Genomic DNA, 45,637 nt, shown 5'->3' with positions numbered 1-45,637 from the left:
GATGTTGGAACCAAAGGCAGGGACGTGCCCGGAACTTTAGCATTTGCGGCCAGGGCGCACGTTTCCTGGTGTGTCCGGGTTGCCGGAACGGTTTGGGGAGGCCGTGATGTGCCGGGCTGCGCCGCAGGGGCGCATCAGGTATTTGGCTTGCTCATGGATGGACTCCTCAAGTTTGAAGTGTCAGAGGTTCGTTTACAGACTTTCATCACGACGCTGAAAAATGCGTGCGTGTGCGGTTGGCAAAAGCCACCAGGGACAGCATCACCGGCACTTCGACCAACACGCCGACCACAGTCGCCAGTGCCGCGCCCGAGTTCAGGCCGAACAGGCCAATCGCCACAGCCACCGCCAGCTCGAAGAAATTGGAGGTGCCTATCATGGCGCAGGGGGCGGCAATCGGGTGCGGCAAACGCCAGGCCCAGGCCCAGGCATAACCCAGGGCGAAGATGGCATAGGACTGAATAAGGATAGGCAAGGCAATCAGCACAATCAGCGTGGGTTGGGCCAGAATCACCGGCCCCTGGAAGCCGAACAGCAGCACCACGGTGAGCAGCAGGCCGAGCATGGAGGCTGGCTTGGTGCGGGCGATGAAGTCCGCAACGGCCGCCTCGCCGCGCCGAGCGATCAGGCGCTTGCGTGTCCACCAGCCGGCGATCAGCGGCAGCACGATATAAAGCGCCACCGACAGCACCAGAGTCTCCCAGGGGATGGCGATTTCGGTCACGCCCAGCAGCAAGGCGACGATGGGGGCGAATGCCACCACCATCACCAAGTCATTCACCGAGACCTGTACCAGCGTGTAATTCGGATCGCCCCGGGTCATTTGGGACCACACGAACACCATGGCCGTGCAAGGCGCGGCGCCCAGCAGAATCAGGCCGGCGATGTATTGCTGCGCATCCAGGGCCGGGATCAGGCCGGCAAACAGGTGCTCAAAGAACAGCACCGCCAGCGCCGCCATGGTGAAGGGCTTGATCAGCCAGTTGATCGTCAGCGTGATGATCAGCCCCTTGGGCCGCCTGCCAACGGCCTTAAGAGAGCCCAAATCGATGGCAATCATCATCGGGTACACCATGGCCCAGATCAGCACCGCGACGATAAGGTTGACCGAGGCATATTCGATGGTCGCCAGGGTGCTGAACAACTGCGGCATCAGATTGCCCAGAGTCAGCCCGGCCAGGATGCACAACGCAACCCAAAGCGTCAGGTAGCGCTCGAAAATGCCCATGGGCGAGGCAGCAGCGCGGCTCATGACATCCTCCATTTAGCCAAGGCAAGCAGGCGATGGAGGTCTTGCCGACGCCTCCCTGCAGTGCAGAAAAGGAAACGCGGCGCTTGAGTCAGAAAATGCATGAGTCGTCCTTCCTACTGCTGACCGATGGTGCGCAGTTCGCGCTGTAGTGACATGGCATCCAGCCGTTGCAGTGGCAGCGACAGAAAGAGCTCGATGCGCCGGCGCAAGGCCAGCGCAGCATCCTGGAATGCGTTGAGTCGTTCTTCTTCGCTGCCTTCTGCCGCCGCCGGATCGGGCACGCCCCAGTGTGCCGAGACTGGCTTCCCTGGCCAGAACGGGCAGCTCTCGCCGGCGGCGTTATCGCAGACCGTAAAAATAAAGTCGAACACCGGCGCTCCAGGCGCCACGAATTCATCCCAACTCTTGCTGCGATAACCGGTCGTCTTCATGTGCAGCCGGCCCAAGGTGGCGAGTGCGAGCGGATGTACCTCGCCTTTGGGTTGGCTGCCCGCAGAATATGCGTGGAAGCGGCCTTCACCCAATTCGTTCAGGATGCCCTCAGCCAAGATGGATCGGGCGGAATTACCCGTGCAGATGAACAACACGTTGTACGTGGCGTCTGTAGCCATGGAGTGCCTTCTCAATTGCAGCAGGAACGGGAGCTTGGAGCGCAGCAAACCGGAGTGTCCGCCGGTGTGGCGGCTGGGGCTGCTTCGTGGAACACCGGGATGTTGCCCAGCGTGTGGAAGTGTTCCCAGGCAATCCCTTGCGGATCGGTGACCCAGTGTTTCTCACTACGCGCGTAGCAACAGGTTGTGGTGCCTTCATCGAGCAATGCCATGTCAGCCGCTTGCGCGCGGGCTTTCAGGGTGGCTAGTTCTTCAGCATCGTCGGTCTGGAATCCCAGGTGGTCGACGCCCGGCTGGTTTCCGCGCGTGGAAATAGCGAAGTTCACCGGAGGGTCTTCAAGCATCCATTTCGCGTAGTCGCCCTCGACGCGCGCGGGTTGCGCGGCAAAAAGCCGGGAGTAAAAGTGGATGTTGCGCGTCAAGTCATCAACGTGCAGGTGGACGTGAAAGCGCTTCATGGCAGGCTCCTTTCAGCAGGATGTACGACAGGGGGAGAAGATTCGGTGACTTCGCATGTGCCGCCTTGGCAGCAGTGCTCCGTCATGTAGCCCAGCAGGCCGTTCATCTGGGCAAAGTCGGCGCGATAGATCAGGTTGCGGCCCTGTTGCTCGGTGGTGACCAGGCCCGCATGGGCCAGTTCCTTCAAGTGGAAGGACAGCGTGTTGCGGGCCACATCAAGCTGTTCGGCCAGGACACTGGGGGTCAAGCCTTCGGGGCCTGCGACGACCAGAGCGCGGTACGTGCGCAGGCGCTGAGTGTGGGCCAGCGCGCTGAGGGCAGAGATGATTTGAGCTTCGTTCATTATTCAATAATACAACGATCATTGAATCAATGTAAATACCGATCTGACAAACCTGCTACCTGATCGGCAGAGAACAACCGGTGCGCCGGTGCCTTGCCTGGATTTGCGCTATCACTTGCGCTATCAATGGGCCATCAAGGCCTGTGTTTGTGGTGATGAAAAGTGCACAAAAAATAAAACCTGTGTATTTTCAATCACTTGAAACGCTGATTTTTGGCCCGCCCTACTGGATTCGAACCAGTGACCTACGGCTTAGAAGGCCGTTGCTCTATCCAACTGAGCTAAGGGCGGCTGGGTGGCGCGTCCGCGAAACCTGGATTCTAACGTGCATTCCGGGTGTCGGTGTTTTCCCTGATCTTGCAATAGATCGGGCCGCCTGTAAGGCCCTCGTCAGGTCGGGTTTTTATCTTGCACTGCATCATACAAACCATCCCACGAGGAGACCGACATGGGAGACAAACAGACACAGGCCATCGTGTCGAATCCGAAGTACCAGCATCTGCGGCGGACACGGCTGCGCTACGGCTGGACGCTGGCCGTGATCATGCTGGTGGTGTACTACAGCTTCATCGGCGTAATCGCATTCGACAAGGAACTGTTTGCGTTGAGGCTGGGCGAAGGCGTCATGACCTGGGGCATCCCGGTCGGCTTCGGCGTCATCGTGTTCAGCGTGCTCATCACCGGCCTGTATGTGCGCCGCGCCAACAATGAATACGACCGCCTGACCCGCGAAATCGTTCAGGAGGCCGGGCAATGAACCGTACGACGATGACGACGCGCGCACTGGGCGCGCTGGCCCTGGCGACCCTGGCGACGACTGCGCAGGCCGCAGGCGGTGATCTGGGCGAATTGCAACAGCAGGCGACCAACTGGACCGCCATCACGATGTTTGGCCTGTTCGTGCTGCTGACGCTGTGGATCACGAAATGGGCGGCGGGCCGGACCCGCTCGGCCGCCGACTTCTACACTGCCGGCGGGGGCATCACCGGCTTTCAGAATGGTCTGGCGATCGCCGGGGACTACATGTCCGCCGCTTCGTTTCTGGGCATTTCCGCCGCCGTGATGATCAACGGCTACGATGGCCTGATCTATTCCATCGGCTTTCTGGTGGGCTGGCCCATCCTGACCTTCCTGATGGCCGAGCGGCTGCGCAATCTGGGCAAGTTCACCTTCGCCGACGTGGCGGCCTATCGCTTCAAGCAGGGGCCGATCCGCGCCTTCGCGGCATCGGGCACCCTGGTGGTGGTGGCGTTCTACCTGATCGCCCAGATGGTCGGCGCCGGTCAGCTCATCAAGCTGCTGTTCGGCCTGGAATACTGGATCGCCGTGGTCGTGGTCGGCGTGCTGATGATGGTCTACGTGCTGTTCGGCGGCATGACGGCCACCACCTGGGTGCAGATCATCAAGGCGGCGCTGCTGCTGGGCGGCGCGACCTTCATGGCGCTGATGGTGCTGGCGCATTACGGCTTCTCGCCCGAGCGCCTGTTCGCTGCTGCGGTCGAGGTCAAGACCCTGGCCGCGATGGATGCCGGCAAGGACGCCGCCCAGGCCGGTTCGCTGGGACAGTCGATCATGGGGCCGGGCAACTTCATCAAGGACCCGATCAGCGCGATTTCCTTCGGCATGGCGCTGATGTTCGGCACCGCCGGCCTGCCGCACATCCTGATGCGCTTCTTCACCGTGCCCGATGCGCGCGAGGCTCGCAAGTCCGTGTTCTGGGCCACGTCCTGGATCGGTTATTTCTACATCCTGACCTTCATCATCGGCTTTGGCGCCATCGTGCTGGTGTCCACCAATCCGCAGTTCCTGGACGCGGCCGGCGGCCTGATCGGCGGCGGCAACATGGCGGCGGTGCACCTGGCCGACGCCGTGGGCGGCAATGTGTTCCTGGGTTTCATGTCGGCCGTGGCCTTCGCCACGATTCTGGCGGTGGTGGCCGGGCTGACCCTGTCGGGGACGTCCGCCGTGTCGCACGACATTTATGCGACCCTGGTCAAGAATGGCAACGCCACCCGCGAACAGGAAATGAAGGTCGCCAAGATCACCACGGTGATCCTCGGAATCGTTGCCGTGGCGCTGGGCATCGCCTTTGAAAAGCAGAACATCGCCTTCATGGTGTCGCTGGCTTTTGCGGTGGCGGCCTCGGCGAACTTCCCGGTGCTGTTCATGTCCGTGCTGTGGAAAGGCTGCACCACGCGCGGCGCGATGATCGGCGGCTTTGCCGGCCTGATCAGCGCCGTGGGCCTGACGGTGGTGTCGCCCTCCGTCTGGGAAGCCACGCTGGGCAATCCGGCGGGCTCTGCCTGGTTCCCCTACGCGTCTCCGGCGCTGTTCTCCATGACGATCGGTTTCGTATCGATCTGGCTGTTCTCGGTCACGGACCGCAGCGACCGCGCCCGCATCGACCGGGCCGGCTTCGAGGCCCAGACCGTGCGCAGCGAAACCGGGATCGGCGCGGCCGCCGCCAGCGCGCACTGAGTTGTTGCAGGGACGGCGGCCTGACCGGCCGCCGCCCACGCTCTTACCCTGGGCAGAAGCACCTGCCGCAGTCCGGGGGCTCTCGCACCCCGACGACCGTGATCCGGCCGCCGGGGTGTTTCTTTGTGTCAAGCGGATGTGGGGCTTATGGTCAATCAGGACCGAATCGGTGCACAATGGGTTTTGCCGCCGGGCCGCCCCAAGGCTAAACGCCCCCCTTTTTGGGGGCAGCCAGCAGCCTCGGGCTGCGCAGCGTGGGGGCGCTACTACACCTCTTTCTGGAACTGATCGACCATGACCCAACGCCTGAACTATTTCCAGGCTTCCCCCGAAGCCGCCCGCAAATACAGCGAGTTCAGCCAGCTGCTGCACGCCAACCCCTTTCTGGCCGAAATCGGCCACCTGGTCACCCTGCGGGCCTCGCAGATCAACGGCTGCGCCTTCTGCGTGGACATGCACGTCAAGGAAGCCAAGATCGCCGGCGAGCGCGAACTGCGCCTGCATCATGTGGCGGTGTGGCGCGAATCGCCCTTGTTCACGGACAAGGAAAAAGCCATCCTGGAATGGACGGAAGCCCTGACGCGGCTGTCGTCCGGGGACGTATCTGACGAACTGTTCCAGCGCGTGCGTGAACAGTTGTCCGAAAAGGAACTGGCCGACCTGAGCTTCCTGGTGGTGGGCATCAATGGCTGGAACCGCCTGGGGGTGGCTTTCCGCTCGGTGCCGGGCTCTGCGGACGCTGCCTACGGACTGGACAAGGCCGGGCTGAGCTGATCCGGACCGATCGCGCCGGGCCCCGCATGTGCGCGGGGCCCGGTATCGGGGTGCTTACCCTCGCATCGCCTGTTCGAGCGCCTGGGCCAGGTCGGCCTTCAGGTCGTCGACGTGCTCCACGCCCACCGACATGCGCACGAAGTTGGGTTCGATGCCCGCAGCCTTCATGTCGTCCTCGGTCATGGCGCTGGCCCACATGGACGCGGTGTGCACCGCCAGGGTTTCGACACCGCCCAGGCTGACCGCCTGAGTCGCCAGTTTCAGTCCGCAGACGAAGCGCTGGGTGGCGGCATAGCCGCCCTTGATCGAATAGGCCACCACGGCGCCGAAGCCGCGCATCTGGCGCGCCGCCAGGACGTGCTGCGGATGGCTTTCCAGGCCGGGATAGAAGACCTGTTCGACTTCGGGGCGGGTTTCCAGCCATTGCGCCAGCGCCAGGGCGTTGGCGTTGATGCGTTCCATGCGCAGCGACAGCGTGCGCAGGCCGCGCAGCAGCAGCCAGGCATCCATGGGCGACAGGACGGCGCCCAGGGTGACGTGCATCTTCCAGATGGTCTCGGCGAGTGCGTTGCTGCAGCAGATGGCGCCTGCCATCAGGTCGTGGTGGCCGCCCAGGTACTTGGTGGCGCTGTGCACCACGATGTCGATGCCCAGGTCGTGCGGACGCTGGTTCAGCGGCGAAGCGAACGTGTTGTCGGCCACGGTCAGGATGCCGCGCGCCCGGGCGATCCCGGCCACCGCCGCCAGGTCCGTGATGGACAGGCTGGGGTTGGCCGGCGTTTCCACCATGATCAGCTTCGTGTTCGGGCGCAGCGCGGCGCGCAGGCTGTCCAGATCCGTCTGGTCAAAGGTGCTGACCTGCACGCCGTAGCCGGCGAGCACCTCGCAGAACAGCTTGGTGGTGCTGACGTAGTGGCGTTCCTGGATGACGGCGTGGTCGCCCGCCTTGAGCAGCGCCAGAATGGTGGTGCTGATGGCGCCCATGCCCGAACCCGTCAGCAGCGCGCTTTCGGTGCCTTCCAGGCCGGCCAGAATGGCTTCGACGCGCTTGTTCGTCGGGTTGCCGTGGCGCGTGTAGAAGGTCGCCGGCCGCACGGTCGTGGCCATGTCCGAGAATTCCTCGGCGGTTTCGGCACGAAAGGTGGCACTGTAATGGATCGGCGAAACCACGTCGGCCCCGAGGCCGCAGACGGCATCGCCGTGCAGCACCTGGGTCTGTTCATGCCAAGGCGCGTCGGGGGAAGCGGGCCGGGACGGGTTCATGAGAATGGGCTCCTGCGCAAGAAGGGGGGACAGGCGCTCATCATACGCCCGCGTGGGCCGCCGGATCGTGGCGCCGGGGCAGTCTTTCAGCGTATCAGAGATACGGGCTGGCCAGCCAGATGACCCGGTTGCGCAGGCGCTTCAGGTAGGGTATGGCATTCAGGTCTTCCAGCGTCACGCGTTCGGATTGCGCGATATTCGCGTCGATGCGTCGTCCGATCTGTCCGGCCAGGGCGCGGTCGTAGATTTCCATGTCCAGTTCGAAATTCAGCCGCAGGCTGCGAGGGTCCAGGTTGGAGGAGCCCACGTAGGACCAGGCATCGTCGATGGTGAGCATCTTGGAGTGATCGAAATTCCCACGGTGGCGCCAGACGCGGCAGCCGCCTTCGATCACCTGGGCAAGCTGGGCGGTCATGGCGTAGTTCACCAGGCGCAGATTGTTGCGTCCCGGGATCACGATGTCCACCTGGATGCCGCGCCGCGCCGCCGTGTTCAGCGCGCCGATCAGGACCTGGTCGGGCAGGAAGTAGGGGGACTGGATGCGAACGTGTTTTTGCGCCACGGCCAGGGCGCCCAGCAGCACGCGGTGTGTGGCCGCCATGAAGCGGTCGGGGCTGGTGCGGATGCAGCGCGCCGGTATCCGGGGTGTGGGGGGCAGGGCAGAGATCCGGACCCAGTCTTCGATGCGCAGCCGCTCGCTGGTGGCGAATTCCCAGTCGTTGGCGAAGACGGCGAACAACTGAGTGGCCAGCGGGCCCTCGATGCGGAAATGCGTGTCGCGGTCCGTCCGCCGGCCCGTCAGAGACGTCATGAAGCTCTCGCGAATGTTCATGCCGCCCATGAAGCCCAGGCGGCCGTCGACGAACAGGATCTTGCGGTGACTGCGCAGATTGGCGTAGGCCGAGCGCAAGCCCAGCGGATTGGTCATGAAGCGGTCGGCACGGACACCGTTGCGCTGCAGCAGGCGCAGGATGGGCGGGCGGGAATAGCGCGCGCCGACGGCGTCGATCAGCACCCGGATCTCGACGCCGCGTGCCTGGGCGAGCCGCAGGGCCTCGGCAAAGCGCAAGCCGATCCGGTCGTGGTCGAAGATATAGCTTTGCAGCGCGATGCAGTGGTGGGCTTCGGCGATGGCCTGCAGCATGGCTGGATAGGCTTCGTCACCGCCATCCAGCAGGCTGACGTGGTTGCCGCCCTGCAGGGGAAACCGGCCGACCTGATCGCACAGGATGCGCAGCGAGGCGAACTGCGGGGCAGAGACCGGGCTGACGTCGCCAAAGGTCGGGTGTGCGCTGTTGACGTAGTCCTTGATCAGACGGCTGCGCTGGGTGGACATCTGGTCGTGGCGGATGCGGTTGATGCCCGCGACCAGATACAGGAAGGCACCCACGAACGGCGACATCAGGATGACGCCGACCCAGGCGATGGCCGCGCGCACGTCGTTCTTTTGCATGGCTGCCTGGGCCGCCACCACCAGACTGACGGCCAGCGACAGCAGGGCCGTCAGATGCGGCCAGTAGTCGTGCAGGAAGTCGCTCAGGACGCTCATGCCGGTGTGTCCGGGGACGGACGCGACGGCTGGCCGGGCGTTGGCGCGGCTTCGGGCCGGCGGCGCAGGGAATCGAACCAGTCCGGATTGGGCCGGCCGTCGGCGGCGTATTGTTGATTGCGGGAATTGGAGCGCCAGACACCACCGCCAATGCCGGGGATGGGTTCGGTCCGATACCAATACCAGCGCCCGTCGGCATCCTGCGCGGACCAGTTCCAGCCGTCAGGGGCAAGGGACCAGTCGGGGGCGTGGGGCGCCGGGGGCGTGTCGGGAGGGGCGTTCATGCTGCGTTCCGGGATGAGGCGGCCTGCGCGGTCAAGGAGCGCCCAGCCGTGCGCCGGGCCGTCAGTTCGCTGCGATCAGATTCTGCCGAATCTTGTCATACCCCAGGTTGAAAAGAAAGCCGTAGGGCAGGTAGAACAGCACGAAACCGATGTCCAGCAGCAGCGCGTTCCAGATCGAGATGTTCAGCCACCAGGCGACGAAGGGGATGGCGATGACGATCAGGCCGCCTTCGAAGCCAAAGGCGTGCGCCACCCGGATGCCGTAGGTGCGGTCGAAGCCGACGCGCGCCTGCAGGCGGTCGAACAGCCAGTTGTAGAGCATGTTCCAGGCCACTGCGATCGTGGCGATGACGGCGGTGAGGATGCCCATGTCGAACAGACCGTGCCCGGTGATCCAGGCGGCCAGGGGGGCGGAAATGCCGATGGCAAGGATTTCGAACGCCAGCGCGTGAAAGACGCGTTCTGACAAGGGGCGATCGTGGATGTGCATGGCGGGTGGTTCGCTGCAGCGGTGTCGTCACCGCGTGGATGCGATCGGACGGGGTCGTCCCCGTCGCCCGGGAATCCGGGGGATTGCAGCACAGAAGAATTCTTGGGGTGACCGATGGGGCTCGAACCCACGACAACCGGAATCACAATCCGGGACTCTACCAACTGAGCTACGGTCACCACTGCAAAGAACAGAAATTCTAGCATGTCTGAAATCCTTTTGCAGGCAACACTTCGATGCTTGATCGCCATCCCGTTTTAGGTCATGTTATTGGCTGCGGATTTGATTTCAGCGGTTCACCCGGGGCCTCCTGGGAATCGGCCCGGTGACGGGCGTGTTTCACGGTGGCCGGACCTTTCCCATAAGGAAGATTGCTCATGGCACAGATTTTCGTCGTCCATCCCGAAAACCCGCAATCCAGGCTGCTTCAGCAGGCCGGCGACCTGCTGGCCCAGGGGGGGCTGGTGGCTGTCCCCACGGACTCCAGCTATGCCGTCGTGGCGCGCCTGGATGACAAGGACGCCGCCGAGCGCCTGCGCCGGCTGCGCGGTCTGGATGAACGCCACCATCTGACGCTGTTGTGCCGCGATCTGGCGGAAATCAGCCACTTCGCCAAAGTCGACAACCCCCAGTACCGGCTGCTGAAGCTGGCCACGCCCGGCCCCTGGACCTTCATCCTCGAAGCCACCAAGGAGGTCCCGCGGCGCGTTTCGCACCCTTCGCGCAAGACCATCGGCATCCGTGTGCCCGAGCACCGGGTGGCGCTCGCCCTGATCGAGGCGGCCGGCTCACCGCTGCTCTCGACCACCCTGATCCCCCAGGACGAGGACCTGCCCCTGAACGACGCCCAGGACATCGTCGGTCGCTATCAGCACGATCTGGCCGCCATCGTGGACGGCGGTGCCTGCCCTTTCGAGCCCACCACGGTCATCGATCTGACGGCCGAAACGCCCCAGGTGATGCGGGTGGGCCGCGGCGACCCGGCGACGCTGGGCCTGTCCTGATCTCGGGGACCTCTCCGAGCCGCTTGCAAGCGGCTCGGATTCGTCAGGCATAGTACAGTCCTCAATGGACTGTACTATGTCCTGTCTCATTCTCATCTGCCCGAGTTTCTGTGGACAATCTGATCCAGACCATCGCGGTCTATGCCTTGCCGGTCCTGTTTGCCATTACCCTGCACGAGGCCGCGCACGGCTACGTGGCGCGCTATTTCGGCGATCCTACCGCTCAGCAGGCCGGCCGCATCAGCCTGAACCCGCTGCGCCATATCGACCTTATGGGCACCATCGTGGTGCCGCTGGTCTTGCTGTTCGCCACCAAGCTCATGGGCGGTGGACTGCTGTTCGGCTGGGCCAAGCCCGTGCCGGTCAACTGGAGCCGTCTGCGCCGGCCCAAGCGCGACATGCTGTGGGTCGCTCTGGCGGGGCCGGCCTCCAACCTGTTCATGGCCATCGGCTGGGTGCTGTTCCTGCGGGCCATGCTGTCCTTGGACCTGATCAGCGGACCGCAGGATTTCTGGCTGCTGATGGCCAACGCCGGCGTCCAGGTCAATCTGATCCTGATGGCGCTGAATCTGCTGCCGCTGCCGCCGCTGGACGGGGGCCGGATCGTCTTCAGCCTGCTGCCCCCGCGTCTGGCCTGGCGCTATGGCCGGATCGAACCTTATGGGCTGATGATCCTGATCGTGCTGATGATGCTCGGCTGGCTCTGGCCCCTGATGCTGCCGCTCCTGAAACTGGGGCAGTGGGTCGTCGGTGGATTTTTGTAGATCGGCGGTCCGAATCCGGTAAACTCAACCTTTTGTTTCGCTCGGGGACTTTCCCGGGCGTTTTGTGGAGACATTCCTCATCATGGCCGGCTCGGATTCATCGACCCCAGTCTTTCAGGGCAGCATGGTTGCCCTGGTCACGCCCATGCATCCCGACGGGCAGTTGGACCTGGAAGCCTTCCGAAAACTGATCGACTGGCACGTCGAACAGGGCACCGACGCGCTGGTGGTGGTCGGCACGTCCGGTGAATCTCCTACGGTCACCGTCCAGGAACAGGCCGAGCTGATCGAACTGGCCGTGCGCCATGCCAACGGGCGCATTCCCGTGATTGCGGGCACCGGCGGCAATTCCACGACCGAAGCCATCGAACTGCAGCGCCATGCCTACGCCGCCGGCGCGGCTGCCGGCCTGACGGTCGTGCCCTACTACAACAAGCCGACCCAGGAAGGTCTTTATCAGCACTTCCGTGCCATCGCCGAATCCGGCGACCTGCCCAGCATTCTGTACAACGTGCCGGGCCGCACGGTGGCGGACCTGTCCAACGAGACCATCCTGCGTCTGGCCCAGGTGCCGGGCATCATCGGTGTCAAGGACGCGACCGGCAACATCGCTCGGGGCGCCCAACTGATCGCAGCCGCACCGGAAGGCTTTCACGTCATCAGCGGTGACGATCCCACTGCTGCCGCGCTGATCCTGCTGGGTGGCCGGGGCAACATCTCCGTCACCGCCAACGTCGCGCCGCGCCTGATGCACGAACTGTGCGCCGCTGCGCTGCGGGGCGACGTGCTCGAAACCCGCCGCCTGAACAGTCAGTTGGCGACGTTGAACCAGGTGCTGTTCCTGGAAGCCAACCCCATCCCCGTCAAGTGGGCCGTGGCCGAAATGGGTCTGACCCAGTTGGGCTATCGCCTGCCGCTGACGCCTTTGTCCGATTCGTTCCGCACCGTTGTGCGCCAAGCCCTGATTGAGGCCGGTTCCCTGTGAAGATGAAACGCATGCCGCTCGCCCGGACCAGCCTGGTGCTGGCGGGTCTGCTGACCCTGTCCGCCTGCTCGGCTCTTAATGAAATGACCGGTCAGACTGACTCCGTCGAATACAAGAGCACCGTTGCGGGGGACCCCTTGTCGATCCCGCCTGATCTGACCCAGGCCAACAAGAACACGCACTACGTCGCCCCCGAAGGCGTCGCCCGTCTCAGCGACTACAAGGCCAGCCAGGGCGCGCAGAGCGCGAACCCGGCCGACCGGGTGCTGCCCAAGGCCTCCGGCATCGAGGTCATGCGCGATGGCACGCTGCGCTGGCTGGTGGTCAGCGAGGCGGCTGAAAACCTGTACCCGAAGATCATCGAATTCTGGGGCGAACAGGGCTTCACCATCCATTCCCAGAACGCGCAGGCCGGTCTGATCGAGACCGACTGGGCCGAAAATCGCGCCAAGATCCCCGAGGGCTGGCTGCGCAGCGCCCTGGGCAGCGTGCTGGATCAGGTCTTCGACAGTGGCGAGCGCGACCGCTTCACCACGCGACTGGAGCGCGTGAATGGCAAGACCGAGGTCTACATCAGCCATCAGCACATGGAAGAAACCCCCACGGGCGATGGCACGGCCTTCAAGTGGGTCTTCGGTAAAGAGGACCCGGGTCTGAACGCCGCCATGCTGGCCCGTCTGATGGTCTACCTGGGTACCGACCAGCAGCAGGCCGCCCGGCAGGTCAAGGCCGCCGAGGCCGGCGCGACTGAGACTTCGGTCGCCACACTTGCCCAGGACCAGACCTCTCTGACCGTGGCCGAACCCTTCGACCGGGCCTGGCGTCGCGTGGGCGTGGCCATCGACTCGGCCCGCTTCACGGTCGAGGACCGCAACCGCGCGCAGGGTGATTACTACATCCGCTACCTGGATACCGACTCGGGCGAAAAAATCGAACAGCAGACGGTGTTCGGCCGCATGTTCGGCACCCGTAACGCTGCTGAACCCCAGAAGCTGCGTATCCACCTGGCCCAGCAGGGCGGCGGCACGCAGGTCAGTGTGCTCAACGAGGCCGGTCAGCCCCTGACCGACGCCACGGCAAAGCGCATCCTGTCGGTCCTGTCGAAGAACCTGAAGGAAGCCCAGTAAGCCTGGTTCGCGCGGGGTCCTGATCCCGCTCGTGCTTGTGAACGGAAAGCCTCGCCGGCATGATCGGCGAGGCTTTTTGCTGTTGTTCCCTCTTGTTGTTACCTGTGCATCAAGCTAATATGTTAGTAAAATCACAGGAGACAACCATGAGCATGCGGATACGCTGGATGAGCGGGCGGGTGGCTCAGGACATCCAGAGCCTGGATCGGCAGGCGCTCGACATCACCATCAGCAACGCCAGCATGATGTCCTCGTTCACGAATGTGATCACTCTGTCGCGCGAGCAGACGGGTATCCTGGCCAGACTGAGGGGCAGCATGGACACCCTGGCGCACAGCGTCGAGACCGTGGTGCAATCGGCCGAGGTCACGCGCGATGGGGTCGACAATATGCACGCGTTGGCACATCGGGGGGACGAACTGCTGGACGAGACCACGGCCCGGCTTGGGGCGCTGGCCCGGTCGGCGGACAGTCTCAGCGACCGGTTCCGCGAGGTCGTGCGCCGGACCCAGGAGATCGAGGGCATCCTGGGCTTGATCCAGCACGTCGCCATGCAGACCAATCTGCTGTCGTTGAACGCGGCCGTCGAGGCAGCCCGGGCGGGTGAGCAGGGGCGCGGCTTTGGTGTCGTGGCCGAAGAAGTCCGCAAGCTCGCGGCCCGCACCGACGAGGCCACCGTGCAGATCCGCTCGATGATCTCGGCGATCTCGGCCAGTACGGCCGAAGCCGGCGGTTTTCTCGAAACCGTGCTGACCGATATCCAGGCCGGGGTCGAGCATGCCCGCGAGGCCGGACAGGCCCTGAACGACATCAGCCAGCATTCCAGCCGCACGCTGGAAGCCTCCGATCAGATGACTGAAGCGGCGCGCACGCAAAGCGGCCTGAGTCAGCAGATCGGTCAGGACATCGCATCCCTGTCCGCCTCGGCCCGGCAGTCCGTCGAATGGGTGGGCAAAAGCAACGTCGATCTGCGTCTGGTCCAGGGACAGATCGGCCTGCTCAAGCGCGGCACCGCGCAACTGCTGCCGGGGCGCCCGGAACTCGAGGTGCTGTCGACCTGTGCCGAGGAAATGCGGGCGTGCAACATCCTCATCAAGAACGCCGACGACTATGCTGAAATCCAGCCGGTGGTCGAACGGATCGGCGAGGTGGACCAGATCATGGACGAGACCTGGGCGCGCTACCAGCGCCGCGCGCGGAATCTGGCGGCCCAGGAACATTTTGTCGCCGCCGTGCAGGCCTACCGCGCGATCCGCAGCGACATCCTCGATCTGGCCCGACGTGGTCACTTCGATGCCGTGCGGGACAAGATCACGACGCAGGGGCGTCCCGCCTACGGCGCAATCAAGCAGGCTCTGACCGAACTTGAGGCCGGGGACGTCGCGAAGCGCTCAGGCCGCCGCTTGCTGTCGTCGCAGAGTGGCACCACCGGCTGATTCGTCGCTTGATTCGCCAGCCGTTGTCGTCCGCAGCGTTTCGCCGAACCACGCCAGATCCAGGCCCAGCGCGGCGACTGCGCCGACGATGATCAGGGCGGGGGAGCGGATGGCGTGGTGGCGCGCCTGTTCCACGACCGAACCCAGGGTGGCGTGCAGGGCGCGCTGTTCGGGCCGCGACCCGTTTTCCACCAGAGCGCAGGGCAGGTCGGCGGTGTGGCCTTCGGCCAGCAGCCGGTCGCGCAGCGCCGGCAGGCGTTCGACCCCCATGTAGTACACCCGGGTCTGGCCATCGCCATCGGCGGGATCATGCGGTTCGGCCGAGAGTGATGGTGGTGGCGACGGCGTGTTCACCGGCGCGCCTGCCTTCGGATGCGCAGTGGACAGGGTCAGGGACTGGGCGTGGTCCCGGTGTGTCAGCGGAATGCCGGCGTAGGCGCCGCAGGCCAGGGCGGCGGTGATGCCGGGCACGACTTCATAGGCGATGCCGTGCCGCTTCAGGTGCTGAAGCTCTTCGCCGCCGCGTCCGAAGACCATGGGATCGCCGCCTTTCAGGCGCACCACGCAGCGCCCTTGGCGGGCGTTCGACACCATCAGGGCGTGGATGCGGGACTGGGTGGATTCGTGCGGGCCGCCAGGGGCCTTGCCCACGTCGATCACCTGCGCATCGCGCCGCGCCAGCGCCAGGACGGCGGGGCTGACCAGACGGTCGGCCAGGATGACGTCGGCTTCGTTCAGGGCGCGCAGGCCGCGCAGGGTCAGCAGGCCCGGATCGCCAGGGCCTGCGCCGACCAGCAGCACCTTGCCTGCCGGGGGCGGGTTGGCGGTCGCCAGAGCCTTGTCCAGCAGGGTTTCGGCCTCGTCGGCGCGGCCACGCCGCAGCGCACCCAGGACGGGGCCGTTCAGCAGCCAGTCGTAGAAATCCCGGCGCGAGCGCAATTGGGGCCGTGCCTGGCGAATGTCGGGCCGCTTGCGCTGCGCCAGCGCGGCCAGGATGCCCAGGGCCGGGTCGAACAGCGATTCGATGCGCTCGCGCAGGCGTCGGGCGATCACGGGCGCGGCACCGCCCGAGGAAATGGCGATGGTCAGCGGTGCGCGGTCGACGATGGCCGGCACCTGGACGCTGGACAACGCCGGATCGTCCACGACGTTGCAGAACAGGCGGCGGGCCGTGGCGGCATCCGCGACCTGTTGGTTCTGCGCGCGGTCGCTGGTGGCTGCGACCGCCAGCCAGGCCTCGTCCAGCAGGGCGGGATCGAACTCTCCCAGGCGCAGCTCGATTTCGCCCGCCAGGGCACGTGCGAGCACCTGGGGATGGGCTGCGCGGGCGCTGACGATGACCCGGGCGCCGGCCGCACGCAGCAGCGCGATCTTGCGTTCGGCCACCAGGCCGGCCCCGACGACGACGGCGGTGCGGTCCTTCAGGTCGGCGAACAGCGGAAAGTGGTTCATGCCGCGCTCGCCTTGCGGCCAGGATCGGCGATGTGCGGGTCGCGTGCGTCGGCCTGGATCACGCCGGCGCGCACCAGGAAGTCCCCAAAGCCTTCGTCCGCGACGCGTTCACGGGCATATTGGCCGAACAAGGCGTCCAGGCTGGACAGGATGTCCGCTTCGGTGATGTTCTCGCGGTAGACGACGTTCAGGCGTTCGCCGATGCAGTCGGCGCCCAGGCGCAGGTCATAGCGCCCCAGGGCGCGGCCCACCAGGGCGATCTCGCCCAGGTAGGGGCGCGAGCAGCCGTTCGGGCAGCCTGACAGGCGCAGCAGGATAGGCGCGTCACGCAGGCCGTGCGTTTCCAGCAGAGCTTCCAGTTTGGGCAGCAGGACGGGGGCGTAGCGCTCGCTCTCGGCCATGGCCAGGCCGCAGGTGGGCAGCGCGACACAGGCGATGTGGTGGCGGCGGATGCCGCTCTGTTCCTTGTAGCCGTCCAGTCCGTATGCTTCGACCAGGGCGTCGATGGCGGTGCGGTCGGCCTCGTCCACGTTGGCGATCACCAGGTTCTGATTGCAGGTCAGGCGGAATTCGCCCTTCAGGATCCTGGCGATCTCGCGCATGCCGGTCTGCAGGCGCGGACCTTCCTGGTCCCACAGGCGGCCCGAGGCGATGTACAGCCCCAGGTGCCAGCGGCCGTCCTCGCCGCGCGACCAGCCGTAGCGGTCGCCGTTGTGCTCGAAGCGGTAGGGGCGCAGAGGCTCCAGCGGCGTGCCGCTGCGCAGGCCGACCTGTTCGCGGAACCAGTCCACGCCCAGGCGGTCGATCGTGTATTTCAGGCGGGCGTGCTGGCGTTCCTTGCGGTCGCCATGGTCGCGCTGCAGGGTGACCACGGCCTCGGCCACGGCGACCACGTGTTCCGGCCGGCTGAAGCCGATCAGCGTGCCCAGACGCGGGTAGGTGCTGGGGTCGCCCGCCGTGGCGCCCATGCCGCCGCCCACGGCCACGTTGAAGCCTTGCAGCACGCCATTCTCGATGATGGCGACCAGCCCCAGGTCGTTGGCGAAGACATCGCAGTCATTGGTTGGCGGCAGGGCGACGCCGATCTTGAACTTGCGCGGCAGGTAGGCCGAGTCGTTGCCGTAGATGGGTTCCTCGTCGACCGCCTCGCCGACCTGCTCGCCGCCCAGCCAGATTTCGGCGTAGGCGCTGGTGCGTGGCAGGAAGTGATCGGACAGGCGCTGCACCCACTGTTGCGTCAGCGCATGCTGGCTGGACAGGTGCGGATTGACTGAGCTGATCACCTGGCGGTTCACGTCGCCGCAGGCGGCGATCGTGGTGGCGCGGGCGTCGTGGATGCCCTGCATGAAGGCGCGCAGGTTGCGCTTCAGGATGCCGTGCCATTGGAAGGTCTGGCGCGTGGTGATGCGCAGGCCGCGCGTGGCGTATTTCTGCGCCAGTTCGTCCAGCGCCAGCCATTGGTCGGGGCTGATCACGCCGCCCGGCAGGCGCGCGCGCACCATGAAGGCGTAGGCCGGCTCCAGCTTCTGTTTGCGCCGCTCGTCGCGGATGTCGCGGTCGTCCTGCATGTAGCTGCCGTGGAATTTCAGCAGCTTGGTGTCGGCTTCGGGGATGGCGCCGGTCACCGGATTTTCCAGCTCTTTGGCGATGGTGCCGCGCAGGAACCGGCTTGCGGTCTTGATGTCTTCCAGGGGGGACAGGGGGGAAACGCTCATGTCGGGTATCGGAATGTGAAATTAGTAAACGTCGCGGGCGTAGCGGCCTTGTGCTGCCAGGTCGTCCAGCCATTGGCGGGCGCCTTCCTCGTTCAGGCCGCCGTGATCGCGGGCGATGTCCAGCAGGGCGGCCTGGACGTCGCGGGCCATGTGGTCGGCGTCACCGCAGACGTAGAGATGGGCGCCCGCCTGAATCCAGTCATAGACGTCCGCGCCCTGCGTCAGCAGCTTGTGCTGGACGTAGATCTTGTCCGCCTGATCGCGGGAGAACGCCAGGTCGATGCGGTCCAGGTGGCCGTCCTTCAGGGCCTGCTGCCATTCGGTCTGGTATAGAAAATCGCTGGTGAAATGCGGATTGCCGAAGAACAGCCAGTTGCGTCCCGGGGCGTTCGCGTCGGCGCGGGCCTGGACGAAGGCGCGAAACGGCGCCACCCCGGTGCCTGCGCCGATCATGATGATGTCGCGGGATGCGTCGGCGGGCAGGCGAAAGCGCGTGTTTTCCTCGATGAAGACCGGGACCGTTTCGCCTTCGGCGCGCTCGGACAGGAAGTGCGAGGCCACGCCCCAGCGGGGTTCGCCTTCCCGTTCAAAGGCGACATGTCCCAGCGTCAGGTGGACCTCGTCTTCAGCCACCGCCGCGCAGGAGGCGATGGAATACAGGCGTGGGGTCAGCGGGCGCAGGGCTGCCACCAGTTCCGGGCCGGTCCAGCGCACCGGCCACTGGCGCAGCGCATCGATCAGTTGATGCGTGCCCAGATAGGCGGCCAGTGGTTCGCGGGCGTCGGGTTTCAGCAGCGCCGTCAATTCGTCACTGCCAGCGCGTTCCGCCAGCGCTGCCAGGAAGGGGCGGGTCAGCACCGTCAGTTCGCGGTAGCGGCCCAGCCATTCGCCCAGGGGGCGTTGGGCGCCCTGGTGCTCGACCGGATCGGCGGCATTCAGGCCGCCGGCCTCCAGCACACGGGCGACCAGGGTGTCGTCCTGCACCGGCCAGACGCCCAGGGCGTCGCCGGGTACGTAGTGCAGTTTGCTGCCCGCCAGGGACAGTTCCAGATGGCGGATGTCCTTGTCGCTGTCGCGGCCCGTGATGGGCTGGTTCAGCAGCACTTCGGCCTGGAACGGGCGGTCGCGGGTGAATTTCTCGGTCTGGGGATGCAGCGGCGTCACGGTGGCCTGGGGGGCGGCGGGTGCGGTGGACTTCAGCGCGTCGCGTGCCTGTTCCAGTGCCCGGGCCTGCCAGGGGGCGGCGACCGTCTCGATGTCCAGATCGGCCGCACCGGCGTCCTGCAGACGCTGCGCGCCCAGCTCGGCCAGGCGGGCGTCGATCTTCTGCGAGATGCCGCAGAACGAGGGATAGCTGGAGTCCCCCAGACCCAGCACGGCGTATTGCAGCCGGGGCAGTTTCGGTGCGCGCTTGCCCAGCAGGAACTCGACCCAGGCGATGGAATCGTCCGGCGGATCACCGTCGCCCTGGGTGCTCATGACCACGTAGAGCAGTTGCTCGTCCTTCAATTCCTTGGTCTTGTACTGGTCGGCCCGCACCAGGCGCGCCTCCAGACCCAGGCCCTGCACCTGTTCGTGCAGCGCGGCGGCGATCCGCCTGGCGTTGCCTGTCTGGCTGCCGTAGACGATGGTCAGCCGCTGGGCGGCGTCGGCGGCCGGCGCGGCGGCGACCGCCAGCGGGGGAGCGACTTCCCGCACGGGTTGGCGTGCCTGGGCGACACCGGCGAAATAGCCCGAGAGCCAGTGCAGGCTGGGGGATTCCAGTGAACCCGCCAGTTCGGCGATCAGGGAATGATGGGCTTCGGGCAGGTAGTTCGGCGCGAGCATGGCACGGTCTTGTCAAAACGAAGGAAGCGTCCATTCTGGGACGCTTCCTTCATGCCGTGAACGAACCGATGCTTATGTTTTTATGCGGATATAAGCAAATTGCCTGACGTATGCGAAGCGCTTGCAAGCGGTGGGATGGGCGGGCTGGATTCAGGCTTCCCAGTGCAGCCAGCCTTCCTGCAGCCATTCGTCCAGCAAAGCCAGGGTTTCGGGGGACAGACGGCGGACGTCGTCGGCCTCCAGCGCACGCCGGTCGGCTAGCGTCTGCAGACCGGGTTCGGCCGCCAGGGGGGCGACTTCGCCGTTGATGAACACCTGCTGGTCGCAGTACATCAGCCGTGTGCAGCGGTCCAGCGTCAGGCGGCCCGACGCCGGGATTCCTGCGCGCAAGGTCGGGGGTTCGTCCGCCGGGTCGAACAGCGCGCTGTCGGGCAGAGACGTCAGCCACTGGCCCAGGAACCGTGCCGCCACGGTACGATCCAGGCGGATCTTGGACAGGGTCTCCAGCGTTGCCCCTACCAGCGCATCGGGCAGAGCGGCCGGGGTCCGGGTGGCGGGCGTGCCGGCGTCGGTGTACAGCGCGGCCAGGTCCGGGCCGGGAAGGCAGGGATGCCCGTACAGCCCCGGATCGTCCAGGTGCTGGGCCGAGACCTGGTCGGCCGCCGCTTCCAGCAGGCCCCGGGCCAGCGTGGCCTGGCTGGGGACGCGGAAACCGATGGACAGCGTCATGCAATCGTTGCCGATGGCGACGCCGTCGTGGCAGGCATGCGGGGGCAGGTACAGCATGTCGCCCGGTTCCAGAATGTCGTCTGCGTCCGGCTGGAAGTCGGCCAGGATTTTCAGCGGCAGCCCGGGCACCAGGCTGCGGTCCGCCTGCTGGCTGGTGCGCCAGCGGCGCCGGCCGTGGCCTTGCAGCAGAAACACGTCATAGCTGTCGAAGTGGGGGCCGACGCCGCCGCCGTCGGTGGCGACGCTGATCATCAGGTCGTCCAGCCGGGCGTCGGAAATGAAGCGGAACTGCCGCATCAGCGCGGCCGAGGCGTCGTCGTGCAGGTCCACGCTTTGTACCAGCAGCGTCCAGTTCGGCTGCGTGGCGGGCGGCAGTTTGCGAAACGGCCCGTGCTTCAGCGACCAGCCCTTGTCCCCGTGGGTGATCAGACGGGATTCGACCTCGTCGCGGCGGGCCAGCGTGTGCACGTCGCGGATCGTGACCGGCGGCTGAAAGCCAGGGATCGCCTGGCGCACCAGCAGCGGTTTTTTCTGCCAGTAATCGCGCATGAATTCCTGGGGCGTCAGACCGCCCAGCAGGGGGGTGGGCTGGTCGATGTCGGGGATGGCAGAGTGCATGGCTGGTGTCCTGTGATAGTGCAGGGCGGCGGGCCGGGGCGCCTGGGGCGAGGCAGTCCGGTGTTCACGCCGGGCCGTTGTGCGGTTCAGAGAAAATCGCGGCGCAGTTGGTAGATCAGTTCCAGCGCCTCGCGCGGGCTGAGGCTGTCCGGTTCCAGCGCCTGCAGGGCGGCGCGCAGCGGCGCGTCCTGATCGCCGCCCGATTCGTCTTCGGTCTGCTGCACGAACAGTCCCAACTGAGATTCCGCCCGGTTGCGGCTCTCCAGTTCGGCCAGTTCCTTGCGGGCATGGCGGATCACCACGGGCGGGATGCCGGCTCGCTGGGCCACGTGCAGACCGTAGCTCTGGCTGGCCGGGCCGGGACGGACCTCGTGCAGGAAGACCACGCCATCGGGCGTATCGGCCGCCGCCAGGTGGACGTTGACCACGCCGTGGGTTCTTTCCGGCAGGCGGGTCATCTCGAAATAGTGCGTGGCAAACAGCGCCATGGCGCGGTTGTGCGTCAGCAACCGGTGGGCGATGGCCCAGGCCAGCGCCAGGCCGTCATACGTGGACGTGCCGCGGCCGATCTCGTCCATCAGCACCAGGCTGCGCGGCGTGGCCGCCCCCAGGATCACGCCCGCCTCCATCATCTCCATCATGAAGGTCGAGCGCCCGCCCGCCAGGTCGTCGGCCGCGCCGATGCGCGTGAAGATGCGGTCCACCGGGCCGATTTTCGCCCGCGTGGCCGGCACGTAGCTGCCGGTGCGTGCCAGCAGCGCGATCAGCGCCACCTGGCGCATATAGGTGGATTTACCGCCCATGTTCGGCCCCGTGATCAGCAGCATGCGGCGTTCTTCGCTCATGCGGCAGTCGTTCGGGGTGAAGGATTCGATGCTGTGTTCCACCACCGGATGGCGGCCGTCCTCGATGTCCAGGCAGACGTCGTCGGACAGTTCCGGCGCCACCCAGCCGTGGGCGCGTGCGTGATGGGCCAGCCCGGCCAGTGCGTCGATCCGCGCCAGGGCGGCGGCGCTGCGCGCCAGAGCCGCCGCGTGTTCCGCCGCCTGCGTCAGGAGCTGTTCGTACAGCAGCTTCTCGCGCGCCAGGCTGCGGTCCCGGGCCGACAGGACCTTGTCCTCCCAGGCCTTCAGCTCGGGCGTGATGTAGCGTTCCACGTTTTTCAGCGTCTGGCGGCGGCGGTAATCGTCCGGCACCTTGTCCGCCTGGCCGCGCGAGACCTCGATGAAAAAGCCGTGGACGCGGTTGTATTCCACGCGCAGATTGGCAATGCCGGTGCGTTCCCGTTCGCGGGACTCGACCTCCAGCAGGAAGGCACCGTTGTCGCCCGCCAATTGGCGCAGTTCGTCCAGTTCCGTGTCGTAGCCCGGAGCGATCACCCCGCCGTCGCGCACCATCAGGGCCGGTTCGGCGGCGATGCCCCGGTCCAGCAAGGTGTGCAGCGCCGGGTCCACGGGCACGTTCCCCAGGCAGTCGGCCAGCAGCCCCCGGGCATCGAAGGCCGATGCGGTAGCCTGTGCCAGCGCGTCCAGCCCGCCCAGCGCGTCGCGCAGACTGGCCAGTTCGCGCGGCCGGATCGTGCCCAGCGCCAGGCGGGTTGCCATCCGCTCCAGATCGGGCAGTGGCCGCAGCGCGTCGCGCAGGGCGCGCAGTGCGCCGTCGGCGTCCGGCGCCTGCAGTAGTTGCGTGATCACGTCCTGGCGGTCGCGCGCCTGCGGGTTGTCGCGCAGCGGCGCCTGCAGCCAGCGGCGCAATTGGCGGCTGCCCATCGGCGTGCGGGCATGGTCCAGCGTACTGAACAAGGTCGGCCCATCGCCGCCGTTCAGTGTGTCCGTGATTTCCAGATTGCGCCGCGTGGCCGGGTCCAGCACCACGTAGTCGCCGCCTGCGTCCACCGCCAGGCTGTGCACGTGGCTGAGTGCCTGGGCCTGCGTCGTCCCGACATAGCGCAACAGCGCGCCCGCAGCCTGCATCGCCAATGGCAGGTGATCCAACCCGAAGGCACCGACGTCGTTCACGCCAAAATGACGCAGCAGTGTGTCGCGCGCGCCGTCGGCCTCGAAGTGCCAGTCCGGCACCCGGCTGATCGCCGCGTCCAGTTCGGAGGCATCCAGCGCCTGCATGTCCGCCTGTTCCGCGCAGACCAGTTCGGCGGGCGCGATGCGGCTCAGTTCCGCGTCCAGCAGTTCCTGCGTCGATTCGCAGGCTTTGAAGTCGCCGTTTGCCAGGTTCATCCAGGCCAGGCCCACGGTTTCGCGCCCGTGGCCGCGACCGCCGACCCAGGCTGCGATCCGGCGATCGTCGTTGGCCGGCAACAGCGCATCGTCGGTCAGTGTGCCGGGCGTCACCACGCGCACGATCTTGCGTTCCACCGGCCCCTTGCTGGCGGCCGGATCGCCGATCTGCTCGCAGATGGCGATGGATTCGCCCAGTGCCACCAGCCGCGCCAGGTAGCCTTCCATGGCGTGATGCGGCACCCCCGCCATCGGGATCGGCGCGCCGTTGGACGTGCCGCGCTTGGTCAACGTCAGGTTCAGCAGCCGCGCCCCGCGTTCGGCGTCGTCGTAGAACATCTCGTAGAAGTCGCCCATGCGGTAGAACAGCAGGTGCGACCCGGCTTGGGCTTTCAACTGGAGGTACTGCTGCATCATCGGGGTGTGGCCGGAGAGGTCGGGGGTGGGCATGGGCGAGGCGCTGATCGGGGGTGGAACGGGGAAACCGTATTATCGTTCAATGGGGAGGGAGGGTGTCGGTCTCGATGGTGACGGGTTCTGAAGACTGGTTTGGCCCTGGTTGGCGCGTCGGGAAAATCGAGGTTGCACCCGCAGACCCCGAGCAGGTCCGGGACCTTCTGGACCCTGGGAGAAGCGCATGAAATCGTATTTCTCTCAGTGCTGGGCAGCTCGGATCCGCGCCTGGATCCACTCGTTGAAGCTTCTACCAGGGTTCCCTGTATTGCGCTTCGGACGTGACTAGGTGTTAACCCTTTTTCTGCTTGGGGTTTTACCTAGGTTGCATAAAGGTGGGTGCTCCATGAACAATGTCCCCGATCTTGCTTGTTCAACCACGGGGGAAGTCCGTAATGAAATTCAAAAAACTGTTGATTGGCCTGGCCTGTGTGAGCTTCTCGGTATCCGCGTTCGCGGCCAAGAACTTCAAGGCGAACGTCCTGTACGACCAGAAGCACCCTTTTACGCACTATGGTTACCTGACCTGGGCTGATTACCTCAAGGATATTTCCGGTGGCGAGCTGAACCCCAAGGTCTACACCGGTACGGTCCTGCTCGCGGCCAACGCCAGCATGCAGGGGCTGCGTGACAACGTTGTCCAGGTGGCGCACCACCCGGCGATCTATACGCCGTCGGAGCTTCCCGTGGCCAACGCCATGCAGGAACTGGGTTTCAACTTCGATAACCAGATGGCGGTGATCGCGGCTGTGTCCGAGTTCAGCATGAACAATCCTGTTCAACTGGCCGAGTGGAAAAAGTCCGGCATGATCTATCTGGGTGCCTACGCCACCTCGCCCTACGTGCTGTTCTGCCGCCAGCCCATCAATTCTCTGGCCGACCTCAAGGGCAAGCGTATTCGTACGGCCGGGTCCACCATCGCTGACTGGGTGAAGCAGGTCGAGGGGATCGCCGTCAACATCTCGTCGGGCGAAATGTATTCCGGGCTGGATCGCGGCTCATTGGATTGCGCCAGCAATTCTCCGCTGGATCTTCAAGCCCGTTCGCTGTGGGAAGTCGCACCCTATACCGTGCTGGTTCCGACAGGCGTCTACTGGTCCGGCCCTGAATGGGGGTTCAGCAAGAAGTTCTGGACCGGCTTGACCGATCAGGAGAAGCAATGGTTCAAGGAAGCCTCCGCGTATTCCATGGCCAACATCGTGGTCAATTACAAAAAGGAAGACAAGGCAGCCATTGAGTTCGCCAAGGGGAAGGGCAATACGGTGTCTGAAGCACCCGCCGACATCCAGGCGTCCGTCGAGGAATTCCGCAAGAAATCGCTCAATGACGTCTATGACCTGGCCGCAAACAAGTACAAGATCCAGAATCCAAAAGAAACCCTGGATGACTTCATCGGCACTTACAACAAGTGGGTGGAACTCCTGAAGGACAAGAACACCGATAGCGTGGATGACATGAAGGCGCTGTTTATGGCCAACATCTTCGACAAGTTGCCGGCCAACTACGGTATGTAATTGATGCGAGTCTTGTTCACGACAAGCCGATATCTAGCAAAGGCGGGCTTTTACCTGGCCTGCCTTGCTCTGGTATTCATGGCCGGGCATATGTTCCTGGACGTCGTTTTGCGGCGTCTGGGGATCTACATCGAAGGGACGCTCGAGTTCACCTCGTTTTATTACATGATATTCGCGGTGTTCTCGGGACTTGCTTACACGCAATACAAAGACAAACATATATCAACCGATATATTGGTCAACCTTCTGCCCAAGAAAGTCTCCGCGCCGTTGTTCAAGTTCAATCTTGTCATCCAGTTGATCCTGTACGTGGTGCTCACCTACCAGACCACCATAGACGCTTTCAATTCGGCTTCCTTTCATGAGGAAGCGATGGCAAATTTCACCTTTTACATCTGGCCCGCCAAATTTGCGCTGCCGCTCGGGTTCTTCTCCCTGTGCCTGGTTGTTCTGTCGCAGCTTATTGCTTCAAAATCCGAGAGTGATGCATGGACGCTCAGTTAATCGTTGGTGTTTCTGGCGTCGCCGTCGCGCTGTTCCTGATTTTTTTGCGGGTGCCGATCGGGGTGAGTCTTGCCCTGATTTCGATCATCGGCATCGGCATCGTCGCGGACATGGACGTTGCCCTCAGCATCATTTCCTCCACCCCCTATAACTTCGTGGGTCAATGGGAACTGTCCGCCGCGCCGATGTTCCTGCTGATGGGGTACTTGTGCTCTGAGACCAATCTCACCAAGGGGATCTTTCGATTTCTGCAGATGCTCCTGCATCGGCTCCCCGGCGGTCTGGCGATCTCCAGTGTGACCGCGTGTGCGATTTTTTCGGCGGCTTCCGGTTCCAGCGTGGCGACGGCGGGTGCCATGTCCAAGATCGCGGTTCCGGAAATGCTCAACCGTGGTTACAGCCCGTCGCTGGCAACCAGCACGGTCGCCGCCGCCGGAACACTCGGGTCGCTGATCCCCCCCAGTGTGCTGCTGATTCTGTACGGTGTCTATGCGAATACATCCATCGGACAGCTTTTCATGGCGGGCGTGTTGCCGGGCCTGCTGACCGTCGTACTGTATTTCACCATGATCATCATCCGGTGCAAGTTGAATCCGGAACTCTATGGTCGAGGCGCGGGGACGTCCGAATCCTACTCGGGGCGGGAACTGTTCCAGGCATTCACCCAGGTATGGGCGCTGCCTACCTTGATCATTTTCGTGATGGTCGGCATTTTTTATGGCTGGTTTTCGCCGACGGAAGCGGGGGCCATCGGTTCCGTGACGGCGATCATCATCGCACTGTTCAAGGGCACGCTGACCCGGGTCGCCGTGAAAAACGCGGTGTTTGACGCGGCCTACAGCACGGCGAACATATTCCTGATCATGATCGGGTCTATTTTCTTCACGAAATTCCTGGCCTTGTCGGGCGTGCCGGACGCGTTCACGAGCTTTATCCTGTCGTTCAGCGAAGAGCGGTGGTGGATCGTGGTTTCGGTGATCATCATTTACCTGATCCTGGGGATGTTCATCGACTCGATCGGCATCCTGCTCTTGACCCTGCCCATCCTGCTGCCCCTGGTCGATGTCGCGCACATCGATCTCATCTGGTTCGGCATTCTGTTGACGAAAATGCTGGAAATCGGCCTTGTCACGCCACCTGTCGGCTTGAACGTTTATGTCATCAAGGCGACCGCCCCGCCCGGCATCAGTCTGGAAACGATTTTCAAGGGCGTCATCTGGTTCATTTTGTGCGATGTGGTGTTCCTGGCTCTGATTTATTACTTTCCGATCATCGTCACCTATCTTCCCAGCATCATGAGGTAATCGAAGAATGTACACAATTCTGAAAAATGCCAGCTATCTGGATGTCCGTTCCGGCATCTATCAGACCAATAAGTCGATCATCATCAAGGGAGACAAGGTCGAGAAAATTACCGATGCGGGTGGTGCCGACGGGCTGGGTGATGCCAAGGTCATCGATTGCTCCGGGCTGTATCTGCTGCCTGGTCTGATCGATGCCCACGTGCACACGACGGCGATCACGCCCGACTTTGCGGAACTCGAGGTCACCTCGCCCTTTTATATTGCGATCAAGTCCACCGAGATTCTCTCCGGCATGTTGCAGCGTGGTTTCACCACGGTGCGAGATGCGGGCGGCGCCGATTATGGTCTGGCGGCCACCACGCAGGAAGATCCGACCCTGGGCCCCGAAATCCTGTTTTGCGGCAAGGCCTTGTCACAGACAGGCGGCCACGGCGATGTCCGCACCAAGGGACGCAGGCAGTTCGAAGGCTGCTTCTGCTGTGCCGGACTCGGCATTGTCGTCGATGGCGTGTCCCAGGTTCGCCGCGCGGCGCGTGATGAAATCCGCAAGGGCGCCACGCAGATCAAAATCATGGCCTCCGGCGGGGTTTCGTCCCCCACGGATCGCATCGACAGCACGCAATTCTCGATCGAGGAAATCCGGGCCATTGTCGAAGAAGCCGATGCCGCCAATATCTATTGCATGGCGCATGCCTATACGGCCCGGGCCATCAAGCGCCTGCTGCGCAATGGCGTCAGGACGATCGAGCACGGCAATCTGCTCGATGAAGAATGCTGCGACCTCTTTGTCGAAACCGGCGCCTATCTGGTGCCGACCTTGGTGACCTATCAGGCCTTGGCCAACGAAGGGGTGGCCAGCGGCTTGCCGGCTTCGATGGAAGAAAAAATCTACACCGTTCTCGAAGCAGGTCATGTCGCCCTGAAGATGGCTTATGACAAGGGCGTCAAGATGCTGTACGGGTCCGATTTGCTGGGTGCCATGCAGCGGCATCAGTTGCAGGAATTCAGCATCCGCTCGAAAGTTGTCAGCAACATTGACCTGATCCGCCAGGCGACGGTCAATGCGGCGGAATGCTTCGGCAGGGTCGGGGATATCGGTGAAATCCTGGAAGGCGGATCGGCCAATATTCTTGCGTATCGGCAGGATCCCTTGCAGGATATCCAGACGCTTGTGAATCCGGAAGACGGGTTGCGCCTGATCATCAATCGAGGCGTGACGGTCAAGCATCTGGCCGCCTGATCGGGCATGGGGGCTGCCATGCCGTAGTGGGTTGCTTCGAATAGATACAATAAGCAGGTATCTATTTTCCTGCAAGGAACCGCCCCCATCATGCCCGCAGCCCACATGTCACTGAAGGAACTCACCCTGCGGGGCGTGGTTCTGGGTGCCTTGATCACCCTGGTGTTTACCGCGTCCAACGTCTACCTGGGCTTGAAGGTCGGTCTGACCTTCGCGTCCTCGATTCCGGCGGCAGTGATTTCCATGGCGGTCCTGCGGGCGTTCCGCGACTCCAATATGCTGGAGAACAACATCGTCCAGACGCAGGCGTCGGCGGCGGGCACCTTGTCCGCCGTCATTTTCGTGCTGCCGGCGCTGCTGATGATGGGATATTGGACAGGGTTTCCCTTGTTGCAGACCGCCATGATCTGCGCCTGTGGCGGGATTCTGGGTGTGGTGTTCACCGTGCCGCTGCGACGTGCGCTGGTCGTCAACAGCGATCTGCCGTATCCAGAAGGCGTGGCCGCAGCCGAGATCCTGAAGGTCGGGCAGAAGCAGGCAGATGATGCAGAGGGCGCAGAAACCCGGCAGGCCGGTGGACTGCGCGAGATCATGCTGGGTGGGGCGCTGGCGGGTGGTTTCAGCCTGCTGACGGGCGGCCTGCGTGTGGCCGGCGACAGCGTGAGTCATTGGTTCAGCATCGGACGCGCCGTATTCCAGTTGCCCCTGGGCCTGTCCTTTGCCCTGGTCGGGGCGGGCTATCTCGTCGGCATCGTCGGCGGCGTGGCGATGCTGCTGGGTGTGGTGTTGTCCTGGGGCGTGGCGGTGCCCTGGCTGACGGCGCTCACGCCCATGCCCGACGGTGCCAGCTTGTCGAGCTTTGCCACCGGTATCTGGGTGTCCAAAGTGCGGCTGATCGGCGCCGGCATGATCGCCGTGGCGGCCGTCTGGACCCTGCTGACGCTGATCCGGCCCATGATCGAGGGCATGCGGATTTCACTGTCGGTGCTGAAACGCGGGTCGGGCGAAGCGGGACAGGACCGCACCGACGCCGACCTGCCGCCCGGGCTGCTGCTGAAGCTGACGCTGCTCATGATTCTGCTGTTGGGCGCGACCTTTCATTCCTTCGTGGCGGACTCCGGTCTGCCGGTATTGGCTGCCTGGACTCTGATCGTCGCCGGCGTCGTGCTGGCCTTCGTTTTCGGCTTCCTGGTGGCGGCCGCGTGCGGCTACATGGCCGGCCTGGTGGGCTCGTCGGCCAGTCCGATTTCGGGTATTGCGGTGATCGCCATCCTGGCTTCGTCCATGATCTTCATCGGCATCGGCCAGGCGCAGGACTTGTTGGGCAACCCCGAATCCGTGCGGTTCATGACGGCGCTGGCGCTGTTCTGCACCTCGGTCGTCGTGGCCGTGGCGGCGATTTCCAACGACAACCTGCAGGACTTGAAAACGGGCTGGCTGGTCCATGCGACGCCGTGGCGGCAGCAGATCGCGCTGATCATCGGCTGCGTGATCGGCGCGGTGACGATTCCGCCCGTGCTGGAATTGCTCTACGAGGCGTACGGTTTCATCGGCAGCCTGCCGCGCGAGGGCATGGACCCCGCCCAGGCGCTGGCCGCGCCGCAGGCATCGCTCATGATCACCATCGCGCAGGGTCTGTTCAGCGACACGCTCGACTGGACGTACATCCGCATCGGTGTGCTGGTGGGTGCCGCACTGATCGTCTTCGACTTGGTTCTGAGCCGACTCAGCCGCTTCAGCGTCCCGCCGCTGGCGGTGGCCATGGGCGTCTATCTGCCGCCCACGGTGGCCACGGCCCTGTTCGTCGGCGCCCTGATCTCGTGGTTCGCGCGGACCCGTGTCTGCGCTCAGGCGCGGTCGACCGGTGCGGATCCGGTCCGGCTCGAACAGGCCAGCGAACGCACCGGCACCTTGTTCGCCTCGGGCCTGATCGTGGGCGAGAGCCTGGTGGGCGTGGTGCTGGCCATCGTGATCGTGGGCTCCATGGCATCCGGCGGCGGCGATGCGCCGCTGGCCGTGGCGGGTCCCGGGTTTGCGCCGATTGCGACCGGCATCGGGCTGCTGGCTTTTGTGCTGATGTGCGTGGTGTTTGTGCGGCGTGTGCTGGGGGCGGGGAGGGGGTGAGGCGCCGGGTATCTCTGCCATAGCTATGCATCACCGTTTCTATAGAGCCGCATGACAACTAGTACGGGGAAAGCCTTGCGTATCGGGCTGCCAATTGGGACAATAAGCTACCCCATTTGAGTCCTGCAGGAGAAAACGCGCCCGCCAGCCGATAGGTTCGCGGGCTTTGCCGCGCTTGGGAACTGATTTTGGAGGCCCGCGTGAGCAGAAGCAAAAGAAAGACCCCTATCATGGGCATGACGTCCGCGGTCAGTGAGGCGCAGGACAAGGCGATCTGGCATCGTGCTTATAGACGTGCAGAACGGCAGCGCCTTCAATCGCAGCCGTTTTCCGACCCGCACAGTTTTCGTGAATTCTCCGATCCGTGGGGCATGGACAAAGACGGCAAGCAATACTGCGAGAAGATGCCGGCGCGGTGGATGCGCAAATAGCAAGCAAGCGGCCGGGCCTCGTTTCCCACGCCCAACGCGCCACGGTCTCCCCCCGCCCCTGTACCATTACGTCCAATGCACATCACGGAGATTCACATGCAAATCGGCATGGTAGGTTTGGGACGCATGGGCGCTGGCATGGTGCGCCGCCTCATGGACAAAAACATCGGCTGCGTTGCCTACGACCCTCAACAAGACGCCGTCGCGCGCCTGATGGCCGATGGTGCCGTCGGCGCCGCCTCGCTGGCCGATCTGGTCGAAAAACTCCCGCGCCCCCGGGCTGTCTGGCTGATGGTGCCGGCGGGCCTGGTCGATGGCGTATTGGGTCAACTGGAACCGTTGCTCGATGCGGACGACATCGTCATCGACGGTGGCAATTCCTGCTATCACGACGACATCCGGCGGGCGAAGGCGCTGGCGGATCAGGGTATTCATTACCTGGACGTTGGCACCAGCGGCGGCGTGCATGGCCAGGCCCGGGGCTATTGCCTGATGATCGGTGGCGATACTGCTGCGGTCGGGCGGCTGGAGTCGGTGTTCGCGGCGCTGTCGCCGGGCCGGGACGCCGCCTCGCATACACCGGGGCGCGGCGAGGGTGCGGGCACGGCAGAGCAGGGCTATCTGCACTGCGGGCCGGCGGGGGCGGGGCACTTCGTGAAGATGGTGCACAACGGCATCGAGTACGGGATCATGCAGGCCTATGCCGAGGGCTTCAATCTGCTGCGTCATGCGAACGTCGGCAAAAGCGATCACGCGACCGACGCGGAAACCACGCCGATGCGCGATCCGCAGCACTATCAGTACGACATGGATCTGCCCGAAATCGCCGAACTCTGGCGCCGGGGCAGCGTGATCGGTTCGTGGCTGCTGGACCTGACGGCGCGGGCGTTCCAGGCTGATCCGGGGCTGGACGGCTTTGCCGGTCGGGTGTCCGATTCCGGCGAGGGCCGCTGGACGCTGCACGCGGCCATCGACGAGGGCGTGCCGGTGCCGGTGCTCAGCGCCGCGCTGTTCGAGCGCTTCCAGTCACGCGGTAATGCGGAATTCGCCAACAAGGTGCTGTCGGCGATGCGCAAGGGATTTGGCGGGCACGAGGAACCTGGAGCAGAAATCAACCGCTCAGCGTAACCCTTTGGCCCATCGTTGAAATCAGGGAAAGCCCGAGGTTTGTCCATGGGCTTGTCCACAGGCGAGGTGGATAATTCCGCGCGACCGATCCTTGTCATGGATCGGTCATTTTTTTACCTCATGATCTATCTCATTGATGTGCAAAGGGGAAATCAAGTCTCCCAGGACTTGTCCATGGCATTGTCCACAATTCGCGGGGATAAGACGGTCATCCCCGGCCACATGGTTTTCTTTGGCCGAGCCGGATCCCGGACGATTTCCGACCGCTGCGCCTAAGTGATTGAGGCACAGGGGAAACCCGCAGATCCCCGGTGTTTGTCCATGGGTTTGTCCACAGGCCGCGTGGATAAATCGGCGCGGCTGACAACGTTCATGAAACGGTCATTTTTCTATCTGTTTGTCTATCCATTTGATTTATAAATAAAAAATGAAGTCTCCAGGGACTTGTCCATGGGATTGTCCACACTCCGCGTGGATAAACGAGTCAGCGCGGAACCGGCTCGGGGATCGGTCAAAGTGCTGTCTCCAAGCCGACGTAAAATCAGCGTTTCCCTGCTTCACTCTTGGAGATTTCAGTCATGGAACAGCTTCAGGCTTTCTGGTCCAGCCTGCCCGATCTGAGCGGCATCGCGATCAATCTCGGTGTGACCCTGGCGATCCTGATCGTCGGTTGGACCGTGTCCAATCTGTTGGGGCGCTGGATGCTCCACGTGGCGGACCGGTCCTCCCGGATCGACCCGACCATCGTTCCCATGATCCGCAGTGTCACCGTCTGGGCCGTACGCATCGTGGTGCTGCTGGCCGTGCTGGCCCGCCTGGGGGTGCAGACTGCCAGTCTGGTCGCCATGCTGGGCGCTTCCGCGCTGGCCATCGGTCTGGCCCTGCAGGGCACGCTGCAGAATTTCGCCGCCGGCATCATGCTGCTGGTGTTGCGGCCGGTGCGCGCGGGGGAATTCGTCGCCATCGGCAGCCAGGGCACCGGCACGGTGGACGAGATCGGCCTGTTCATGACGCGTTTCGTGCAGGCCGATGGCATCCATGTCCTGCTGCCCAATACGCTGGTCTGGGGCAGTCCGATCACCAATTACAGCCGCAACAAGACCCGCCGCCTGGACATGATGCTGGGGGTGCGTTACGACGACGATCTGGATGCGGCGCTGAACACGCTGCAGGCGCTGGTGGATCGCCATGACGACATACTGTCTGATCCGGCCCCTCAGGTCATGGTGATGGAGTACCGGGACAGCACCATCATGGTGAACGTCCGTGCATGGGCGCTGGCGGACAAATACTGGGACGTGTATTTCGACCTGCACCGCCGGGCACCGCAGGCGCTGCGTCAGGCGGGCCTGCGCTCGCCCATCCCGCTGCGTGAGGTCCAGTCGATAGCCAAATAACCCTACTCCACCATCCGGTTCAGCCGCTCCGCGTCCAGCGGACGCTGGCCGTTTTCGATGCGCTGGCCCAGGTCTTCCAGAGCCGAGCACAGGCGCTGGATGCGCGCGTCCTGCTGGGCCGTGTGGTTGATGAGTTCGTGCAGCACCTTGACCAGCGGGTCGTCGTCCGCGCGGCCAACGCCGTAGGGGGCGAAGTCCTCTTTGGGGATCGTGCCGTCGGTGGGGGCGGACTCGGTCCGGCCGCGTTGCAGCAGTTCCTGCAGGGGCCGGGCAGCCCATTCGGATTGCGCGAGCGGGGTGTCTTCCTGGCAGGGTGACACGGTGGAGCGTGCCTGGCGGGTGGCCGCCGAACCCGAAGCGGCACTCGCATCTGCAGCAGCCGAAGCAGCCGACTCGGAACCCGCGCCAGCACCCACATCGGCCGCAGAACCCGACGCTTCATGGCTCTCCGGCAGAATCACCCGCGCCGGGTTGCCCACGGCGGTCGCCCCGGCAGGCACGGGCTTGATCACCACCGCGTTGGAGCCGATCCGGGCATGGGCGCCTACAGTGAAGCCGCCCAGGATCTGGGCGCCCGCGCCCACGACCACGCCTTCTTCCAGCGTCGGATGGCGCTTTTCGCCCTTGTAGAGCCGCGTGCCGCCCAGGGTGACGCCCTGGTAGATCGTGCAGTCGTCGCCGATCTCGGCGGTCTCGCCGATCACCACGCCAAAGCCGTGGTCGATGAACACGCGCCGGCCGATGCGCGCGCCGGGATGGATTTCGATGCCGGTCAGCAGGCGTCCCAGGTGGGACGTGAAGCGGCCCGCCCAGTACCAGCCGCGCCGCCACAGGCCGTGCGCCAGCCGGTGGATCAGGATGGCGTGCAGGCCCGGATAGCAGGTCAGGATCTCGATGCGGCTGCGAGCCGCCGGATCGCGTTCGTGGATGCAGGCGAGGTCTTCACGGAGCTGGTCAAACATGGTGGTCGGGGCCTGAGGCCTGTGCGTGTTCGTCAAGGAGAGTGCGTGGGGACTGCGCGTCATCGGGCGCCGGGCGCCCGGCGCTGCGGATCATGGCGGTGCACAGGCCGCGCACCATATCCACCTCGTCGGCGCTCAGCCGGTTGCGGGTCCACATCTGCCGCATGCGCGGCACGAGTTTCTTCGGATGCCTGGGGTCCAGGAACCCGACCGCCAGCAGGGCCTGCTCGAAATGATCCAGCATGGCCTGAACGCGTTCGCTGCTGGCCGGGTCCGATCCGGGATCATGCCGGGCATGGGTGTCGGGCAGGCGTGCCGCGCCGGCCAGGGGCAGCAGGGCGTAGCGCATTTCCCAGGCGGCCAGTTGCAGCGCCTGGGACACGTTCAAGGAACTGTATTCCGGGTTGGCGGGGATGTGACAGACCCGCTGACACAGGGTGATGTCCTCGTTGGACAGGCCGGTGCGCTCCGTGCCCAGGACGATGGCGATGCGCGCGTCCGGCTGGGACAGTTCGGCGGCCGATTGCACGGCGGCCTCGCGGATGTCGCAGGGCGGAGGGCCGATGGCCCGCGCCCGCGCCGTCAGGGCGAAGGCCAGGGTGACGGGCCCCAGGGCGTCGGCCAGGCTGGCGTGCTGCCGGGTGTTTTCCAGGATGTCGCCGGCCCCGCTCGCCAGGGCGATGGCCTCGGCTTGACGGGTGATGTCCGGGTCGGCGGGGGCCACCAGATGCAGGTCGTGAAAGCCCATGGTCTTGATCGCCCGGGCCGCCGAGCCGACATTGCCGGGGTGGGTGGGGCTGACCATGACGAAGCGCACCCGGCTGAAAATATCCAGGGTGTCGGGGGGCGAATCGGAGGAAACTGTCAGAGTCATTTAAAATAGGGGTCTGTTACCCGTGATCTTTGGAAACCTATGCACCCGATGCTCAACACCGCCATCAAGGCGGCACGCCGTGCCGGCGCCATCATCAACCGCGCCAGCCTTGACCTGGAGCGCCTGAACGTAGCGCGCAAGGGGCCAAAGGACTACGTCACGGAAGTCGATCGGGCCGCCGAGGAATCCATCATCGACATTTTACGCACAGCCTACCCGGACCACGGCATCCTGGCCGAGGAATCCGGCCGTCTGCAGGCTGGGGGCGGTCAGGCCGAGGCGGAATTCCAATGGGTGATCGACCCGCTGGACGGTACCACGAACTTCATCCATGGTTTCGCCCACTACGCCGTGTCCATCGCCCTGATGCATCGTGGCCAGGCCGTGCACGCGGTGATCTACGACACGACGCGCAACGAGATGTTCACCGCCAGCCGCGGCAGCGGCGCCTTCCTGAACGACCGCCGGGTCCGGGTGTCCTCCTGCATGCGCTATCACGATGCGCTGCTGGCTTCGCACATTCCTCAGTCCACGGCCTTGCCGGCCACCTCGCCCTTCGTGCCCCTGCTGGCCGAATGCGCGGCGGCGCGGCGCACGGGCTCCACGGTCCTGGACCTGGCCTGGGTGGCCAGCGGCCGGCTGGACGGTTTCTGCGGCGTCAAGCTCAAGCCCTGGGACATGGCCGCCGGCAGCCTGCTGGTGCTGGAGGCCGGTGGTCTGATGGCCGATTTCCAGGGTGAGCAGGGCTGGATGGAGTCGGGCAACGTGCTGGCCGCACCGCCCAAGATATTTGCGCAGATGGTCGCTCATCTGCACGCCTGACGGGGCATGATGATGGAGTGGATGCTGGACCCGGCAGCCTGGGTGGGCTTGCTCACCCTGATCGTCCTGGAAATCGTTCTGGGCATCGATAATCTGGTCTTTATCGCCATTCTGGTCGACAAACTGCCGCCCAAGCAGCGCGATCGCGCCCGCGTCCTGGGTCTGAGCCTGGCACTGATCATGCGTCTGTTCCTGCTGACGCTGATGTCCTGGCTGGTCAAGCTCACCGAACCCTTGGTGTACCTGGGCGATCTGGCATTCTCGGGTCGCGACCTGATCCTGATCACGGGCGGTTTCTTTCTGCTGTTCAAGGGCACTTTCGAACTGCACGACCGCATCGAGGGTCGCACCCAGCATGCCTCGGGCTCGCGCCTGCATGCCGGCTTCTGGGTGATCGTCACCCAGATCGTCATTCTGGACGCGGTGTTCTCCGTCGATTCGGTGATCACGGCCGTGGGGATGGTCGATCACCTGGCGATCATGATGGTGGCTGTGGTGATCGCCATGGGGATCATGCTGGTGGCGTCCAAGCCGCTGACCGCCTTCGTCAATGCCCACCCGACAGTGGTCATTCTGTGTCTGGGCTTCCTGCTGACGATCGGCTTCTCGCTGGTGGCCGACGGCTTCAGCTTCCACGTCCCCAAGGGCTATCTGTACGCCGCCATCGTGTTCTCGGTGCTGATCGAGAGCCTGAATCAATGGGCGCGGCGCAACGTGCGCCGGGCCGAGATGCGCCGGCCGCTGCGTGAGCGCACCGCCGAGACCGTGCTGCTGATGCTGGGCCGCAAGCCCATGGTCGGTCCTGAGCCGGATGACGGCGAGAACACGCCCGCACCGGTCGAGGCCTTCGTCGATGAGGAACGCAACATGGTCAGCGGCGTGCTGACGCTCAGCGACCGCAACGTGCATTCCGTGATGACGCCGCGCACCGACGTGTCCTGGATCAATCTGGATGCGCCGCTGGACGATCTGCGCGCCCAGTTGATCCGCGAGCCGCACAGTTTCTTCCCGGTGTGCCGAGGCACGCTGGACGAGGTCGTGGGGGTGGGCCGCGCGAAGGATCTGCTCCTGGATCTGCTGGAGCATGGCGGCATCCGCGCGACCCGGCTGCGCGAGCCCATCATCGTGCACGAGACCATTCCCATCCTGCAGCTTATGGAAACGCTCAAGCGTTCGCACGGGCTGTTGGTGCTGGTGGCCGATGAGTTCGGCTCCATCGTCGGCGTGGTGACGCCGATCGACATCTTCGAAGCCATCGCCGGTGAATTCCCCGACGAGGATGAGGCGCCCGACATCATCGACCAGGGTAACGGCCGCTGGCGCGTGGACGGTGCCGCCGATCTGCACCACCTGGAACAGGTCCTGCACACCGATGGGCTGGTCGACGAGCACGAGGAATACTCCACCATCGCGGGCTATCTCCTGAGCCGTTTCGGGCGCCTGCCCGAGGTCGGCGATCATTGCGAACTGACGAGCGGCTACGGTGGTTTTCGTTTCACCGTCGTCGCCCTGGAAGGCCGGCGCATTGCCGCCGTCCAGATCGACAGCCTGGACCCGTTCGACCCCGAGGCTGATCCTCAGGATTGATTCCTACATCTGTTTCAGTTGGATTCCGGACGCGTCGATTTCGATCCAGCCCCCTCGGGGGGGCGGGGCTCGGTCGAATTCCCAATCCGGCAGCACATAGCGCCGCGCCGCGCGTCCGTCCAGGTCCATCGGGTGGATGGCGGGCCGGTGCGTGTGACCGTGGATCAGGGTAGTGCATCCGGCATCGCGCAGCGCCCGCGCGACGGCGGCGGCATTCACGTCCATGATCGCCATCGACTTGCTGCGGCGGGCCTGCCGGCTGCGTGCGCGTGCGCGCGTGGCGATGGCGCGCCGCAAGCTCAGCGGCAGGGCCAGAAAGAGGTGTTGAATCCAGGGGGTGCGGACGATGCGGCGGAAGCGCTGATAGGCGAGGTCGTCCGTGCAGAATTCGTCGCCGTGGGCCAGCAGGATGGTGCCGGCATCGGTATCCAGAACGGCTGGAGTATCCAGCAGCCGGGCGCCCAGCGCGTCGGCCAGGGCGCGGCCCATCAGGAAATCGCGATTGCCGCGCGCCAGCCACAGGGGCAGGTCGGCCGCAGTGGCGCGTAACGCGTCCAGAGCGGCGGCCAGCCAGTCGGGTGGATCACGCAGGGCGTGATCGTCGCCGATCCAGGCGTCGAAAATGTCGCCGCACAGGATCAGGGCATCGGCCTGGCGGCGTGCCCGATCCAGGAAATCGTAGAAGGCGCGGGCCGTCTCGGGGACAGCCTCGCCCAGGTGGATGTCCGAGGCGACCCAGACGGCGCCTCGCAGCGCCAGTTTATTCAACCAGCGTGGCGCTTTCGATGATGACGTCCTCGGCCGGCACGTCCTGGTGGAAGCCCTTGCTGCCGGTCTTCACTTTCTTGATTTCGTCGACGACTTCGGTGCCTTCGATGACGCGGCCGAACACGGCGTAGCCCCAGCCATTGGAGGTGGGCGCTGAGAAGTTCAGGAAATCGTTGTCAGCCACGTTGATGAAGAACTGGGCCGTGGCCGAGTGCGGATCGGAGGTGCGCGCCATGGCGAGCGTGTAGCGGTCGTTCTTCAGGCCGTTGTTGGCCTCGTTTTCGATCTGCGCGTGAGTCTGCTTCTGCTTCATGCCGGGCTCGAAACCGCCGCCCTGGATCATGAAGTTGTTGATGACGCGGTGAAAGACGGTGCCGTCGTAGAAGCCTTCCTTGACGTAGCTGAGGAAGTTTTCGACGGTTTTGGGGGCTTTTTCGGCGTTCAGTTCGATCAGCAGATCGCCCTTGTTGGTATGCAGTTTGACGTGCGGATGAGTGCTCATGGCTGTGCTTTTGGGGGAGGGGTTGGAATCAGCCTGCGCGGCGACGGCAGCGCCGCCCGCCAGGACCAGAACGCAGCCCAGGCTGCAGGCCCGCGCCCAGGGCAGGGCGCGGGAAAGAGACGAGAAATGGGACATGGTGGCGTCCAGGGGAAAAGGCTTATTGTGCCTGAGGGGCGGGGGTCTTGGGAATCGATGGGACGGGGGCCTGCGCCGGCTTCGGCGCCTGGCCGCCGCCCGCCGCGCGGGCGCGGTCGAAGGATTCCTGGGCCAGACGCATCTGGACGTGCCCGAGATTTTCCAGCGCCGGGGCGAAGGATGGATCGGACACCAGCGCCATGTCCAGCGCTTCGCGGGCCAGTTGGAGCTGGCCCTGGCGGGCGTATGCGATCGCCAGCGCGTTCCAGGGTTCGGGCAGTTCGGGGTAGTCGGTGGTCATCTGCCGCCAGACAGCCATGGCCTGGTCGTGCTGGCCCAGCGCATCCAGGGCGCGGCCCTGCAGATAACGCAACTGGACGTCGACGCCCGGACTGACGGACGCGTCGTGCGCGGCCTGGCGTTTGGTGATGATGTCCAGGGCTTCTTTGGCGCGGCCCGAGTCGATCAGCGACGATACATGTTCGGCGATCTGGGCGGGCGTCAGTGGAATGGCCGTGTTCACCGATGGCGTGGCTTTTTTCAGCAGGTCGGCGAAGGCTTGCCAGCCGCGTTCCGGCGGGGGGGCTTCGGTGAATGCCCCGGTGTCCGGGTCGTAGTTCAGACTGGGCAGGTCCGCGTCGGCGCTCGAGGATGCCGCGAGAGTCGAACCCGCCGCCAGGCAGGCGCACAGGGCCAAAACAGGAAGGAAAGGGCGGGTCACGTCTCGGGGCACCTATGGGTGGGGTTCTGGGATTGGACCGGGGGACGGTATACTTGTCAGTCCATTTTACATCCCCGTGCGCTGCCCGTATGGTCCGAAGCGGCGGGTTTGCTCGTCTCATCCGATCCGCCATGCTCCATATCCACGACACCCTGACACGCCAGAAAATGCCGCTGCGGACAGCGGAGCCGGGGGTGGTTCGCATGTACGTCTGTGGCATGACGGTCTATGACTTCTGCCATCTGGGCCATGCGCGGATGCTGGTCGGCTTCGACGTGGTGCAGCGCTGGCTGCGGGCCTCGGGCTATCAGGTGCGCTACGTGCGCAACATCACCGACATCGATGACAAGATCATCCGTCGCGCGGTCGAACGCGGTGTGACGATCCGGGCGCTGACCGAATTCTTCATCGACGCCATGCGCGCCGACGAGCGCGCCCTGGGGGTCCAGTCCCCCGATGACGAGCCGCGCGCCACGGAGCACGTGGCCGGCATGCTCGACATCATCCGCACCCTCGAATCCAAGGGCCTGGCCTATCAGGGCGCGGACGGCGACGTCAATTTCCCGGTTCGCAAATTCCCCGGCTACGGCAAGCTGTCAGGCAAATCGCTGGACGATCTGCGCGCAGGCGAACGCGTCGCCGTGTCCGCCGGCAAGCAGGATCCGCTGGACTTCGTGCTGTGGAAATCGGCCAAGCCCGAAGAACCCGCCGACACCCGCTGGGATTCCCCCTACGGGCCGGGGCGCCCGGGCTGGCACATCGAATGCTCGGCCATGAGCCACGCGCTGCTGGGCATGCCGCTGGACATCCACGGCGGCGGCCCGGACCTGAAATTCCCCCACCACGAAAACGAGATCGCCCAAAGCGAAGGCGCGTTTGGCGGCACCCTGGCCACGGCCTGGATGCACTGCGGTCCGATGATGGTGGACGCCGAAAAAATGTCCAAGTCCCTGGGCAATTTCCGCCGCATCCGCGACACGGTCGCGTTGGACGCGGCCGATGACCGCGCCGACTACGCCGTCAACCTCCGCGAAGCCGAGATGCTGCGCTTCTTTCTGGTGCGCAACCACTACCGCAGCGCCCAGAATTACGCGCCCGACAATCTGCTGGACGCCCAGAATGCCCTGGATCGGCTCTACCAGACGCTGGTCAGCGTGCCGCCCGCCGACGTGGCCGTCGATTGGGACGATCCGGCTGCCCAGGCCTTCCGTGCCGCCATGGACGACGACTTCAATACGGCCGGTGCCGTGGCCGTGCTGTTCGAACTGGCCGGGCAGGCCAACCGCGAAGCCAGCGCCCGGGCCAGCGGCCTGATGCGCGCCTTGGGCGGCATCCTCGGCCTGCTGCAGGCCGATCCCGTCGGTTATCTGAAATCCCCCACCCGTTTTCTGGCGGGCGGCGTTCGCGCCGATACGCTGTCGTCCGAATCCATCGAAGCCCTGATCGCCGAGCGCGCCCAGGCCAAGTCCTCGCGCGATTTCGCCCGGGCCGATGCCATCCGCACCGAATTGCGCGAGCAGGGCGTGGAACTGGCCGACGCGGCCGGCGGCGCCACCCAATGGCGGCGGGTGTGACCGTGGACATGCAACATCACAGCCCCGCCGCGCTGCAGCCTGCCTATTGGACGCAGGCGTGCGAACACCTGATGCAGCGCGACCGCATCCTGCGCAAGCTGATCCCGGTCTACGGTCACGAATCCATGCAGGCGCGCCAGAGCCCGTTCCAGACCCTGACCCGCATCATCGTCGGCCAGCAGATCTCCCTGGCGCTGGGGCGCAAGCTCTGGGCCCGGCTGGTTCAGGCCTGCGGCACCGACATGCAGCCTGGCTGCATCGCCCGTTTCACCGAGGCCGAACTGCGCGGACTCGGCCTGTCCCTGCGCAAGGCCCAGTACCTGCGTGACGCGGCCGAATTCTTTGCCCAGTCCGACCGGATGGACCCGGCCTGGTGGGAATCCCGCGACGACGCGGCCGTGATGGCGTTGTTGTGCGACATCCGCGGCGTGGGCCGCTGGACGGCGGAAATGTTCCTGATTTTCTTCCTTGGCCGCCCCGACGTCCTGCCTCTGGATGACACGGCGCTGCTCAAGGCCATTTCCCATCACTACTTCAGCGGCGAGCCGGTCTCGCGCTTCGAAGCCCGCGAGGTCTCCCAGGCCTGGGCGCCGTGGCGCACGGTCGCCAGCTGGTATCTGTGGCGCAGCATGGATGCTGCCGCCGTCGAGTATTGATGTCCCGAACGTTCTGACCGAATATCCTGATCGAGTCCCGAAATTCCATTCTAGGACCCCAGTTCTCATGCGAAATACATTTCTTGAATTCGAACAGCCCCTGGCCGAGCTCGACCAAAAGATCGAAGAACTGCGCTACGTGCAGACCGATTCCGCCGTCGATATCTCCGAAGAGGTCAACCGCCTGCAGCAGAAGAGCCAGTCCCTGGCCAAGAGCATCTACGCCAAACTGACCCCCTGGCAGACCGCGTTGGTGGCGCGCCACCCCCAGCGGCCCTACACCATGGATTACGTCCAGGCGCTGTTCACGGATTTCCATGAACTGCACGGCGACCGCATGTATGCCGATGACCTGTCCATCGTGGGCGGGCTGGCGCGCTTCAACGGCACGCCCTGCATGGTGATCGGTCACCAGAAAGGCCGCGACACCAAGGAACGCGCCCGGCGCAATTTCGGCATGCCGCTGCCCGAAGGCTATCGCAAGGCCCTGCGTCTGATGAAGCTGGCCGAAAAATTCCGTCTGCCGGTGTTCACTTTCGTCGACACTCCGGGCGCCTATCCCGGCGTCGGGGCCGAAGAGCGCGGCCAATCCGAAGCCATCGGCCACAATCTGTACGCCATGGCCGGCCTGAAAGTCCCCATCATCGTCACCATCATCGGTGAAGGCGGTTCGGGCGGCGCGCTGGCCATCGCCGTGGGCGACACGGTCATGATGCTGCAGTACGCCACGTATGCCGTCATTTCGCCCGAAGGCTGCGCCTCCATCCTCTGGCGCAGTGCCGACAAGGCCTCCGTCGCTGCCGAGGCCCTGGCCATCACGGCGCCGCGCCTGAAGGACCTGGGCCTGATCGACCGCGTGGTCAACGAGCCCGTGGGCGGTGCCCACCGCGATCCGGACACCATGGCCCGACAGCTTCAGCGCGCCCTGGCCGACGCTCTGCGCGAACTCTCCAGCCTGGACGTGGACGAACTGTTGCGCCGCCGCCTCGAGCGTGTCTCCGCTTATGGGCGATTCCAGGACGTCCGCTAGCCCGGCGCTCGATCCATCGCTGCTGCGGGCGCTTGACACCGCCCTGGCGGCGCTGCCCGCCGGTGCCGCCGTCGGTGTAGCGCTCAGCGCCGGGGCTGATTCCGCCATGCTGGCCCTGCATGCCGCCCAGACGGCCCGGGGGCGCGGGCTGCGGCTGCATTGCTTCCATATCCATCACGGCCTGCAAGCCGAAGCCGACGACTGGCTGATCCAGGCGCATCGGCTGGCGGGGCTGTTGAGGGTCTGTTGCCACAGCCGGCGGGTGACAGTCGATGTCGATGGCCGGGGGATGGAAGCGGCCGCTCGGGACGCCCGCTATACGGCCTTGGCCGAACTGGCCGCCCACGCCGGCGTCGGCCATCTGCTGCTGGCGCATCACCAGGATGATCAGGCTGAAACCGTGCTGTTGCGCCTGCTGCGCGGCACCGGGCCCTTGGGGCTGGCGGCCATGCGTCCCGTGACGGAACGCGGCGGCCTGATCTGGCTCCGGCCCTGGCTGGATCTGCCCCGGTCCGCGATTCTGGACAGCGCCCGGCGTTTCGAGGCGCTGAGTGGCTGGCGGCCGGCCAGCGACCCCAGCAATGTCGACGAGCGTTACGCCCGGGGTGCCCTGCGCGCTGGCCTGGCACCGGTGCTGGACGCGCGCTGGCCCGCCTGGCGCCGGACTCTGGCCCGACATGCGGGTCAGGCGCGCGATCTGTCGGACTGGGTGGACGAAACCGCGCACGCCGATTGGGCCGGGCTGGACCCTGCTCCCGACGGTCGGGCGTTTTCGCTGGCCGCCTGGCGTGCGCTGCCCGTGTCTCGCCAGGCGCCATTGTTGCGTCATTGGCTGCATGCCCTGGGCCTGCGCATGCCCACCGAGGCCCGCTTGCAAGCCTGGTTGCGCCAACTGCGCGGGGTCCATGCCTTGGGTCATGACCGTGACGTGCGGCTGGGCCATGAAGGCGTCTGGATCGTGGTGCAGCGTGGCCGCGTCCTATGCATCTCGAAAACCCAGGTAGAATAATTGGCTTTGCTGCACTCTGTGCGGTAAATCACCGATCTACACGGGAATTGTCCGAACGATCCCCCAGGCTCCAATCTTCATCAGGGCATCATGCTAATCGTCCAGAAATACGGCGGCACCTCGATGGGTTCCGTCGAACGTATTCAGAACGTCGCGCGGCGTGTGGCCAAATGGCACGCCGCCGGCCACCAGGTCGTCGTCGTCCCTTCGGCCATGTCGGGCGAAACCAACCGACTGCTGGGTCTGGCCAAAGAAATTTCCCCCCAGCCCGATCCGCGCGAGCTGGACATGCTGGCTTCCACCGGCGAACAGGCCAGCAGCGCGCTGCTGGCCATCGCCCTGATGCGCCAGGGTGTCGCCGCCCGCAGCTATACGGGCTGGCAAGTGCCGGTGCGAACCGACAGTTCATACACGAAAGCGCGTATCCACTCCATTGACGATACCCGTATTCGCGCCGATCTGGATTCGGGTCGCGTGGTGGTCGTCACGGGTTTTCAGGGCATTGATGACGAAGGTCACATCACCACCCTGGGGCGGGGCGGTTCGGACACCTCGGCCGTGGCGGTCGCCGCCGCCATGGGCGCCGACGAATGCCTCATCTTCACCGACGTGGACGGCGTCTACACCACCGACCCGCGCGTCGTCCCCGAAGCGCGTCGCATGAACGTCATTTCCTTCGAGGAAATGCTGGAAATGGCATCGCTCGGCTCCAAGGTCCTGCAGATCCGTTCCGTCGAATTCGCCGGCAAATATCAGGTGCCGCTGCGAGTCCTGTCCTCGCTGACCGATCCCATGATCCCGGTCGACGAAGAAATGCACTCGGGCACGCTCATCACTTTCGAGGAAGACCAGAAAATGGAAACCGCCGTTGTCTCCGGCATCGCCTTCAGCCGCGACGAAGCCAAAGTCACCCTGCGCAACGTGCCCGACACCCCGGGCGTGGCCTATTCGATCCTGGGGCCCGTGGCCGCAGCCAATATCGACGTGGACATGATCCTGCAGAACATCTCGCAGCAGGGCATGACCGACTTCTCCTTCACGGTCAACCGCAATGACTTTGCGCGCACCCTGGACCTGCTCAAGGACCAGATCGGCCCGGCCGTGGGCGCCGGCGACGTCGTCTCCGACGACAAGGTCGCCAAGGTCTCCATCGTCGGCATCGGCATGCGCAGCCACGTCGGCGTCGCCAGCCTGATGTTCCGCACCCTGGCCGAAGAAGGCATCAACATCCAGATGATCAGCACCTCGGAAATCAAGACCTCCGTGCTGATCAACGACAAGTACATGGAACTGGCCGTGCGCGCCCTGCACAAGGCCTTTGAACTGGACCAGGCATCCGTCCAGGCCGAGGCCTGATCGGCGGCTTTGGCGCCGCTGCGCCGGCTGTCAACGCTAAATAGAAATGTCCGGTTTTCTCCCAAATAGAAATGTCCGGTTCAGGGGGAGGCGGCCGGGTGTGCGCGCAGGCGTTCGATAGGCCCCTCCCAGCGTCTCCAGGGATGATTGGC

Annotated in this window: 41 protein-coding genes and 2 tRNA genes; 23 read left to right on the top strand and 20 right to left on the bottom strand. The window is 64.7% G+C overall.

What is annotated here, in order from left to right; translation table 11 throughout:
* Positions 1 to 205: 205 nt before the first annotated feature.
* From arsB to WA983_RS10245, 5 genes are all read right to left on the bottom strand, one after another.
* Positions 206 to 1,252, bottom strand: coding sequence for an ACR3 family arsenite efflux transporter (gene arsB, locus WA983_RS10265; RefSeq protein ID WP_424311999.1), 1,047 nt, complete (start codon positions 1,250 to 1,252; stop codon positions 206 to 208).
* A 113-nt stretch (positions 1,253 to 1,365) separates the two neighbouring features.
* Complete coding sequence (locus tag WA983_RS10260) at positions 1,366 to 1,863, bottom strand: arsenate reductase ArsC (protein ID WP_424250319.1); 498 nt, start codon at positions 1,861 to 1,863, stop codon at positions 1,366 to 1,368.
* Between the two features lie 11 nt (positions 1,864 to 1,874).
* Positions 1,875 to 2,321 (bottom strand): ArsI/CadI family heavy metal resistance metalloenzyme, encoded by a 447-nt coding sequence (locus tag WA983_RS10255; RefSeq protein WP_424311998.1) that lies wholly within the window; start codon positions 2,319 to 2,321, stop codon positions 1,875 to 1,877.
* Positions 2,318 to 2,665, bottom strand: coding sequence for an ArsR/SmtB family transcription factor (locus tag WA983_RS10250; RefSeq protein ID WP_424250323.1), 348 nt, complete (start codon positions 2,663 to 2,665; stop codon positions 2,318 to 2,320). Before WA983_RS10250 ends, WA983_RS10255 begins: the two co-directional genes overlap by 4 nt.
* A 214-nt stretch (positions 2,666 to 2,879) precedes the next feature.
* Positions 2,880 to 2,956 (bottom strand) — tRNA-Arg (locus tag WA983_RS10245).
* A 157-nt stretch (positions 2,957 to 3,113) separates the two neighbouring features.
* Here WA983_RS10245 and WA983_RS10240 point away from each other — a divergent pair.
* From WA983_RS10240 to WA983_RS10230, 3 genes are all read left to right on the top strand, one after another.
* Positions 3,114 to 3,422, top strand: a complete 309-nt coding sequence (locus WA983_RS10240) for a DUF485 domain-containing protein (protein WP_424250325.1) — start codon at positions 3,114 to 3,116, stop codon at positions 3,420 to 3,422.
* Positions 3,419 to 5,143: a cation acetate symporter gene (locus tag WA983_RS10235; protein ID WP_424311997.1), complete on the top strand. Its 1,725-nt coding sequence runs from the start codon at positions 3,419 to 3,421 to the stop codon at positions 5,141 to 5,143. The genes WA983_RS10240 and WA983_RS10235 overlap by 4 nt, the downstream gene beginning before the upstream one ends.
* A gap of 294 nt (positions 5,144 to 5,437) precedes the next feature.
* Complete coding sequence (locus WA983_RS10230; protein ID WP_424250329.1) at positions 5,438 to 5,917, top strand: carboxymuconolactone decarboxylase family protein; 480 nt, start codon at positions 5,438 to 5,440, stop codon at positions 5,915 to 5,917.
* A 54-nt stretch (positions 5,918 to 5,971) separates the two neighbouring features.
* Here WA983_RS10230 and WA983_RS10225 read toward each other — a convergent pair whose 3' ends face one another.
* From WA983_RS10225 to WA983_RS10205, 5 genes are all read right to left on the bottom strand, one after another.
* Positions 5,972 to 7,180, bottom strand: a complete 1,209-nt coding sequence (locus WA983_RS10225; protein ID WP_424247653.1) for a trans-sulfuration enzyme family protein — start codon at positions 7,178 to 7,180, stop codon at positions 5,972 to 5,974.
* Positions 7,181 to 7,274: 94 nt separating this feature from the next.
* Complete coding sequence (locus WA983_RS10220; RefSeq protein WP_424311996.1) at positions 7,275 to 8,729, bottom strand: phospholipase D-like domain-containing protein; 1,455 nt, start codon at positions 8,727 to 8,729, stop codon at positions 7,275 to 7,277.
* Entirely contained in the window at positions 8,726 to 9,013 is a 288-nt protein-coding gene (locus tag WA983_RS10215) for a hypothetical protein (protein ID WP_424247649.1), read from the bottom strand. The genes WA983_RS10220 and WA983_RS10215 overlap by 4 nt, the downstream gene beginning before the upstream one ends.
* Positions 9,014 to 9,074: 61 nt before the next feature.
* Positions 9,075 to 9,503, bottom strand: coding sequence for a multidrug/biocide efflux PACE transporter (locus tag WA983_RS10210; RefSeq protein ID WP_424247647.1), 429 nt, complete (start codon positions 9,501 to 9,503; stop codon positions 9,075 to 9,077).
* Between the two features lie 103 nt (positions 9,504 to 9,606).
* A tRNA-His gene (locus WA983_RS10205) sits at positions 9,607 to 9,682 on the bottom strand.
* 198 nt (positions 9,683 to 9,880) lie between these two features.
* Between WA983_RS10205 and WA983_RS10200 the strand changes: the two genes are divergently transcribed.
* The 5 genes from WA983_RS10200 (at position 9,881) to WA983_RS10180 (ending at position 14,819) form a co-directional block, all read left to right on the top strand.
* The gene (locus WA983_RS10200) at positions 9,881 to 10,507 is read left to right on the top strand and encodes an L-threonylcarbamoyladenylate synthase (RefSeq protein ID WP_424247645.1); all 627 of its coding nucleotides are present in this window, start codon (positions 9,881 to 9,883) and stop codon (positions 10,505 to 10,507) included.
* Between the two features lie 110 nt (positions 10,508 to 10,617).
* A complete protein-coding gene (locus tag WA983_RS10195) occupies positions 10,618 to 11,271 on the top strand; it encodes a site-2 protease family protein (RefSeq protein ID WP_424247643.1) in 654 nt (217 codons plus the stop codon).
* Positions 11,272 to 11,353: 82 nt separating this feature from the next.
* Positions 11,354 to 12,256 (top strand): 4-hydroxy-tetrahydrodipicolinate synthase, encoded by a 903-nt coding sequence (dapA, locus tag WA983_RS10190; RefSeq protein ID WP_424247641.1) that lies wholly within the window; start codon positions 11,354 to 11,356, stop codon positions 12,254 to 12,256.
* Between the two features lie 11 nt (positions 12,257 to 12,267).
* On the top strand, positions 12,268 to 13,383 hold the full coding sequence (gene bamC, locus WA983_RS10185; protein WP_424247639.1) for an outer membrane protein assembly factor BamC: 1,116 nt from the start codon (positions 12,268 to 12,270) through the stop codon (positions 13,381 to 13,383).
* A 146-nt stretch (positions 13,384 to 13,529) separates the two neighbouring features.
* Positions 13,530 to 14,819, top strand: coding sequence for a methyl-accepting chemotaxis protein (locus WA983_RS10180; protein WP_424247637.1), 1,290 nt, complete (start codon positions 13,530 to 13,532; stop codon positions 14,817 to 14,819).
* On the opposite strand, the gene cysG is transcribed toward WA983_RS10180, so the two are convergent.
* The 5 genes from cysG to mutS all read right to left on the bottom strand — a co-directional run bounded on the left by cysG (position 14,775) and on the right by mutS (position 23,844).
* Positions 14,775 to 16,271, bottom strand: a complete 1,497-nt coding sequence (gene cysG, locus WA983_RS10175; RefSeq protein ID WP_424247636.1) for a siroheme synthase CysG — start codon at positions 16,269 to 16,271, stop codon at positions 14,775 to 14,777. The genes WA983_RS10180 and cysG overlap by 45 nt on opposite strands.
* Positions 16,268 to 17,986: an assimilatory sulfite reductase (NADPH) hemoprotein subunit gene (gene cysI, locus WA983_RS10170; protein ID WP_424247633.1), complete on the bottom strand. Its 1,719-nt coding sequence runs from the start codon at positions 17,984 to 17,986 to the stop codon at positions 16,268 to 16,270. The genes cysG and cysI overlap by 4 nt, the downstream gene beginning before the upstream one ends.
* Before the next feature lie 21 nt (positions 17,987 to 18,007).
* Complete coding sequence (locus WA983_RS10165) at positions 18,008 to 19,813, bottom strand: assimilatory sulfite reductase (NADPH) flavoprotein subunit (RefSeq protein ID WP_424311995.1); 1,806 nt, start codon at positions 19,811 to 19,813, stop codon at positions 18,008 to 18,010.
* Positions 19,814 to 19,963: 150 nt separating this feature from the next.
* Positions 19,964 to 21,160: a cupin domain-containing protein gene (locus WA983_RS10160; RefSeq protein ID WP_424311994.1), complete on the bottom strand. Its 1,197-nt coding sequence runs from the start codon at positions 21,158 to 21,160 to the stop codon at positions 19,964 to 19,966.
* 86 nt (positions 21,161 to 21,246) lie between these two features.
* Positions 21,247 to 23,844, bottom strand: a complete 2,598-nt coding sequence (gene mutS, locus WA983_RS10155) for a DNA mismatch repair protein MutS (RefSeq protein WP_424311993.1) — start codon at positions 23,842 to 23,844, stop codon at positions 21,247 to 21,249.
* Between the two features lie 398 nt (positions 23,845 to 24,242).
* On the opposite strand from mutS, the gene WA983_RS10150 reads away from it, so the two are divergent.
* The 8 genes from WA983_RS10150 to WA983_RS10115 all read left to right on the top strand — a co-directional run bounded on the left by WA983_RS10150 (position 24,243) and on the right by WA983_RS10115 (position 33,489).
* A complete protein-coding gene (locus WA983_RS10150; RefSeq protein ID WP_424248629.1) occupies positions 24,243 to 25,361 on the top strand; it encodes a C4-dicarboxylate TRAP transporter substrate-binding protein in 1,119 nt (372 codons plus the stop codon).
* A 12-nt stretch (positions 25,362 to 25,373) separates the two neighbouring features.
* A complete protein-coding gene (locus tag WA983_RS10145; protein WP_424248627.1) occupies positions 25,374 to 25,865 on the top strand; it encodes a TRAP transporter small permease in 492 nt (163 codons plus the stop codon).
* Positions 25,850 to 27,169 carry a TRAP transporter large permease gene (locus tag WA983_RS10140; protein ID WP_424248625.1) on the top strand — a complete coding sequence of 440 codons (1,320 nt, stop codon included), beginning with the start codon at positions 25,850 to 25,852 and terminating at the stop codon, positions 27,167 to 27,169. Before WA983_RS10145 ends, WA983_RS10140 begins: the two co-directional genes overlap by 16 nt.
* 7 nt (positions 27,170 to 27,176) lie before the next feature.
* Complete coding sequence (locus WA983_RS10135; protein ID WP_424248623.1) at positions 27,177 to 28,409, top strand: amidohydrolase family protein; 1,233 nt, start codon at positions 27,177 to 27,179, stop codon at positions 28,407 to 28,409.
* Between the two features lie 105 nt (positions 28,410 to 28,514).
* Entirely contained in the window at positions 28,515 to 30,533 is a 2,019-nt protein-coding gene (locus WA983_RS10130; protein ID WP_424311992.1) for an OPT family oligopeptide transporter, read from the top strand.
* A 230-nt stretch (positions 30,534 to 30,763) separates the two neighbouring features.
* Positions 30,764 to 30,964, top strand: coding sequence for a hypothetical protein (locus WA983_RS10125; RefSeq protein WP_424248619.1), 201 nt, complete (start codon positions 30,764 to 30,766; stop codon positions 30,962 to 30,964).
* A gap of 96 nt (positions 30,965 to 31,060) precedes the next feature.
* Complete coding sequence (gnd, locus tag WA983_RS10120; protein WP_424248617.1) at positions 31,061 to 32,092, top strand: phosphogluconate dehydrogenase (NAD(+)-dependent, decarboxylating); 1,032 nt, start codon at positions 31,061 to 31,063, stop codon at positions 32,090 to 32,092.
* A gap of 578 nt (positions 32,093 to 32,670) precedes the next feature.
* Positions 32,671 to 33,489 carry a mechanosensitive ion channel family protein gene (locus WA983_RS10115; protein WP_424248615.1) on the top strand — a complete coding sequence of 273 codons (819 nt, stop codon included), beginning with the start codon at positions 32,671 to 32,673 and terminating at the stop codon, positions 33,487 to 33,489.
* Between the two features lie 2 nt (positions 33,490 to 33,491).
* On the opposite strand, the gene cysE is transcribed toward WA983_RS10115, so the two are convergent.
* Both cysE and WA983_RS10105 read right to left on the bottom strand, forming a co-directional pair.
* The gene (gene cysE, locus WA983_RS10110) at positions 33,492 to 34,451 is read right to left on the bottom strand and encodes a serine O-acetyltransferase (protein WP_424248613.1); all 960 of its coding nucleotides are present in this window, start codon (positions 34,449 to 34,451) and stop codon (positions 33,492 to 33,494) included.
* On the bottom strand, positions 34,444 to 35,325 hold the full coding sequence (locus tag WA983_RS10105) for an RNA methyltransferase (RefSeq protein WP_424248612.1): 882 nt from the start codon (positions 35,323 to 35,325) through the stop codon (positions 34,444 to 34,446). The genes cysE and WA983_RS10105 overlap by 8 nt, the downstream gene beginning before the upstream one ends.
* A gap of 39 nt (positions 35,326 to 35,364) precedes the next feature.
* Between WA983_RS10105 and WA983_RS10100 the strand changes: the two genes are divergently transcribed.
* Positions 35,365 to 36,147: an inositol monophosphatase family protein gene (locus WA983_RS10100; protein ID WP_424248610.1), complete on the top strand. Its 783-nt coding sequence runs from the start codon at positions 35,365 to 35,367 to the stop codon at positions 36,145 to 36,147.
* 12 nt (positions 36,148 to 36,159) lie between these two features.
* Positions 36,160 to 37,734 (top strand): TerC family protein, encoded by a 1,575-nt coding sequence (locus WA983_RS10095; RefSeq protein WP_424248635.1) that lies wholly within the window; start codon positions 36,160 to 36,162, stop codon positions 37,732 to 37,734.
* Positions 37,735 to 37,737: 3 nt separating this feature from the next.
* Here WA983_RS10095 and WA983_RS10090 read toward each other — a convergent pair whose 3' ends face one another.
* From WA983_RS10090 to WA983_RS10080, 3 genes are all read right to left on the bottom strand, one after another.
* A complete protein-coding gene (locus tag WA983_RS10090; RefSeq protein WP_424248608.1) occupies positions 37,738 to 38,502 on the bottom strand; it encodes a UDP-2,3-diacylglucosamine diphosphatase in 765 nt (254 codons plus the stop codon).
* A complete protein-coding gene (locus WA983_RS10085) occupies positions 38,495 to 39,004 on the bottom strand; it encodes a peptidylprolyl isomerase (RefSeq protein WP_424248633.1) in 510 nt (169 codons plus the stop codon). The genes WA983_RS10090 and WA983_RS10085 overlap by 8 nt, the downstream gene beginning before the upstream one ends.
* A 157-nt stretch (positions 39,005 to 39,161) precedes the next feature.
* Positions 39,162 to 39,860, bottom strand: coding sequence for a tetratricopeptide repeat protein (locus WA983_RS10080; protein WP_424248606.1), 699 nt, complete (start codon positions 39,858 to 39,860; stop codon positions 39,162 to 39,164).
* A gap of 131 nt (positions 39,861 to 39,991) precedes the next feature.
* On the opposite strand from WA983_RS10080, the gene cysS reads away from it, so the two are divergent.
* The 5 genes from cysS to WA983_RS10055 all read left to right on the top strand — a co-directional run bounded on the left by cysS (position 39,992) and on the right by WA983_RS10055 (position 45,485).
* Entirely contained in the window at positions 39,992 to 41,434 is a 1,443-nt protein-coding gene (cysS, locus tag WA983_RS10075) for a cysteine--tRNA ligase (protein ID WP_424248604.1), read from the top strand.
* Between the two features lie 8 nt (positions 41,435 to 41,442).
* The gene (locus WA983_RS10070; RefSeq protein ID WP_424248602.1) at positions 41,443 to 42,090 is read left to right on the top strand and encodes a DNA-3-methyladenine glycosylase family protein; all 648 of its coding nucleotides are present in this window, start codon (positions 41,443 to 41,445) and stop codon (positions 42,088 to 42,090) included.
* Positions 42,091 to 42,157: 67 nt separating this feature from the next.
* Entirely contained in the window at positions 42,158 to 43,120 is a 963-nt protein-coding gene (locus WA983_RS10065; RefSeq protein WP_424248600.1) for an acetyl-CoA carboxylase carboxyltransferase subunit alpha, read from the top strand.
* Positions 43,095 to 44,129 (top strand): tRNA lysidine(34) synthetase TilS, encoded by a 1,035-nt coding sequence (gene tilS / locus WA983_RS10060; RefSeq protein ID WP_424311991.1) that lies wholly within the window; start codon positions 43,095 to 43,097, stop codon positions 44,127 to 44,129. Before WA983_RS10065 ends, tilS begins: the two co-directional genes overlap by 26 nt.
* A gap of 87 nt (positions 44,130 to 44,216) precedes the next feature.
* On the top strand, positions 44,217 to 45,485 hold the full coding sequence (locus WA983_RS10055) for an aspartate kinase (protein ID WP_424249092.1): 1,269 nt from the start codon (positions 44,217 to 44,219) through the stop codon (positions 45,483 to 45,485).
* Positions 45,486 to 45,637: the final 152 nt, after the last annotated feature.

The sequence above is a fragment of the Castellaniella sp. genome, assembly GCF_049650445.1.
Classification (GTDB): Bacteria; Pseudomonadota; Gammaproteobacteria; order Burkholderiales; family Burkholderiaceae_B; genus Castellaniella.
Note: the sequence above shows the minus strand (reverse complement) of the source record. Positions and strands in the feature narration are given on the sequence as shown.

What these genes read in the sequence shown, in the direction of transcription:
- WA983_RS10225 (WP_424247653.1), bottom strand. Translation starts at nt 7,180, where the DNA reads ATGAACCCGTCCCGGCCCGCTTCCCCCGACGCGCCTTGGCATGAACAG.
- WA983_RS10200 (WP_424247645.1), top strand. Translation starts at nt 9,881, where the DNA reads ATGGCACAGATTTTCGTCGTCCATCCCGAAAACCCGCAATCCAGGCTG.
- cysI (WP_424247633.1), bottom strand. Translation starts at nt 17,986, where the DNA reads ATGAGCGTTTCCCCCCTGTCCCCCCTGGAAGACATCAAGACCGCAAGC.
- WA983_RS10115 (WP_424248615.1), top strand. Translation starts at nt 32,671, where the DNA reads ATGGAACAGCTTCAGGCTTTCTGGTCCAGCCTGCCCGATCTGAGCGGC.
- arsB (WP_424311999.1), bottom strand. Translation starts at nt 1,252, where the DNA reads ATGAGCCGCGCTGCTGCCTCGCCCATGGGCATTTTCGAGCGCTACCTG.
- cysS (WP_424248604.1), top strand. Translation starts at nt 39,992, where the DNA reads ATGCTCCATATCCACGACACCCTGACACGCCAGAAAATGCCGCTGCGG.
- gnd (WP_424248617.1), top strand. Translation starts at nt 31,061, where the DNA reads ATGCAAATCGGCATGGTAGGTTTGGGACGCATGGGCGCTGGCATGGTG.
- WA983_RS10215 (WP_424247649.1), bottom strand. Translation starts at nt 9,013, where the DNA reads ATGAACGCCCCTCCCGACACGCCCCCGGCGCCCCACGCCCCCGACTGG.
- WA983_RS10210 (WP_424247647.1), bottom strand. Translation starts at nt 9,503, where the DNA reads ATGCACATCCACGATCGCCCCTTGTCAGAACGCGTCTTTCACGCGCTG.
- WA983_RS10255 (WP_424311998.1), bottom strand. Translation starts at nt 2,321, where the DNA reads ATGAAGCGCTTTCACGTCCACCTGCACGTTGATGACTTGACGCGCAAC.
- WA983_RS10160 (WP_424311994.1), bottom strand. Translation starts at nt 21,160, where the DNA reads ATGCACTCTGCCATCCCCGACATCGACCAGCCCACCCCCCTGCTGGGC.
- WA983_RS10250 (WP_424250323.1), bottom strand. Translation starts at nt 2,665, where the DNA reads ATGAACGAAGCTCAAATCATCTCTGCCCTCAGCGCGCTGGCCCACACT.
- WA983_RS10095 (WP_424248635.1), top strand. Translation starts at nt 36,160, where the DNA reads ATGGAGTGGATGCTGGACCCGGCAGCCTGGGTGGGCTTGCTCACCCTG.
- WA983_RS10140 (WP_424248625.1), top strand. Translation starts at nt 25,850, where the DNA reads ATGGACGCTCAGTTAATCGTTGGTGTTTCTGGCGTCGCCGTCGCGCTG.
- WA983_RS10100 (WP_424248610.1), top strand. Translation starts at nt 35,365, where the DNA reads ATGCACCCGATGCTCAACACCGCCATCAAGGCGGCACGCCGTGCCGGC.
- WA983_RS10130 (WP_424311992.1), top strand. Translation starts at nt 28,515, where the DNA reads ATGTCACTGAAGGAACTCACCCTGCGGGGCGTGGTTCTGGGTGCCTTG.
- WA983_RS10105 (WP_424248612.1), bottom strand. Translation starts at nt 35,325, where the DNA reads ATGACTCTGACAGTTTCCTCCGATTCGCCCCCCGACACCCTGGATATT.
- WA983_RS10070 (WP_424248602.1), top strand. Translation starts at nt 41,443, where the DNA reads ATGCAACATCACAGCCCCGCCGCGCTGCAGCCTGCCTATTGGACGCAG.
- WA983_RS10165 (WP_424311995.1), bottom strand. Translation starts at nt 19,813, where the DNA reads ATGCTCGCGCCGAACTACCTGCCCGAAGCCCATCATTCCCTGATCGCC.
- WA983_RS10180 (WP_424247637.1), top strand. Translation starts at nt 13,530, where the DNA reads ATGAGCATGCGGATACGCTGGATGAGCGGGCGGGTGGCTCAGGACATC.
- WA983_RS10125 (WP_424248619.1), top strand. Translation starts at nt 30,764, where the DNA reads ATGGGCATGACGTCCGCGGTCAGTGAGGCGCAGGACAAGGCGATCTGG.
- mutS (WP_424311993.1), bottom strand. Translation starts at nt 23,844, where the DNA reads ATGCCCACCCCCGACCTCTCCGGCCACACCCCGATGATGCAGCAGTAC.
- WA983_RS10150 (WP_424248629.1), top strand. Translation starts at nt 24,243, where the DNA reads ATGAAATTCAAAAAACTGTTGATTGGCCTGGCCTGTGTGAGCTTCTCG.
- WA983_RS10240 (WP_424250325.1), top strand. Translation starts at nt 3,114, where the DNA reads ATGGGAGACAAACAGACACAGGCCATCGTGTCGAATCCGAAGTACCAG.
- WA983_RS10220 (WP_424311996.1), bottom strand. Translation starts at nt 8,729, where the DNA reads ATGAGCGTCCTGAGCGACTTCCTGCACGACTACTGGCCGCATCTGACG.
- WA983_RS10135 (WP_424248623.1), top strand. Translation starts at nt 27,177, where the DNA reads ATGTACACAATTCTGAAAAATGCCAGCTATCTGGATGTCCGTTCCGGC.
- cysE (WP_424248613.1), bottom strand. Translation starts at nt 34,451, where the DNA reads ATGTTTGACCAGCTCCGTGAAGACCTCGCCTGCATCCACGAACGCGAT.
- WA983_RS10085 (WP_424248633.1), bottom strand. Translation starts at nt 39,004, where the DNA reads ATGAGCACTCATCCGCACGTCAAACTGCATACCAACAAGGGCGATCTG.
- WA983_RS10260 (WP_424250319.1), bottom strand. Translation starts at nt 1,863, where the DNA reads ATGGCTACAGACGCCACGTACAACGTGTTGTTCATCTGCACGGGTAAT.
- cysG (WP_424247636.1), bottom strand. Translation starts at nt 16,271, where the DNA reads ATGAACCACTTTCCGCTGTTCGCCGACCTGAAGGACCGCACCGCCGTC.
- bamC (WP_424247639.1), top strand. Translation starts at nt 12,268, where the DNA reads ATGCCGCTCGCCCGGACCAGCCTGGTGCTGGCGGGTCTGCTGACCCTG.
- tilS (WP_424311991.1), top strand. Translation starts at nt 43,095, where the DNA reads ATGGGCGATTCCAGGACGTCCGCTAGCCCGGCGCTCGATCCATCGCTG.
- WA983_RS10065 (WP_424248600.1), top strand. Translation starts at nt 42,158, where the DNA reads ATGCGAAATACATTTCTTGAATTCGAACAGCCCCTGGCCGAGCTCGAC.
- WA983_RS10230 (WP_424250329.1), top strand. Translation starts at nt 5,438, where the DNA reads ATGACCCAACGCCTGAACTATTTCCAGGCTTCCCCCGAAGCCGCCCGC.
- WA983_RS10235 (WP_424311997.1), top strand. Translation starts at nt 3,419, where the DNA reads ATGAACCGTACGACGATGACGACGCGCGCACTGGGCGCGCTGGCCCTG.
- dapA (WP_424247641.1), top strand. Translation starts at nt 11,354, where the DNA reads ATGGCCGGCTCGGATTCATCGACCCCAGTCTTTCAGGGCAGCATGGTT.